This window comes from Streptomonospora nanhaiensis (assembly GCF_026642255.1).
Taxonomy (GTDB): Bacteria; Actinomycetota; Actinomycetes; order Streptosporangiales; family Streptosporangiaceae; genus Nocardiopsis; species Nocardiopsis tropica.
This window is the reverse complement of the sequence record NZ_CP113264.1, coordinates 5,938,509-5,995,531: the sequence shown is the minus strand read 5'-3', so window position 1 is coordinate 5,995,531 and position 57,023 is coordinate 5,938,509. Positions and strand designations below refer to the sequence as shown.

The window sequence follows — 57,023 nt, the reverse complement described above, 5'->3', positions numbered from 1 at the left end:
CGGCGTCGGCCAGGACCCGGGGCAGGCCGTCGGGGACGTCGACGGTGACGGCCTCGTGGGGCAGGCCGAGGAGGGTGATCGGGACGACCTCCTCCAGGCCCACCGCGCGGAGCTTGGGGCGCACGTTGTCGGTGTGCACGCGGCTCATGTCCAACAGGTTGTCGATCAGGCGGTTGAGCCGGTCGGTGGACTCCTCCGCGGTCTCCAGGAGGTCCTCCCGGTCCTCCGGGGTGAGCGTGATGTCGGTGGCGCGCAGGCTGGCCAGGCTCGCCTTGATCGACGTCAGCGGGGTGCGCAGGTCGTGTGACACCGCGGCCAGCAGGGCGGTGCGGATGCGGTTGCCGGCCGCCTGGCTCCTCGCCTCGGCCGCGTCCCACTCCAGCCTCTGGTGCTCCAGGGCGATGCCGATGTGCGCCGCGAACGCGCGCAGCACGCCCCGGTCGGCGGCGGGCAGCACCCGGCCGCGCAGGGCCAGCGCCAGGTTGTCGGAGACCGACACCAGCACGTCCGACTCGTCGGGGGAGTCGCAGGCCGGGGCTCCGACGCTGTGGGCGGGCCGCCACCGGCCGTCGTCCAACCGCTCCAGGAGCGTCGCCGACCGCTGCCCGAACGTCTCCCTGATGCGCCGGAGCAGCGCCTGGAGGGGTTCCTTGCCCGACAGGATGCTCCCCGCCAGGAGGGTCACCGCGTCGGCCTCGGCGCGGGCCCGCGCGGCCTGCGCCGAGCGCCGGGCCGCCATCTCCACCACGATCGCGACCAGCGTTCCCACCAGCGTGAACGCGGTCAGCGCCACCACGTTGTCCAGCGACACCGACGGTCGCCCGTGCAGCGGTGACACCAGGACGGTGAGCAGGATCGCGCTCCACAGCGCCGACACCAGCGCGGGGCGCAGCCCGCCCACGGCCGCGGTGGCGACGGTGATCAGCAGGAGGAGCATGGTGTCCGAGGCCGGGCCCACGTCCGAGAACAGCGGCAGGGCCAGGAACAGCGAGACGAGGGTGGGCGCCAGCAGCGCCAGGGTCCACCCGGCCGCACGGCGGTGCTCGCCCAGCCCCCGGCCCGGGGGCGGCAGGGGCCACCGGCCGCTGCCCACCCTCTCGTGGGTGACGATGTGCACGTCGATGTCGCCGGAGTCGCGGGCCACGATCGCGCCGACCCCGGGACCGAACACGTACTGCCAGGTCCGGCGGCGCGACGAGCCCAGCACGATCTGGGTGGCGTGCACGCCCCGGGCGAACTCCAGCAGGCCTGTCGGGACGTCGTTGCCGACCACCTGGTGGTAGGTCCCGCCCAGCTCGGCGAGGAGGCGCCGCTGCCGCAGGAGGTCCTCCGGCGGCGTCTGCGAGATCCCCTGCGGCGGCACGACGTGCACGGCCAGGAGGTGGCTCGGCTGGGGGTGCCCGCCCCGCGACCGGGCGGCGACGCGGGCGGCCCGGCGGATCAGCGTCTCGCCCTCGGGGCCGCCGGTGAGCGCCACGACGACCCGTTCGCGGGCCTCCCAGGTGCGCTGGATCTCGTGCTCGCCCCGGTAGCGGGACAGGCCCTCCTCCACGCGGTCGGCGGTCCACAGCAGCGCCAGCTCGCGCAGCGCCGCCAGGTTGCCCTCCCTGTAGTAGTCGGCCAGGGCGGCGTCGACCCGCTCGGCGGGGTGGATGTCGCCGTGCGCCATGCGGCGGCGCAGCTCCTGCGGGGTGATGTCGACGAGTTCGACCTCGGCCGCGCGGCGCACCACGTGGTCGGGGACCGTCTGCTGGGGGCGTACCCCGGTGATCTGGTGGACGACGTCGTTGAGCGACTCCAGGTGGTGGATGCCCACGGTCGACAGGACGTCGATCCCCGCCTCCAGCAGCTCCTCCACGTCCTGCCAGCGGGTCGGGTTGGGCGCCCCCGGCGGGTTGGACCGGGCGAGGTCGTCGACCAGGGCCGTGCCGGGCGCCCGGAAGATCACCGCCGCGGTGTCCACCGAGCCGGACGGGTGCGGCGGCACGCACTCCAACCCCTCCAGGAGGGCGGACGTGCGCTCCCTCCGGTGCGTGTGGACGGCGGCGACCACCACGTCGGTGCCGTGCGAGGCCCGTCGGCGGGCCTCGACCAGCACGTTGTGCGTGGTGCCGACCCCGGGGGCCGAACCCAGGTAGATGCGGAGCTTTCCTCGTGCCACGGCATCCATTGTCGGGGCACGCGGGGGCGCCCGGGGCGGTTTCGCGCCGTGGGAAGGGTCGCGTCCGGTTCCGGTCCCGGGTCTGGCGCGGAAGCCGCGGTTGGCGATACTTGGTGTGGCGTCCCGGCGCGCGCACGGTGCGCACGCCGGCCCGGGCCGTTCCGTGCGACACGAGACCACCTGTGAGGAGGCGCGGCGACCACCCGCCCCGGGCCGGGTGCGCCCCCAGCCGCGAGACCGATGACCCATCCCCCCGACGACGCTTCGTTCCCCGGTCCCCCCGGAGGCCGGCCGTTCCCCGGCGGGCCCCACCGGGGGCGGCCGCCCCGCCCCCACCCCGGACGGCAGTCCCCGCCCGGGCCCCACGGACCGCCCGAAGCGCCCCACGGCGGGTCTCCGGGACAGCGGTACGTCCCGCCCGTCCGGCCGGGCCACGGCGCTCCCGGGGGAGTCCCGCCCGGACAGCCGCCCGTACCGGGCCGCCCCGGAGGCCCGGCACGGCGCGGACCGGCCGTGCTGGTCGGGGTGGCCGCCGCCTCCCTGGCGGTGGTCGCCTCCCTCGGAGTCGTGGTGTGGGAGGCGGCGGGCGGCCGCCCCTACGCCGACCTGCCCGGCTGCCGTCAGCTGCTGTCCGAGGACGTGGTCGCCGGCATCCCCGGGGCCGACAGCCCGCTGGCCGAGGGCGACTACTACTCGGCGGAGGAGGCGGGTTACGCGGAGGACGGCCAGATCGGCTACCTCGCCTGCTCCGTCAACGACTCCTACGTCTTCCTCCTCGACGTCTTCGTCTCCCTGTACGAGTTCGAGGACGGCGGTGAGACCCTCGCCGACCTGCGCGAGGACATGGCGGACGCCCGGGAGGACCTGGAGGGGGACAGGGCGCCAGAGGGCATGCAGGGGGAGGTCCTCGACTGGCGGTCCGTGCGGGCCGGGGACGGCGGCTTCGCGGTCCTGTACCGCGACGGGGAGTACTCCGACGCGGTCGTCGCGACGGCCTCCTTCACCAGCGTGAACGTGGCGGTCATGATCAGCCTGCCGGTGGAGGACGGCGGTATCGGGGAGGGCGAGGCCCTGGACCTCCTCGAGGACATGGCGGGGCAGGTCGAGCGCAGCCTCTCCCGCGAGGCGGAGAGGGCGTGAGGACGGGCCCGTCCGGGCCCGCGGCGCCGCCGGAGCCGACCCGGCCGCGCCGCGGGCGGTCCGCTAGTCCGCGTCGGGGATGAGCTTGCCCGGGTTGAGCACGCCCTCGGGGTCCAGCGCGGCCTTGACCGCGCGCAGCACGTCGCCGCCCAGGGGACCGATCTCCGCCGCCATCCACGGCCGGTGGTCCGACCCGACCGCGTGGTGGTGGGTGATCGTCCCGCCGTTGGCGACGATCGCGTCCGACGCGGCGCGCTTGGCCCGGCCCCAGCGCGCCACCGGGTCCGGCCCGGCCGCCGTCGCCACCGTGAAGTACAGGGACGCGCCGGTCGGGTAGGTGTGCGACACGTGGCACATCACCACGGCGCCGCCCTCGTCGCCCTCCAGCGCCCCCGTGAGCGCCTCGGACACGGCCGTGTACAGCGGCAGCAGGCCGGTCCACGACGCGGCGGTCTCCAGCGTCTCGGCGAGGATCCCCGCCGACAGCAGGGTGTCGCGCAGGTAGGGCGAGGAGAACCGGTTCTCGCGCCAGTGCGCCACCGGCTCCGGGCCGAGCGGGGTGCCGCCGGCCTCCGCCATGGCCTCCCGCACCGCGGCGGCGCGGGCCTCCACCTCCGCGGGGGCCCCCTCGAAGCCCAGCACGGCCTGGCACCCGGGGACGGCTTCGCGCCCGCCCATCGCCGCGCCCACGAACGTCTCCGACTCGTCGAGCACGCGCGCCATGGTCGGCCGGGCGTCCGACTGCGCCAGGACGCGCAGGGCGTCCGCGCCCGAGGCGAAGTCGGGGAACGACCACGCCTCGTCCAGCACGCGCTCGGGCGCCCTCCGCACGCGCACGCCCACCTCGGTGATGACGCCCAGCGTGCCCTCCGAGCCCAGCAGCAGGCGCTGCAGGTCCGGGCCGGCGGCCGACGCGGGCGGACCGCCCGCCTCCAGGGTGCCGCGCGGGGTCGCCACCCGCAGCGACACGACCATGTCCTCGAACCGGCCGTACCCGGAGGAGGCCTGTCCGCTGGAACGGGTGGCCGCGTAGCCGCCGATCGTCGCGTACTCGTGGCTCTGGGGGAGGTGCCCCAGGGTGAGCCCGTGCTCCGCCAGCATCGCCTCCGCGTGCGGACCGCGCACGCCCGCGCCCAGGACGGCCGTCGACGACAGGGGGTCCACGGACACCAGGCGGTCCAGGCGGCGCAGGTCCAGGGAGACCACGGCGTGGAAGCCCCCGCGCAGCGGGGTGACGCCGCCGACCACGCTGGTGCCCCCGCCGAAGGGCACGACGGCGACCCGCTCCTCCGAGCACACCGCGAGGAGCCGCTCCACCTCGCCGTGGTCGGCCGGGTAGAGGACGGCGTCCGGAGCCGGGTCCGCCCGGCCCGCGCGGCGCAGCAGCAGGTCGGGCGTGCTCTTGCCGCCGCAGTGGCGCAGGCGGACGGGGTCCTCCGTGCTCACGTGCCCGGGGCCGACCACCCCGGCGAACAGCTCGCGCAGCCGGGGGCCGAGCCTGCTGGGCGGCAGTTCCACCAGCTCCTCCGGGACCGGGGGCATGTCCTGGAGGCGGGCCCGGAGCACCTGCGCGACGAGGTCGCGCAGACCGGGGTCCAGCTCCGGCGCCCTGGCGGGGTCGCCCCAGGCGAACCAGCTCATGTCGGGTGCGGTGTCCGTGCCCGGGGCGGGGCCTGTGCCCGGGCCGGGGCCGTTCCCGTCGCCGGGCGGTGTCTTCTCGTGAGCCATGCCCTACAGTTTTACATATGGCGTCAAAACGTAACGTAGAGGATCGGATCCTGGACGCGGCCCGCGCCTGCGTCGAGGCCTTCGGGGTGCGCCGCACCACGCTGACCGACGTCGCGCGCCGCGCCGGGGTCAGCAGGCCCACCGTGTACCGCCGCTGGCCCGACGCGACCGCGCTCGTCGCGGACCTGCTCACCCGCGAGCTGCGGCAGATCCTCGCCGAGGCCGGCGCGGCCTCCGCCGACGACCCGGAGGGGGAGGGCGTGCGCCCGCGCCTGGTCCGCCACGCCGCCAGGGTCGCCCGCGCGATGCTGGCCCACCCGCTGTTCACCCGGATCGTGGACACCGAGCCCGAACTCCTGGCGACCTACACCTTCCACCGGCTGGGGACCAGCCACCGGGCCGCCCTCGACCTGGTGGAGCCCGTCGTCGCCGAGGGGCAGCGCGACGGCTCCGTGCGCGCGGGCGACCCCGAGGCCCTGGCCCGCCTCGTCCTGGTGACCGTGCAGGGCACGGTCACCTCGCGCCGCCTGTTCGCCGACGTCCTCGACGAGGACCGGCTCGTCGGGGAACTCGCCGTCCTCCTCGACGGCTACCTCGCACCCTGAAGCGCCGCGGCCCCGACGGGCCGGGCGGGGCCGCGCGCCGGCCCATCCGCCGCACCGTCCCCCGGAAAGGACCGCTCACATGAGCACTGCCAGTCCCGCGTCCCCCTCGCTGAACGCCGCCCGGAGAGCCGCCGACCTGGCCGGGCTGGAGGCCCGGCCCGAGGTGGACGTCCTGGTCGTCGGGGGCGGCGTGACGGGGGCGGGAGCCGCGCTCGACGCCGCTTCGCGCGGACTCTCCACCGTGCTGGTCGAACGCCACGACCTGGCCTTCGGCACCAGCCGGTGGAGCTCCAAGCTCGTCCACGGGGGCCTGCGCTACCTGGCCCGGGGGCAGTTCGGCATCGCCTACGAGAGCGCCCGCGAACGCGACCTCCTCATGCGGGTGACCGCGCCCCACCTGGTCCGCCCCATGCCGATGGTCGTGCCCGTGTACAGGGGGAGCGGCCTGGCCAGGGCGCTGTCCGTGCGCGCGGGCATGGGCATGGGCGACCTCCTGCGCGTGATGGCGGGGACCCCGGGGAGCGTGCTGCCCCGCCCGCGGCTGCTCGACGCCCGCCAGACCCTGCGCCTGCTGCCCGGCGCCGCCAGGCGGGACCTGCTCGGCGGCATCCTGTCCTTCGACGGGCAGCTCGTGGACGACGCCCGGCTCGTCGTCGCTCTGGCGCGCACCGCCGCGCGCGAGGGGGCCAGGGTCATCACCCGCTGCTCGGCCGAGAGCGTGACCGCCGACGGCGCGGTGCTGAGGGACGCGGCCACCGGCAGGATCGTCCCCGTGCGCCCGCGCGCCGTCGTCAACGCCACCGGTGTGCACGCGGGGCTCCTGGACCCCCGCGTGCGGCTCCGGCCCAGCAGGGGCAGCCACCTCGTGCTCGACGGCGCGGCCCTGGGCCGCCCCCGGGCCGCGCTCACCGTGCCCGTCGGCGGGAGTGTCAGCCGCTTCGTCTTCGCCCTGCCCCAGACGGACGGGCGCGTGTTCGCCGGGCTCACAGACGAACCCGTGGACGGACCCGCGCCGCACGTCCCCGACGTGCCCGAGGGCGACGTGGACTTCCTGCTCGACCGGTTCAACGGGGCGCTGGAGAACCGGATCGGGCGCGATGACGTCATCGGCGCGTTCGCCGGACTGCGCCCTCTGCTGGAGGGCGTCGGCGACAGCGCCGACCTGTCGCGCGAGCACTCCGTCTCCGTCGCGCCCAACGGGACGGTCACCGTGGTCGGCGGGAAGCTCACCACCTACCGGGCGATGGCGGAGGAGGCCGTGGACGCCGCCGTGCGCGCCCGCCGGCTGCCCGCCGGACCGTGCCGGACGCGCTTCCTGGCCCTGGTGGGCGCCGCCTCCCGCGAGGAGCTGGACGCGGTGGAGGCCCCGCGCCGACTGGTCGAGCGGTACGGGACCGAGGCCGTCGACGTCCTGGACGGGGCCGGCGGCGACCCCGCCCTGCTGGAGCCGGTCGTGCGCGGTGTCACGGGCGCCGAGTTCCGGTTCGGCGTGCGCCACGAGGGGGCCATGGACGCGGACGACCTGCTGGACCGCCGGACCCGGATCGGGCTGGTCCCGGCGGAGCGGGCCGAGGCGCTGGCCGCGGCGGAGGACGCGGTCGACGCGGCGGTCTGAGGCGCGGAGGGGAGGCGGACCGGGGGAGGGGGCGGGGCAAGGGCGATCGGGACGGGCATCCGGGTTCTCGCCACACCCGCGTCCCCTGTCCCGCAGGGGCCTGATCGCGTAAGGTCGTAGCCGTTCCGCGCCGGACCTCCCCCGAACGGCCGCCGGACGCTCCCGCAGCCGCCCCCTCCCGCGGTCCGCCCGTCCACGAACCGCCCCGCCGAAGGAGTCACCCATGCCCACGCTCGTTTCCGTGCCCGCCCTGGCCAAGGAGGAGGACTCCTTCCTCGCGGGTGTCCCGGACGAGTACCGGCACTACTTCAACGGCCGGCCTCCGGTCCCCTTCGCCAAGCGCCACTGGGAGTTCGCCGGGGAGCCCGCCAGCATCCCCCTGGCCCGCGCCTTCCTGGACACCTGCGCGGCGACCAGGGACTCCGAGTTCCGGTACGTGTTCGCGCTGCTGGGGACCGAGCTGGCGACCAACGCCATCCGGCACAGCCGTTCGGGGGAGGACGGCCAGACGTTCGTGCTCAAGGTGACCCGGGGGCCCAACGGCCTGACCCTGGCCTGCCGCGACAACGGCAGGCCGACCAGCTCCCCCTCGGGGGAGGACGGCCCGCTCAGCGCCGGACCGCTGGCGGGCGACCGGCTCACCGCCGAGAACGGCCGCGGGCTGGCCCTGGTCGACAGCTTCGCCACCGCGTGGGGCGACAACGGGCACCCGAGCATCCGCAAGGTGTGGTTCCACCTGGCCTACGACCTCACCGGCAGTTCCTGGCCCGCGGCCTGACCACGGCCCGGGGGCGGGGACGCGCCGGGCCCCGCCCCCGGAACCCGTGTCCGGGCCCCGCCCGGGGGCCTTGCCAGGGCCGCCGCGGGCGTGCCAACATACCGACGAGTAGCGATGGTGGCGCAGATCACGGGACGGCGCGATCCCGGTCCGCCCGGGCCTCCCCGCCCGGAACACCCCAGGCGAGCTCACGTCGGCACCGACACCGAACGCGGTCCACGACGGCCGGCGCCCCGCGCCGGTCGGTGCCCCCCGACCGCCGAGCCGCCTCCCCCGCGCGGCCCGATCCCGAGGTGTCCCCATGGATTCCGCCATCGCCACGATCGCGCTCCCGGCCGCGCTCGCCGTCATCATGCTGGGCCTCGGACTGAGCCTGACCGTCGCAGACTTCGTCCGCCTCGCCGCACTGCCCGGCACGGTCGCGCTCGTCCTGGGCTGCCAGATCCTCCTCCTGCCCCTGTTCGCCCTCGGCCTGGTCCTGCTCTTCCAGCCGCCCCCGGCCCTGGCGGTCGGCATGATGCTGTTGGCGGCCTCCCCCGGAGGCACCACGGCCAGCCTGTACAGCTACCTGTTCCGCGGCAACGTCGCGCTCAACATCTCCCTCACGGCGCTCAACTCCGTCACGGCGATGGTGAGCCTCCCGCTGATCACCAACCTGTCGATCGCCCACTTCATGGGCGACGGGGACACGCTCGGGCTCCAGGCCGACAAGGTTCTCCAGGTCTTCGCGATCATCCTGGTCCCGGTCGCCGCGGGCATGCTCGTCCGGGCCCGCGCCGCGTCCTTCGCCCGGCGCATGGAGCGGCCGGTCAAGGCGGCGTCGGTCCTGGTGCTGTTCGGTGTCATCGCCGTCGCGGTCTTCCAGGAGCGCGCCGACCTCGTCGACTACCTCGTCGCCGTGGGCCCGATGGTGCTGCTGTTCAACGTCGCCGGCCTCGTCGTCGGCTACTGGGCGCCGCGCGCCATCGGGACGGGACGGCCCGAGGCGATCGCCTCGTGCATGGAGATCGGCCTGCACAACACCACGCTCTCCCTGGCCATCGCGCTCAGCCCCGCGCTGCTCGACAGCACGGAGATGGCGATCCCCTCGGCCGTGTACGGCGTGCTCATGTTCTTCACCGCCGCCGCCACCGGCATCCTGCTCAACCGGCGGGGCGTCCGCCAGGACGCACGGGCCGCCGGGGGCTGAGGCGCGGACCCGCCGGGCGCGCGGCCCTCACCTGCCGTCGAGGTAGGCGAGCACCGCGCGCACCCGGCGGTGCCCGCTGTCGGACGGCGACAGTCCCAGCTTCGCGAAGATGTTGCCGACGTGCTTGTGCACCGCGTTCTCGGTCACGACGATCCGCTCGGCGATCTCCCCGTTGCCCAGGCCCTCCGCCATCAGCCCCAGCACCTCGCTCTCGCGCCGGGTGAGGGTCTCCAGGGGATCCCGGGACCGCCGTGCCAGGAGCTGCTGGACCACGGCCGGATCCATCACCGTGCCCCCCTCCGCGACCCGGTGCAGGGCGTCCACGAACTCGCTCACCCGGCCCACCCGGTCCTTGAGCAGGTAGCCCACCCCGCCCCGGCCGTCGGCCAGCAGTTCACCGGCGTAGTCGCGCTCCACGTACTGCGACAGCACCAGCACCGGCAGCGCCTCGTGGCGCCGCCGGGCCGCGATCGCCGCGTGGATGCCCTCGTCCCGGAAGTTCGGCGGCAGCCGCACGTCGACGATCGCCAGGTCGGGCCCGTGCCGATCCACGGCGTCGGCGAAGGCCGGCGCGTCCACGGCGATTTCCACCACCTCGAACCCGCGCGTGGACAGCAGCAGTTCCAGGCCCGCGGACAGCAGCACGTTGTCCTCGGCTATCACGATCCGCACGGCAGCTCCACCTCGACCACGGTCGGCCCGCCCACCGGGCTCTCCACGCGCACGGTACCGTCCAGGGCGGCCACCCGGCGCCGGATGCCGGTCACCCCGGTGCCGCGGGACTCGTCCACCCCGCCCGCGCCGTCGTCGCGCACCGACACGCGCAGGACGCCGCCGACACGGTCCAGGCGCACGACGATCTCCTCGGCGGCGCCGTGCCGCACCGCGTTGGTGACCGCCTCGGTGACCACGAAGTACGCGGCGGTCTCCGCCGCCACCGGCAGCGTGCCCAGGTCGCCCACGTCCAGCCGGGTGGTGACCGTGGTGCGGGCGACCAGCGCGCTCAGCGCCCCGGCCAGCCCCCGGTCGGCGAGGATGGGCGGATAGATGCCGCGGATCACCTCGCGCAGCTCCGTCATCGCCTCTTCGGCGCCCTCGTGGGCGTTCTTCAGCAGTGCGGCGAGCCGCGGGTCCTCGGCGAGGGCCTCGCGGGCCACGCCCAGCTGCATCGCGATCGAGACGAGCCGCGCCTGGGTGCCGTCGTGCAGGTCGCGCTCGATCCTGCGCAGCTCCGCACCGTGGGCGTCCACCACCTCGGCGCGGGTCCGGCTCAGCTCGTCCACCCGGGCGGCCAGCAGCTCGGCCTCGGTGGGGGCGAGCAGCCGCAGGTTGAGGCGGGCGTGCGCCTTGGCCGCCGGGACCACGGCCCACCGGAGCAGGACGACCCCGAGCACCAGCTGCGCGGCCATGAGGAGCAGGGCCGAACCCCAGCCGTCGGCCGGGATCCCGAGGAACTGGAACTCCATGCCCTCCGGGAGCGCCCACCAGAACGGGAACTGCACCGAGGTGACGGGCAGGGAGACCGCGGCCACGCCCAGGAGGCCGGCGAGCATGCTCACCGCCGTGAACACGGGCATCCACAGCAGCACCCTGCGGGTGGACGGTTCGCGCCACAGCGCGCGGAAACCGGGGGTCCCGGAGCCCGGGAGCTCCGGCACCGGGACCCGGAGCAGGTCCGAGGCCCGCCCCTGGTGCCACGCGGCGAACCTCCCCACGACGCCCAGCCAGGGCGGCAGCAGCACGAACCCGAGGCCGCCGATCGGCACGGTGAGCACCACGGCCAGGGTCAGCGGCAGAGCCACCAGCACGGCCAGGCCGGAGGCGAAGGCCACCAGGAGGTAGCCGCCCGCCCGCAACGCCCGAGCCCAGACCTCGTTCATCCTCGTTACTCCCCGTTCACGTCGCAACCCCTCGGCAACGATCAGTCTGGGGCATTCCGGAGGTGCCCGGCACTACAGCCAGCCACCCTGTTCCCCCTCCACGCGTCGGCGGGCGGGCAGGACGCGGCCGGCGTCCGGACGGCCCGGCCCGGACAACCGATCGACAACACATGGGCATCTTCGGGGCGAAGACCGGGAAGGACTCCTGAACCGCCGCACACACGCAGGAAGGAGAGGCCGATGCCCTTCCCGAACCGCACGTCACTGCCCCGCCCCGTCCACGGGATCTATGTCCGCAACGTCCTCCAGAGCTGCGGCGGCCACTTCGCCGCGGCGTGGGCCGAGGCGGAGCCCCTGCCCGCCGGGCACCCCGACGGCTTCGAGTTCGTCAACGCGGTCCAGCCCGTCGGACCCCGGGGGGAGCGACTCCCCGAGGAGCTGGCTGCGGCCTTCGCCCAGGGCCTGCGGCTGGCATGGCACGCCGGGGACGGCGCCCGACCGGGTATCGTCGCCCTGGTGCGCCTGGTCGACGCCCGCTGGCACCGGGAGGACTCCACGCCCCGGGCCTTCCGGATGACCGGGGAGCTCGCGGCCCTGGAGATCTCCCGCTGCGTGTCCGAGGACCGGGATCCGCGTCCGGTGCTGCGCAGCAGCAGACAGCCCTACCTCCCCTGGGAGCGGAGCATGCTCGGTGTCCTCAGCGACTGACGTCCCCCCGGCCGGTCCGGCCGCCCCCCTCACCGCGCCCGACGCCCCCGTGCCCCCGGCCCCCCGGCGGCCCTGGCCCGCCCTCCGGGCGGAGGGAGGCCCCACCCCCCGGAGGTTCGCGGCCGACGCCGCGGCCTCGCTGGTCCACCTGGCCCTCGCCGGCGGACTGCCCGACCCCCGCGACCTGGGCGCCGACGACCCGCTCCCCTGGGCCCGCCTCGCCCTGTCCGCCCTGATCACGGCCGGGATCCTGCTGCGCTGGCGGCTGCCCGCGGCGTCCTTCTGCACGGTGCTCGCCGCCACGCTCGCCGCCCTGGCCGCCGGATGGACCGCGGAGCCGTTCACCGCGGCCGCGTGGACGCTGTACCCGCTGGCGCTGACCTCGCGGCACGGCTCCTTCCGGCCCCGGCACTGGGCCTACCTCCTGGGTGCGCTCCTCGTGCTGGTGGCCGCGGGAGTGGACCCGGTGCCGCTGGAGGAGCCCGTCCGGGCCCTCGTCGTCGGAGCGGTCCTCCTCGCGCTCTCGTGGTTGCTGGGACGCTCCGTCCGGGAGCTCCGCGAGCAGGAGGAGCGCGCGGTGGCGGCCGTCGAACGCGAGGCCCGCACCCGGGAGAGGCTGCGGGTGGCCAGGGAGGTGCACGACGTCGTCTCCCACACCCTGGGCGCCATCGGCATGCGCGCGGGGGTGGCCCGGTACGCGGGCGGGGACGCCGAGGAGCTGCGGTCGGCCCTGGCCGACATCGAGGAGGCCGGCCGGGAGGCGTCGAACGAACTCCGCCGGGTCCTGGGCGCACTGCGCGCCGACGCCGACGCACCGCTGGAGCCGCAACCGGGGCTGGACGGGCTGGCCGCCCTGGCGGACACGGCCCGCCGCACCGGGATCGACTGCCGGCTGGAGGTCTCGGGCGTGGAGGGGGTACCGCCCGCCGTGGCCGTCAGCGTGTACAGGATCGTCCGGGAAGCGGTCACGAACGTCATCAGGCACGCTCCCGGCGGCTCCTGCTCGGTGGTCGTCACCGGGGAAGGGGACGCCGTGGAGGCCGAGGTGACCGACACCGGCCCGGCCCGGGGACGCGTCGGCTCACCGGGAGGGGGCGTCGGCATGGTCGGCATGCGCGAGCGCGTGGCGGTCCACGGCGGAACTTTCACGGCCGGCCCGCTGCCCGGCGGCGGCTTCCGGGTCCGCGCCCGCGTCCCCTCCGGCCCCGGCGGCTGAGGGCGCGGCGGGGCCGGAGGAGGGGGCGGAGGGGCGGCGCCGTTCCGAGGCCGCCCGGCGTCCGGGACACTGGAGGCGGTGCTCCGGGCCGGACCCCGGTCGGGACGTCCCCGCCGCCCCGCCGCCCCGGAGAGCCCGCGGGGCGCGCACGGGCCCCGACCGCGTTCGCGACACGACGGCCGGAGGACTCATGGGGGAGACCGCACCCGTGCGGATCGTGGTGGCCGACGACCAGGACCTCCTGCGCGGCTCCTTGCGCATGCTCATGGACGGAGACCCCCGGCTCACCGTGGTCGGCGAGGCCCGTACCGGGCGGGAGGCGGTGGACCTGGCGGCCCGCCTCCGGCCCGACCTCGTCCTCATGGACGTCCGCATGCCCGAGATGGACGGACTGGCCGCCACCCGGGAGATCTGCGCGGCCGCCCCGCACACCAGGGTGGTCGTGCTGACCATGTTCGACCTGGACGACTACGTGTACGGCGCCCTGCGGGCCGGGGCCAGCGGATTCCTGCTCAAGAACACCGCCCCCGAGGAACTGCTCCGCGCCGTCCACGTGGTCGCCGACGGGCAGTCCCTGCTCGCCCCCGAGGTCACGGGCCGCCTGATCGCCCACGTCGTGCGCGAGAGGGCCGGAACGGCGCCCGCCGCCTGGGCGCGGACGCCGCTCGCCCCGCGCGAGAGGGAGGTCGTCACCCTCATCGCGCGCGGGCTGTCCAACGCCGAGATCGCCGACCGCCTCACCCTCAGCCGCGCCACCGTCAAGACGTACGTGAGCCGCCTGCTCGCCAAGCTCGGCGCCCGCGACCGCGCCCAGCTGGTGGTGTTCGCCTACGAGAGCGGGCTCGTCAGGGCCGCCGGCGCGGGGGGCGACGTCCTCCCGGGGTGACGTCGGGACTGTCCTCCCAGGGCGGACGCGCCCGGGACCCTTCCGGCCCGACGATGGGTCCCATGATCGAGATACGCGGACTCACTAGGCGCTTCGGCGCCCGGACGGCGGTGGACGGGCTCACCTTCACCGCCCGTCCCGGCCAGGTCACGGGCTTCCTCGGACCCAACGGAGCCGGAAAGAGCACCACCCTGCGGGTGCTGCTCGGACTCGACCGCGCCGACGGGGGGACAGCCCTGATCGACGGGAGGCCCTACACGGAGCTGCGCCGGCCCGCCACCGCCGTCGGCGCCCAGCTCGACGGGGGAGGAGCGCACCCCGCGCGGACGGCCCGGGCCCACCTCGGGTGGATCGCCAGGGCGAACGGCCTGCCCGCCTCCCGGGTGGGGGAGGTGCTGGAGGGCGTCGGCCTGGGCGGGGCCGCCCGGGCCCGGGTGCGCACCTTCTCACTGGGGATGGGACGGCGGCTCGACCTGGCCGCCGCCCTCCTCGGCGACCCGGGGGTGCTGGTCATGGACGAGCCCGTCAACGGCCTCGACCCGGAGGGCATCCGCTGGGTGCGGTCGTTCACGCGGGCCCTGGCCGACGAGGGGCGCACCGTCCTCCTGTCCAGCCACTTCATGGGCGAGATCGCGAGGATCGCCGACCACCTGGTGGTGATCGACGGCGGGCGCCTGGTCGCCGAGGGCCGCCCCGACGAGGTGGCCGCGGGCCACGCCTCCCTGGAGGACGCCTTCTTCGCCCTCACCGGGCGCCCCGGCGGCGCGGACACGGGGTTCGGGCGGTGGCCCGGCGGCAGCGGCGCCGCCCGGGGCGGGGGAGAACGATGATCGACACCGTGCGCGCCGAGGCGTTCAAGCTCCGCACGCTCACCTCGGTCCTGTTCACCTGCCTGGCGACGGCCGCGCTGACGGTCGGGCTGGCGTGGCTGTCGGGATGGTCGGTGGGGAGGGCCCTCACGGACAACCCCGGTCTCCTCGTCGGGGAGGTCGTGCCGGAGCAGTCCGGCTTCGACGCGATCTCCTACGGGCAGGCGGGCATGGTGGTCCTGGGCGTGCTCGCGGTCGGCACCGAGTACACGGGAGGGCAGATCCGCGCCTCCCTGCTGGCCGTGCCGCACCGCCCCCGGCTCCTGCTGGCCAAGGCCGCCGCGGTCGCGGCGGCGGCACTGGCGGTCGCCCTGGCCACCGTGCCCGCGGCCTTCGCGGCCACCCAGGTCGGACTGGGGGAGCACGGGTACCCGCTGACCGGCATGCTCGACCGCCCCGTCCTGGGAGCGCTGGCGGGCGCGGTCGCGTACTGGGTGCTCCTCGCCCTGCTGGCGGCCGGGATCACCGTCGTCCTCCGCAACACTGTGGTGCCGCTGGTCCTCCTGATCAGTCTGGTGCTGGCCCTGTCCTTCTACCTCTCGATGCTGACCGGCCTGGCGGACCTCCTGCCCGACCGGGCGGGGGCGCAGATGTTCCTGAGGGGCGGCCCCAACAGGACGGACCTGTCCGCGATCGGGGGCGGCGCCGTGATGGCGGCCTGGGTGGCGGGTGTGTGGGCGGTCGCCGTGCCGCTCTTCGCGCGCAGGGCCGCCTGACGGGACGCGGCGCCGGAGCGGGGGCCGTCCCCGGTCCGCGGAGCGGTGCTCCGGCGCAGCCCTTCCGGGGCCGCCCCGGCGGGCGGCGGCGCGGTCCCCGCGGACGCCGCCCGCGCCGAACCGCACCCCGGGGAAGGCGGGTCCGGCCCGGGGCAGGGGGCGGACGCCGCGGGACGCGGTGCTCAGTCCTGCTCCCCGCCCTCCTCGTCGTCGTCCCGGGTGAGGGAGTCCACGGCGACCGCGACGCTGATCACGAGGGCGGCGTCGCCGCCGATGTCGCTCCGGTGGGTGTTGACGTCCACCGCGTAGGTGTCCCTGACGCGGAACCACTTGCGGGACACGTGCGCGACGGTGCCGTGCTCGTCGGCGATGACGTACTCCTTGCCGAGGAAGTCGCCGGTGACCTCCCAGTCCGGCGCGCCCTCCATGTCCACCACGAGCTTGTCGCGCAGGGGGTTGACCAGGCGTTTGCGCACGGTGGCGACGGTGTCGCCGTCGCGCTCGACGCGCATCTGGTCACGGACCTTGAACAGCTTCTTGCGGATGACGGTGAGGACGTTGCCGTCGGTGTCCTTGAGCTCGAAGGTCGTGCGGATCCGCAGGGCCTTGCCGTCGACGAGGAAGACCTTGCGGTCGTCCTCGTCGGTCACCCAGTAGTCGTCACCGATGTCGAAAACGCGTTCGCGTACCAGGAATTTCATGCCTCGAAGCTAGGGCACGGGGATTCCGCGCACCACCCCGGGCCACGGCCTGTGGACGGCCCGGGGTCCGCGGCGCCGGAGGGGAGCGCGGGGGTCGTGTGCGGCGCGCACGCCCGCCGGCCTGCGGCTCCGGGGCTCCGGGGCTCCGGGACGGGGCAGGCGCATCCGGTTCCCTGTCATCCCAGCGCGGCGCGGTCGCGGACGACGGCGGCCCGGTACGCGGCCACCTCCCGTTCCACGTCCGCGTCGTCCCACCCCAGCGGCGGCGCCACCAGCGCCGCCGCCCTGGGCGCCAGGGCCGCGCCTCCGTCGGGCGCTTCGAGCGCCACCCGGGTGCGCCGGGCGAGCACGTCCTCCAGGGTCCGGGCCCCCTCGTGGGTCACCGCGTACCGGAGTTCCGCCGCCAGGTAGCCCGCCACGGTCGCCCCCAGGGCCGGGTCGCGCCGCACGGTCTCCAGCACCCGCGGCGTCTCGTCGCCGTACCGCAGGAGCATGCGCCGTACGTGGTGCTCCGCGACCCCGTGCCCGGAGGCCGGTGGGGCGGGCCGCCCGGCGGCGCCCTGCCGGTCGCGGGCGCCGACCAGCGGGATCCGCGCGGTCGGGGTCGGCGGCAGCCTCCGGCCCAGCACCCGGCCGACCGCGTCCACCGCGTCCCGTGCCATCAGGCGGTAGGTGGTGTACTTGCCGCCCACGACCGTCACCACGCCGTGGCCGCTCAGCACCGCGTGGTCGCGCGAGAGCGCCGACGTGGCCGAGGTGTCCCTGGAAGCGAGCAACGGCCGCAGCCCGGCGTGGGCGCCCAGCACGTCCGCCCTGGTCAGCGGGCGGGCGAGGTAGCGGTTGACGTTGCGCAGCAGGTAGTCCACGTCCTCGGCGCCCACCCCCGGGGCGGCCCGGTCGCCCTCGTACGCGGTGTCGGTGGTGCCCAGCAGCCACCGCCCGTACCACCGCCGCAGGATGATCACCGAGTCCTCCGCCCGCGCGATGAGCCCCGTCCGTGAGTCGAAGGCCCCGCCCTCCACCAGCAGGTGCACGCCCTTGGCCGGGCGCACGGCGAAGGCCGGCTCGCCCGCCATGGCCTGGACGTCCGCGGCCCACACTCCGGCGGCGTTGACCACCGAGCCCGCCGACACCTCCAGTTCGCCCCCCTCGGCCGTGCGGACGGCCACCGCGCGCACCCGGCCCCCCTCCACGCGCATCCCCGTGACCCGGGCGTGGCTGAGGACGAGCGCGCCGTGGCCGGCGGCGGTCCTCGCCACGGCCAGGGTGTGCCGGGCGTCGTCCATGCGCCCGTCGTGGTACCGGATGCCGCCGGTGACCACGGAGGCGTCCAGCCCCGGGGCGAGCGCGAGCGTGCCGCGCCGGGACAGGTGCCGGTGCGCGGGGACCCCGGCCCCCCGCCGCCGAGCCAGCGCCATGGCGTCGTAGGCGAGCACCCCCGCACCGAAGTACGGGCGCTCCCACCAGCGGGTGGTCGGGAGCAGGAAGGGCTCGGCGGCCACCAGGTGGGGGGCGGTCACGCCGATCATCAGGTCCCGTTCGCGCAGGGCCTCCGCGACCAGGGAGAAGTTGAGCTGTTCGAGGTAGCGCAGCCCGCCGTGCGCCGTCTTGCCCGAGCGCGACGACGTCCCGCCCGCCAGGTCCCCGGCCTCGACCAGCAGGACCGACAGGCCCCTGGCCGCGGCGTCGAGCGCGCACCCCGACCCGGTGATGCCGCCGCCGACCACGACCACGTCGAAGTGCCCGCTCCCGGCCCGCGACAGCACCCGGTCACGGTCGGCGGGGGAGAGCCGGTGCGGTTCAGAGTCCACGGGTGACCTCCGCGTCGTCACCGGCGGGAGAGGGCCGCGGGACCCGCCCGGGGGCGGGACCCGCCGCGAGGGGCCGCCACAGCGGGCGGGCCGCCTCCAGGTGTGCGAGGTAGCGCCCGTAGCCGTCGTCGTAGTGGGCGCGCAGGGCCGGATCCGGTTCCACGGTCGCGGACGGGGCGGTCCACCCGGCCCGGTCCACCGAGTCGCCCACCGCCGAGAGGACGGCGCCGCGGGCGCCGACCTCGGTGGCGCGCGCCGTCTCCAGCGGTATCCCGAGCACGTCGGCGAAGACCTGGAGCCACGGAAGGGACCGGGAACCCCCGCCGCAGACCAGCAGGCGGTCCGGAGACCCCGCCGTGTCGAAGCAGTGCCGGGCCGCGTAGGCCAGCCCCTCGCACACCGCGCGCACGAGGTCGCCCCGCGAGGTCGTCAGCCTGACCCCCGTGAACTGGCCCGCCGCCCGCGGGTCGACGAACGGTGCGCGCTCGCCCGACGTGGCCAGGTACGGCAGCACCTCCACCCCTCCCGCGCCCGGGGCGCTCTCGGCCAGGGAGCGGCCGACGCCCTCCACGTCCATCCCGAGCACGGACAGCAGCCAGTCCACGGACGCCGTGCCCACCATCGCCGGCATCGCCCGCAGCCACCGTCCCCGCTCGCCCGTGGAGACGTGGAACCCCGCCGGGGTCCCCGCGGTCTCCAGGCGGTCGACGAGCACCATGCACCCGAGGGTGGTGCCGACGATCATCAGGGCGTCGCCCGGGTCGCGCACGCCCGCCCCCACCGCGCAGGCGGGGAAGTCGAACGGGCCCGAGCTGACCGGGGTCCCCTCCGGCAGCCCCAGCAGGCGCGCGCCGTCGGCGTGCAGCCCGGCGCGGGGCGCGGCCGAGACGGGCGCCAGGAGGCCGCGCCGGCCGGAGAGCCCCGTCAGCTCCAGCACGGTGTCGCTGTACCCCTTCCCGGAGCCGTCGCCGAACGGCATCGAACTGTCGCTCGCGTCGGTGACCCGCCTGCCGGTCAGCCGGGCGAACACCGCGTCCTTGCAGTACCCGGCCGTCGCCGCCCGGTCCAGGGACCCGGGTTCGTGCTCGTCGAGCCAGGCCAGCAGGGGCGCTGCGGTGCCGGGGAACATGGTCGTGCCGTTCTCGCGGTAGACCCGCTCGGTCACCCCCGTGCTGTTCCACCGCCGGAGGATCTCCGAGGCGCGCCCGTCCAGCCACGACATGGCGGGGCGCACCTGCCTGTGGTCGGCGTCGGTGAGCCAGCACCCGTCGCCCTGCCCGGTCACCGCCACCAGGTCCGGCGGGGCGCCCACCTCGGCGGCCACGGCGCGGACCACCTCCGCCACCCCCGCCAGGACGTGCTCCAGGTCCTGTTCGACCGCGCCCCCCGGCCCGTGGGCCACCGCGAGGCCGCGTCCGCGCACGGCCAGCGCCGCGCCCGTCTCGTCGAACACGACGGCCTTGACCACGGACGTGCCCGCGTCCACCCCGAGGAGGGTCCGCCCGCCGCTCACGGAGCGGCCTCCCCCGGGGAGGCCGGCGCCCCGGGGGCGGGCGGGGGGACGGCTGTGTCCGGGGGCCGCGCGTCCGGCGGGGGCCCCGCCGCCGCGCAACCCCCGCCGTCCACCTGTTCGGGGAGCCGTCGGCGGACCCGGGCCGGGCAGGCGGGCGCACCCTCGCGCAAAGCGGTGGCTTCGTCGAGCGGTCGGGACATGGGACGGGTCTCCTCACGCCGTCGGGGACTGCGGGAAGTGCCGGTGCTCCGGTGGTTGCGGGAAACTGCGGGGCGGCCGCCGAGGGGCCCGTGTCCGGTGGGCCCCGGCGGCGTCAGGGCGCGGCATCCAGGGCCGACCGCAGGTAGGCGCGGGCGTCGTCGTGGTCGGCCGCGACGTGCTCGGCGAGGGCGAGCGCGTCCTCGCCGGGCGGGTAGTCGCGGTTGGGAAGGGCGACGACGCGCATGTGCGCCGCGTCGGCCGCGCGGATGCCGTTGGCCGAGTCCTCCACGGCCAGCGGCACGGCGGTGGACGGGGGGACGCCGAGCCGGCGCAGGGCCTCGGTGTAGACGTCGGGCGAGGGCTTTCCGCGCGCGACCTCCTCGCTGGAGACCGTGGCGGCGAACAGGCCCGCCAGCCCCTCGCGCTCCAGGACGGTGTCGATGACGGGTCGGGCCGCGGAGGAGGCCAGGCCGATCACGGTCGCCGCGGCGGTGTCGGTGAGGAGGTCGCGGGCGCCGGGGAGGAGGGGGCCGCGGCCGGCCAGGAGGGCGTCGCGCATGTGCGCGACGCAGGACTCGTACACGTGCTCCGGGTCGACCCGGGCGCCGGTGCGGCTCCGGATCCGCCCGGCCACGTCCCGCGACCACTCGGGGCTGCTCATGCCCTGCACCCGGAGGGTGTCGTCGCGGGACCAGGGTGCGCCGTGGCGCCGGCAGTACACCTCCCAGGACTCCTCCCACAGGTGCTCGGTCCACACGACGACCCCGTCGAGGTCGAAGACGACCACGGGGCGGCCCACCGGGGTCCCGTGCCCGTCCGGGGAGGGGGACCCGGTCCGGCCGGAGGGGCCCCGCCGGGCGGGTTCAGCCGTCATCGCCCGCCACCTCCACCGGCACGTCGTGTTCGCGGAGTCGGGCGAGGTGTTCGCGGGGGGTCGCGGAGTCGACGATCACGGACGTGAACCCTTCCAGCGGCAGGAGGCGGTGGAGCGCGCTACGGGTGAGCTTGGAGTGGTCGATGAGCAGGTGGCACCTCTCGGCGGCGGTGACCATCTCGCGTTTGACCGCCACGATCCTGTCCTCCTGGTGGAAGGCGTGGCCCGCCGTCACCGCGGAGGTGCTGACGAAGGCGACGTCGAAGCGCATCGAGCGGATGGCCTCCACGCAGGTCGTTCCGAGGAACGAGTCGTGCTGCACGTCGTAGGTGCCGCCGAGCGCGACGACCTGCACGTCCCGCAGCCGGGACAGCTCCGTGAGGGCGTGCAGGTAGTTGGTGGCCACGGTGAGCGGGGCCAGTTCCGCCAGGTGGGGGATGAGGTGCGCGGCGGTGGTGGAGTCGTCGACGAGCACCGACATGCCGGGCTCGACCAGCCCGGCCGCCCGCGCCGCGATGGCGCGCTTGGCGTCGGCGTTGACCCGTCTCCGGTACTCGACGTTGGACTCGAAGGTGCCGCTGGGCTGGGCGGTGGCCACCCCCCGCGCCTTGCGGAGCACCCCCTGGCGCTGGAGCTCGTCCAGGTCGCGGTGGATGGTCATGACCGAGACCCCGAAGCGTTCGGCCAGCTCCTGGGCGGACACCGACCCGCTGTCCAGGACGAGGCCTGTGATCAGGGAACGCCGGTCCCCCGGCCCCGGGGGCCGTTCGTCCTCGACCCGGTCGTGCTCGCTCGGGTCCGCCTTGGCCGCCACGGTGCGTGTCCCCCGTCGTTCGTCGTCTCTGTTGCCGAACATCTCAACCGGGCGGCCCGCGTGTGTCAACCCTCGGTGTGAAGATCACTCGTCGCGACGCGGCGGGTGTGGAGGGCCACGCCCTGCTGAACTGGGGAACCACCGGAAACCGGCGAGGCCGTCCGTGAACATCACCGGAAAAGGTGTGACGAACACACCTTGACATGAGAAGAGACCGGTTCTACGTTGGCCGTCACCACGTCCGAAGGTGAAGCAGGTCACATCCCTGTGCGCCTCCGAGCAGAGGATCCGCGGTGCGCGCTGCCGGTTCACCACGCGAAGCTCCCCCCGACCCCGCCGACCGGCGCGACGCCCTCTGGCTCGGCGTCGACCTGGGGACCCAGGGCGTCCGCGCCGTCCTCGTCGACGACCACGGCGCCGTCGTCGGCTCCGGAGAGGCCGCCCTGCTCCGCGACCACCGCGACGGGCCCCGCCACGAACAGGACCCCGAGGAGTGGTGGAGCGCCACCTGCCGGGCCACCGGCGCCGCCCTCGCCGCGCGGGACCCCGGGGACGGGCGCCCGGTCGGCGCCGTCAGCGTCGACGGCACCTCCGGCACCCTCCTGCTCCAGACCGCCGACGCGCTGCCCGTCGGACCGGCCCAGATGTACGACGACGCCAGGGCGGCCTCCCGGACCGCGGCGATCCACGCCCTGGGCGCCGACCACGTCCAGCCCACCTGGGCCCTTCCCCGCCTGGTCGGACTCGCCCGCGAGGGCCGCCTCGCCCCGGGACTGCTCGTCGCCCACCAGGGCGACCACGTCTCCGGGCGCCTCGCCGGAGCGGCCGTGCCCACCGACACCAGCCAGGCCCTCAAGACCGGCTACGACCCGCGGAGCCTGAGCTGGCCGCACACCCTCGTGGACCGCCTCGGGATCGATCCGGCGGTCCTGCCCCCCGTGGTCGCCCCCGGCGCCACGGTCGGCCACGTCACCGCGGCGGCCTCTCGCGCCTCCGGCATCCCCGAGGGCACCCCCGTCCGGGCCGGCATGACCGACGGCTGCGCGGCCCAGGTCGCCACCGCCGCCCTCGCCCCGGGGCTCTGGTGCTCGTCCCTCGGCACCACGCTCGTCCTCAAGGGCGCCAGCCCCCACCCGCTCCGCGACCCCTCCGGTGTGGTCTACAACCACCGCAACCCGGACGGCGGCTGGCTGCCCGGGGGCGCGTCCAGCACCGGTACCGGACGGCTCGACACCGACCTCGGCGGCCACGACCTCGACCTGCTCACCGCGCAGGCGCTCCGCCTCGGCGTCCCCGGCGGAGCCACGTACCCGCTCGCGGGCACCGGCGAACGGTTCCCCTTCGCGGCCCCCGGCGCGCGGGGGTTCGACATCGGCCCCGGGAGCGGCCCGGCGGACCCCGCCGCGCGCCTCAACCGGATCGCCCACGGGCTGGCCTACGTCGAACGCCTCTCCCTGGACGCCCTCGCCGCGCTCGGCGCCGACACCGCGGGACCGGTCACCGCCGTCGGCGGCGCGGTCCGCAACCACTGGCTCACCGCCCTGCGGGCCGACGTCCTCGGCCGCACCGTGCTGGTCCCCGCGCACACCGGGTCGGCGTTCGGCTCCGCCGTGATCGCCCGCGCCCCGGCGGGCCGCCTGGCCGAGACCGCGCGCGCCATGGTCCGCGTCGCCCACCGCTACGAACCCGATCCGTCCCGCGCGGACGAACTCGCACACGGGTACCGGCGCCTCGTCGAGGCCCTCCGCGACCGCGGGTGGCTCGGCGGCCCCCGGACCCCGGAGGGGGCCACGGCATGATCCCCGCGCACACCGAGCTGTCCCTGGTCCGCCACGGCCGCACCGTCTGGCACGCCGAGAACCGGTACGCGGGCAGTTCCGACATCCCCCTCGACCGCACCGGCCGCGACCAGGCCCGCGCCCTCGCCCTCTGGGTCGGCGACCACCCCCACGACGCGGTCGCCTGCTCCCCGCTCGGCCGCGCCAGGGCCACGGCCCTCCCCGCCGCCGCGGCGCTCGGAGTGGAGCCCGTCGTCCTGCGGGACCTCTCCGAGGCCGGCTTCGGGCTGGCGGAGGGACTGACCCTCGCCGAGACCGACGCGCGCCACCCCGGCGCGGCGCACGCCTTCCGCGCCGACCCCGCGGCCCACCCGCTCCCCGGGGCGGAGGACCCCGCCGCGGTCGCGGACCGCGTGCGCGCGGCCCTGCGGAGCCTCGCCGACGAGTACCCCGGGCGGCGCGTCCTCGTCGTCGCCCACAACACGGCGCTGCGCCTGGCCCTGTGCTCCTGGCTCGGCATCCCCCTGGCCCACTACCGGCGCGTGCTCCCCCGGCTGGACAACGGCGCCGTCACCCGGCTGCGCGTCCCCGCCGACCCCGCCGAACCGCCCGCCCTGCTGGCGCTCAACCTCCCGACGCGCCGGGAAACCCGCACGGACCCGCGGACACACGCCTCCCCGGTGAGCCCCCGGCGCCCCTCCGACCCGGCGCGTCCGCGGACCTCCGCGCCCCCGGCGAGCCCCGGTCCGGACACGCGACGGGACCCCGGCCCCTCCGACTGACCCCCGGCGCGGCCGACCGGCGGCCCCGCCGGACGGCGCCACCCCCCACCACCGACTGGAGAGCACCATGAACCCCAGAAGGAACCGCCGCCCCCCGCGTACCCCCGGATCCCCCCTCGTCCCCGGCCCGCCCGGAGCGCCGGACCTGTCCCGGCGCCGTGCCATGGGCCTCCTGGGCGCGGGCGGCGCGGCCGCGGCGGGAGCGGTCCTGCTGCCCGGGTGCGGACTGGGCACCGGCAGCATCGCCGGCGGCGAGAACGGGGCCGGCGAGGTCACCGGGGCGTTCGACTGGCGCAAGGCCGAGGGCGCCGAGATCTCCGTGCTCCAGACCCCGCACCCCTACCAGGTGGCCTTCCAGCCCCTCCTCGCGCAGTTCACGGAGCTGACCGGCATCACCGTCAACGCCGACCTCGTCGCGGAGGCCGACTACTACACGCGCCTCAACACCGAGCTGGCCAGCGGCGCGGGCAACTACGACGCGTTCATGACCGGCGCCTACTTCATCTGGACCTACGGCCCGCCCGGCTGGATGGAGGACCTGCGCCCCTGGATCGACAACGAGTCCGCCACGAGCGACGAGTACGACTTCGACGACATCTACGAGGGCCTGCGCACCTCCACCTCCTGGGACTTCACCACCGGGAGCCCGCTGGGCACAGGAGGGCAGTGGGCCGTCCCGTGGGGCTTCGAGACCAACGTGATCTGCTACAACAAGGCCGAGTTCGACCGGCGCGGCATCCGGCCGGCGGAGACCTTCGACGAACTCCGCGAACTGGCCGTCGACCTCACGGACCGCTCGGAGAACACCTACGGCCTCGCCTTCCGGGGATCGCGCTCCTGGGCGACCATCCACCCCGGGTTCATGACCCAGTTCACGAGGGAGGGCTGCGTCGACTACACGCTGGAGGGCGACCGGCTCGTGGCCGCCATGAACTCGGAGGCCGCCGTCGGCTTCACCCGGAAGTGGGTCGACCTCGCGCGCGACGCCGGCCCCACCTCCTGGACCACCTACGACTACCCCGACTGCACCGCCGACCTCGGGTCGGGCACGGCCATGATGGTCTACGACGCGGACTCGGCCACCTACCCCCAGAACATCGCGGGCAACAGCGCCGAGGCGGGCAACCTCGCCTGGCACCCGGGACCGGCCGGACCCGACGGCAACTACGACACCAACCTGTGGACGTGGTCGCTGGCCATGAGCTCCGCGTCCCGCAACAAGCTCGCCGCCTGGCTGTTCATCCAGTGGGCCACGGGCAGGGACGCCCAGAGCCAGGCCGTCCAGACCGGCGAGCTGGGGTTCGCCGACCCCACCCGCGAGTCCGTGTTCGAGGACGCGTTCAAGGCGGGCCTCGGCGAGTTCTCCGGCTACCAGGAGACCTTCGAGAGGGTCATCGACTCCACGAGGATCCACTTCACACCGCAGACGCAGTTCTTCGAGAACACCGAGAACTGGGCGGTGGCGCTCCAGGACATCTACGCGGGCGACGACGCCGGGGAACGGCTCGACGCGCTGGCGCGGGCGAGCACCGACGCGCTCGACACCGAGTGAGGGGGACGAGCACGTGAGCACGACCACCGCACCCCCGGAGGCGGAGGGGGACGGGCCCGGGGGCGGCGCCCCCGTCCGCCGGGTGCCCGCCTGGCGGCGCGGGCTCCGGCCCTACCTGCTGTCCGTCCCCGCCGTCCTCGTCATCGCGGGCATCCTGTACCCGTTCGCCCTGGGCGCCTACTACGCCTTCCTCGACTACGCGGCCGTCGTCCCCGAGCCCGTGTTCGTCGGCCTCCGGAACATCACCGGGACCCTCGGCGACCCGGTGTTCTGGTCCAGCGTGCGCGTGACCGCCACCTACGCCCTCGCCGCCACGGCCGTCGAGACGGTCCTGGGCGTCGGCATCGCGCTGCTGCTCTTCCGCGCCGGCCTCGTGGGCAGGCTCCTGGAACGCCTGCTGATCCTGCCGCTGATGATCGCCCCGGTGATCGCCGGCGTCATCTGGGGGCTGATGTTCAACCCCCAGTTCGGCGTGCTCAACCACATGCTCGGACTCGGCTCCACCTTCGACTGGCTGAGCGAGGACCGTGCCCTGTGGTCGGTGATGCTGGTCGACGTCTGGATCTTCACCCCCTTCGTCGCGGTCCTCGTCCTGGCGGGGCTCCGCTCGCTGCCCCGGGAGCCCTTCGAGGCGTCCGACGTGGACGGCGCGGGCTGGTTCTACATGTTCCGGCGCCTCATGCTGCCGATGATGTGGCCCTACATCCTCGTCGCCGTGATCTTCCGGTTCATGGACTCGCTGAAGGTCTTCGACCACGTGTACGTGCTCACCGCCGGAGGGCCGGGAGGGGCCACCCGCACCCTCCAGATCGGCGCCTTCCAGAACTCGATCACCAACCTGAACTTCTCCCTCGGCAGCACCTACATGCTGCTGCTGTGGGTGATCGTGTTCATCACCGCCCGCTACCTGGTCGCCGTCCTGGGCCGGGCCCAGCGCCGCGCGGCCGGATCGGAGGACTGAACCGTGACCGCCACCCGCCGACCGGGACGGCGCCGGTTCTCCCCGGCCTCCGCCGGGGCCGACCTCCTGCTGGTCCTGTGGTTCGCCTTCTCGCTGTTCCCGATCCTGTGGATGGTCCTGCTGTCCCTCAAGTCCAGGGCGGACCAGACCTCCACCTACTTCGTGTTCACCCCGACCCCGGACAACTTCGCCACCGTCCTGAGCGAGGAGGGGGTCCGCCTCACCGGCGTCGACTTCACCGGGGCGCTGCTCACCAGCCTGGTCACCTCGCTGGGCGCGGTCCTGCTGTCCCTCGCCATCGGCGTCCCGGCGGCCTACGCGGCCGGACGCTGGGCCTACCGGGGGTCCGGGGACATCATGTTCACCATCCTGTCGTTCCGGTTCGCGCCGGAGCTGATGGTGATCGTGCCGCTGTTCGTCATCTACAACCAGCTCGGGCTGTTCGACTCCGACGCCGGCACGATCTGGGTGCTCCAGCTGGTCACCCTGCCGCTGATCGTGTGGATCCTGCGGTCCTACTTCCAGGACATGCCGGAGGAGCTCGAACAGGCGGCCCTCCTGGACGGCTACACCCGCACCCGCGCCTTCCTCATGGTGGCGCTCCCGCTGGTGCGGCCCGGCATCGCGGCGTCGGCGCTGCTGGCGTTCGTCTTCGCGTGGAACAACTACGTGTTCCCGCTGATCCTCACCGGCGGCCAGAACCCCACGGTGACCGTGGCCGTGACCCGGTTCCTCGGCGGCGGCGGGCAGGCGTTCTACAACCTCACAGCCGCGGCCGCGCTCATCGCGGCCCTGCCACCGCTCCTGGTGGCCCTGTCCATCCAGCGCTATCTCGTGCGCGGCCTGTCGTTCGGGGCGGTGAAGTCGTGAGTTCCCTGGAACTGCGCGGGCTCGGCGCCCGCTACGGAAGGAAGACCGCCCTCCACGGCCTGGACGCGGAGATCGCCGACGGCGAGTTCTTCGTCGTCCTCGGCCCCTCGGGGGCGGGCAAGACCACCACCCTCAAGTGCGTCGCCGGCCTCGTGGAGGGGGCCACCGGCGCCGTCCTCATCGGCGGTCGCGACATGACCGGGGTGGAGCCCTACGAGCGCAACGTGGCGATGGCCTTCGAGAGCTACGCCCTCTACCCCCAGAAGACCGTGGCGGAGAACCTCGCCTCGCCCCTGCGCTCCGGGCGCCTGGGGACCTGGACGCCCGAGCAGCGCGGCGCACGCATCGGCGAGGTCACCCGGACCCTGGGCATCGACCACCTGCTCGGCCGCTATCCGCGCGAGCTGTCCAACGGCCAGCGCCAGCGCACGGCCCTGGGCCGCGTGCTGGTCAGGCCGGCCGACGTCTACCTGCTGGACGAACCCCTCTCCCACCTGGACGCCAAACTGCGCGCCGCCATGCGGGCGGAGCTCAAGCAGCTCAGCGGGATGGCGCGCACCACGACCGTCTACGTCACCCACGACTACCAGGAGGCCCTCGCCCTGGGCGACCGCATCGGGGTGCTGCGCGAGGGGCGGCTCGTCCAGGTCGGCACCCCGGCCCAGGTGTGGGAGACCCCGGCGGACGCCTTCGTCGCCCGCTCCCTGGGACAGCCCGAGACGAACCTGCTGGAGGCCCGCGTGCACCGAGGACTGGCCACCACCCACGGAGGGGGAGCCACCGTCGCCCTCCCGGAGGAGGCGCACGGCGCCGACGGCGTCCTGCTCGGGCTGCGCCCCCGGGACCTGCGGATCGCAGGACCGTCCGCGCCTCCGGACGGCGCGGGGCGGGAGCTCACCATGCGCGGCCGGGTCGTCCTGGTCGAACGCCTCGGCCGCTCCCGCGAGCTGAGCGTGGACGTGGCCGGCCGGACCGTCATCACGGTCACCGACGACCCGCGCGTCCGGGAGGGGGACGACGTCACCCTCGCGGTCGCGTGGGGACGCGTCCACGTCTTCGCGGGGCCGGCGGGGGACGGGTCCCCGCACCCGCCCCGGGTGGGCAGTGCGCTGCCGGTCGGGGGGACGCGATGACGGCCGCGCCGGACACCGCGCCCCGGGCCGCCCGGAGCCTCACCCTGCGCAACCTGCACAAGACCTACACCGCGCGCGGGCGCGAGCCGTTCGCGGCCGTGCGCGGCATCGACCTCGCCGTCGAACCGGGGGAGATGGTCGCCCTCCTCGGCCCCTCCGGCTGCGGCAAGACCACCACCCTGCGCATGATCGCCGGCCTGGAGACCGTGACCTCCGGGGAGGTCCTCATCGGCGACCGCGCGGTCACCGACCTGCCCCCGGGCAGGCGCGACGTCGGCGTCGGCTTCGAGGGCTACGCCCTCTACCCGCCCCTGTCGGTGAGGGAGAACCTGGCGTACGGGCTGCGCGCGCGGAGGGCCCGCGACGTCGGGCCGCGCGTGGCCGCGATCGCCGAGCGCCTGGAGATCACCGACCTGCTGGACCTGCGCCCCGCCGGCCTCTCCAGCGGCCAGAAGCAGCGCGTGGCCCTGGCGCGGGCCCTGGTCCGCAACCCGCCGGTCCTGCTGCTGGACGAGCCCCTGTCCCACCTGGACGCCGGGCAGCGCCAGCGGGTGCGGCGCGAACTGAAGGTGCTCCAGCGCGAGTTCGGCTACACGACCATCGTGGTCACCCACGACCAGCTGGAGGCGCTCAGCCTCGCGGACCGGATGGCGGTCATGGACGGCGGTGTGATCCGGCAGTTCGGCACCCCCGACGAGGTCTTCGACGACCCCGCCGACCGGTTCGTCGCCGACTTCGTGGGCGAACCCTCGATCAACCTGGTCGGGGGCACGGTCGCGGACGGCGGCGGGGCCGTCCGCATCGGCGGGGCCGGGACCCTGCCCACGGCCTCCCGCGCCCGTGCGGGCACCCGGGTCCAGGTGGGGCTGCGCCCGCAGGACTGCGAGCTCGTCGGGCGGGGGTCGGCGCGGCCCGCGCTGAGCGCGACCGTCGGCGTGTTCGAGTACCTCATGGAGTTCGGACTGGCCACGGTCGACCTCGCCGGGCAGGACCCGCCGGAGGCGGGAGGAGGGGGCCCGGGCCGGTTCGTCGTCCAGACGCCCGGCGGGGCCTCCCTCGACCCGGGCGCCCCCGTCCTGATCGGGGCACGGCCCGAACACGTCCACCTCTTCGACCCCGGAACGGGGGAGCGACTGCGATGACCGACACCCTTCGCCTGGTCTGCGCCGGGGACAGGTTCATCTCCGCCGACCTGCTCGCCGGGGCGCTGGAGGCCGAACTGGCGGGCGGCGCCCGGCGGCACGCCCTCCCCGCCACGATCGACCGCGTCGACTCCGACTGGCCCACCGCGCCCTTCGCCGACGTGGACGGGGTCAGGGAGGCCTCCGGGGACCCCGCCGCGCTGGCCGCCCTGACCCGGGGCGCGCACGCCCTGGTCACCCACCTGGCGCCGGTCACACGCGAGGTGGTCGAGGCGGGGCGCGGCACCCTGCGGGTCATCGGCGTGACCCGGGGCGGCCCCGTCAACGTGGACGTCGCGGCGGCGGCCGAGGCGTCGGTGCCCGTGGTCCACCTGCCCGGGCGCAACCTGGGCGCGGTCGCCGAGTACTGCGTCGGAACGATGATCTGCGCCATGCGGGGCCTGCCCGACGCCGCGGCCGGGCTGGCGCGCGGCCGGTGGGACGCGGAGGGGTTCCGGTACGAGCGCACCGGCACGGAGCTGCGGGCGGCCACGGTGGGACTGGTCGGGCTGGGGGCGGTGGGGGCGCGGGTGGCCGAACTGCTGGGAGCCTTCGGCGCGACGGTGCTCGCCCACGACCCCTACGCCGACCCCGCGACGGCGCGCCGCGCGGGCGCCCGCCTGGTGGGGCTGGACGAGCTGCTGGCCGGGTCGGACGTGGTGAGCCTGCACGCCCGCCTGACGGAGGAGACCCGCCACATCGTGGACGCGGCGGCGCTCGCGGCGATGCGGCCGGGATCACTGCTGGTCAACACCGCGCGCGGTGAACTGGTGGACGCGGCCGCGCTGGACCGGGCCCTGGAGTCGGGGCACCTGCGCGGAGCGGTGCTGGACGTGTTCGACCCCGAGCCCCCGGCGGCGGGAGACCCGCTGCTGCGGCGCCCGGGGGTCTTCGCCACCCCGCACCTGGCGGGCGCGTCCACCCAGGTCGCGGAGGAGTCCGCGGTCCGGATCGCGCGCGAGGTCGCGGCGGTGCTCACGGGGGGAGGGGCCGGCCGGGACACGTGAGCGCGCGGACAACGGTCGTCCACAGGCCGCGTCCGGCTCTGGCGCCCCAGCGCCCGCCCCGGTTGACTGGAAGACGGGGGGTCCCCAGGGGCCCGCCCGCTCCGGCCTGCCCTCGCACGGCCGGCCCGGTCGCGCGCCCCGGGCCCCGCCCGCGCTCCACACCCTGCGGCCCCACCCCAGCTCCCGGCCGCCACCCCCGCCTGTCCGGGGTGACGTTCCCCGCGTCGGCAGTGCGCGGCGGCGAGTTCTCCCGGCGGCCCCTCCCGGCGCGGGAGGCCGTCCCGGGTCTGCGACCACGGGCGGGCCCTCCCCGGGAGGCGCCGCCCGCCCGGGAGGGCCGGCCGCGGCGGCCCCGGGACCCCCGCGTCCCCGGTGTGGGACGCCAGGTGCGGGAAGGTAGGAACCAGCCGACCCGAAGGACGTCATGACCTGGCACATGCAACCGATGGCCGCCCTGGACTTCGAGTCCACCGGACTGGACCTGGCCGCCGACCGGATCGTCACCGCCGCCCTGTGGCGGATCGACCCCGGCGCCCGCACCAAGGACGCCACCACCTGGCTGGCCGACCCGGGCATCGAGATCCCCGAGGAGGCCGCGGCCATCCACGGGATCACCACCGGGCACGCCCGCGAGCACGGCCGCCCGGCCGCGGAGGTGGTGGCCGAGATCAGCGCCTCCCTGGAGCGGGCCGTCGTGGAGGGGCTGCCCGTGGTGATCTACAACGCCCCCTACGACCTCGGCCTGCTCTCCGCCGAACTGGAACGGCACGGCTCGGGGGTGAGCTTCTTCGGGCAGCTGCGCGTCGTGGACCCCCTGGTGCTGGACAAGCAGATGGACCCCTACCGCAGGGGCGGGCGCAAGCTGGTGGACGTGTGCGCGCACCACGGCGTGCCGCTGGACGAGCAGCAGGCCCACGGGGCCTCCGCCGACGCGCTCGCCGCGGCCCGCCTGGCCTGGAAGCTCGCCGCCGCCCACCCCGAGCTGGCCGAGATGGGCGTGGACGACCTGCACGCCGCCCAGATCGGCTGGAAGGCCGACCAGGCGGCGTCCTTCCAGGCCTACCTGCGGAGGGGGCGGGACCCCGAGGCGGTCGTCGACGGCTCGTGGCCGATCGCCAAGGCCTGAACCCGGACAGCGCGCCCACCGCGGGGGCTGTGCCCGCGCGGGCGGTCGGCCCGCCCCTCCCGGCCGGAGCCCCGGCCCGGTACGCCGGCGGCGGTCGGCGTACCGGCCGACCGCCGCCGGCGTCCGGGGCGTGTTCCGCGGACGCTCCGGGAGGGCCCGTCGGGCGCGGGCCCGGAACGGTCCGCGGAGCGCGGACTAGCCCCGGGGCGGGACGAAGTCCCAGCCGGTCCGCGCCAGGGACAGCGCCCGCGCCTCCACCACGGCCATGCGCGCCGCACGCTCCCCGCGGTCGGTGTGCGCCGCCGCGGCGGTCACCTGGCCCGGCCACTTCCGGTACAGCAGGCCGTGCTCCGCCGTGAACCACCCGCGGCTCACGGCGTCCAGCGCCAGCAGCAGCCCGGTGTCCTCCGACGCCGGGAGCGCCATCCACCCGCCCAGGGCCAGGAGCAGGTCGCGGCGCACACAGAGCGTCGCCGGGTGCACCGGCGCCAGGAAGTCGTGCGCCCGCCAGCTCGACAGGACCGACCCGCGCTCGACGGGCCCCTCGGCGGGATCCCCCGGAAAACCCTCGGTGGAGCCGTCGGGCAGCAGGTCCAGGACCGCCGACGCCGCCCACGCGGCCCCCGAGCCGCCCGTCAGCGCGGCGAGGTCCCGGGCCAGGGCCCCGGGCGTCAGCTGGTCGTCGGCGTCCAGCACCTTGACGAACTCGCCCTCCGCCCGGGACAGCGCCAGCGTGCGGGCCATGCCCGCCCGGCCGGGCCGCCCCTGCCCGAAGCTCACCCGGGGGTCGCCGGGCAGGAGGGGACGGACCTCGTCGGTCTCACCGTCCTCCTGGACGACCCACTGCCAGTCCCACCCCCCGGGCAGCCGCTGCTCCGCGAGGGAGCGGTAGGCCTCGGGCAGGAACCGGGCGCCCGGCGCGTGGACCGCCGTGACGACGGAGACGATCCCGGGCACGGCTACCACCGCTCCAGCCGCGTCGTGAAGACCGCCTCGGCGCGGTCGCCCGGGAGGACGACCTCGGACCAGTCCACGACCCTGCCCCGCGTGTCGGTGGAGGCCTTCCTGAGCACCATCACGGCGACGCCCTCACCCAGCCCGAGCTCCTCCGCCTCGTCGGGGGTGGGCGGCCTCGCCGTCACCCTCTCCTCCACGCGGTCCACCTCGACGCCGACGGTGCGCAGCTGGCTCTGCGTGCCTCCCGGCCACGGTTCCGCGGACTCGTCGAGCAGCGCGGGCTCGGACTCCAGCAGGTCGATCGGGATGTAGGACGAGGTGAGGCCGAACGGCGCGTCCTCGTCGCGGTGGCGGGTCCGGTAGACGCGCTCCAGCAGCGCGGTCCCCTCCGGCACCCCCAGCGCCTCCGCCAGGCCGGCATCGGCCACCACCCGCGTGTAGCGGGCACTGAACACCAGGTCGTCCACCACGGATCCCGTGTCGTTCTCGGTCGCGCCGGTGGAGCGCCGCTCCCGGAGGTCCGTACGCGCCCGGTCCTTCTCCCACTGGTGGCGCTCGTCGTTCCGCAGCACCCCGCGCCGCGGTGCGAGCACCACGGGACCCCGGCCGGGACGGTCCCCGACCAGGCCCTCGGCGCGGAGGATCACCAGTGCCCCGCGCACGGCCGCCGGGTCCGCGCCGTGGCGTTCGGCCAGCTCGGCCCCGGAGGGCAGCGGTTCCCCGGGGGCGGGGTCCCCGGCCCGGATCCGCCGCCGGAGCTCGCCCGCGAGCCGCTCGTTCGCCCTGTGCCCGACCATGTGTCGCTCACCGCTCCCACCGGCCCCGTGAGGACCGTCACCAGGATTCGGGGACCCCGTCCCCCTGCCAGGCGGGTCCGTTCCCCTCGGAATCCGTCGCCTCCGTGCGCGGCCTTGGCCCTGCAGAGGGCGGCGCACCGGGTCGGACGACCTCCCGGAAAAGAAAAAGACCAGCTGGGAACAGTGTTCCCGCTGGTCGTCTCCACTACGGCGCTGACGCGCCCGCGTGCCCCCTGCAGGATTCGAACCTGCGCACCCGGCTCCGGAGGCCGATGCTCTATCCCCTGAGCTAAGGGGGCTGGCTTGCGTGAACAACTGTAGCAGGGGACCGGGGCCCTTCGTCCACCGCTTCGGGACGCACCGGGGAGGGGCGCGCCGATCGGCGGATTCCGGTGGTGCCGTGTCGCCGCGCGGGGGTAGTGTCACGCCCGTGAACGCCCTACCCACACGGGTTCTCGTCGTCGAGGACGACGACGTGATCCGGGAACTGATCCGCCTCAACCTCGAACTGGAGGGGTTCGAGGTGTTCACCGCCGTGGACGGACGCGACTGCCTCGACCGGGCCGCCCACATCGCCCCCCACGTCATCACGATGGACGTGATGATGCCCCGTATGGACGGCTGGACCGCCGCCGAGCGGCTGCGCGCCGACGCGCGCACCCGGCACTGCCCCATCATCCTGGTCACGGCCCGCACCCAGGCCGACGACCAGCGGCGCGGCGAGCGGATCGGCGTCGACGCCTACGTCACCAAGCCGTTCGACCCCGACGCGCTGATCGACGTCATCCGCGGCCTCGTCGACGGGGCCGGGGGCCCCGAATGAACCCCGGGCGCCTGGAGGCCGTGCTCCGCGAGGCCGCCGCCCGCGCGTTCGACCTCCCGCCGGACGAGGTGCCGTTCGTGTGGCCGCGCCACGACCAGGCGGACGGGGGCGCCGACGCCGCCACCGCGCTGGCGCCGCGCCTGGTCGGGAAGGTCGCCGCGCGGCTCCCCCCGGGCGGGGGGCGCGGGCGGCGCCACCACGTGCTGGTCTCCGGCCTTGTGGCCGCGCAGCTGGAGAGCATGCGCGAAGAGGGCCTGGCCGACTTCGCCCGGGTCCTCGGCGACGGGCGCGGCTTCCTCAACATCACGTTCACCGACGGCCAGAGGGACGCCCTGGTCGCCGAGGCCGCCGACGGCCCCCGCTTCCTCACCGGCCGCGACTGGGACGGCGAGGGGGAGTGGCCGCGGACCGCACTGCACGAGGCGGGGCCGGTGGCCCAGGCCCGCAGGCTCGCCCGGGCCGACGCACGGGGGCGCATCGCCCTGGCCACCGGGCCGCGCACCCCGCCGCCGGGCCCCGGTACCGCCGAGGTGTCCTGGCGCGACCCCTACCTGGACGGCGACCGCAGCGAACTCCTCACCCCCGCGGCGCGCGTCCTCGGCGCCGTCGGGGAGGACAGCGCGCGCGTCGCCTTCTGCCGGTCGGTCCCCGAACGTCCCCGCGACACCGAGACCACCGGCCGCGACCTGCCCGTCCTGCCCTCCGCCGAGTACCCGGGGGCCTGGGTCCGCCTCACCGACGCCAACCCCGCCTTCCGGCTGCGCCACGCCCACGCCCACGCCGTCACACGCGGGCGCTGGACGGCGGAGGGGGCGCCGCCCCCCGCCGCGTGCCCCGAGCACGCGGCGGCCGTGCGCGGACTCCTCTTCGACGGGCCCGGCGTGCTGGACACGGCCGCGCGCCGAGAGGAACCCCATATCCTGGTGAGATACCTGGAAGCGCTGGCCAGTGCCTACGATGAGTGGCGGGCGTGTCCCCACGCGGCCGCCGGACCGGCGGAGCGGGGCGCCCAGGACCCGGACACGGGCACGGCACTGCCCGCCGCCGTCGCCGGGGTCCTCCGCACCGGGCTCTTCCTGCTCGGGGTGTCAGCGCCCACAAGGCTGTAGACGCCCCGTCGTCCCTCCCGGGGCCACCCGTCCCCATCGTTCCGATCGGGTCGGTGGACAATGGGCCCGGGCCCCGCCGCCGGGGGCCCGCCGACCCGCACAGACGTACAGTTCCAGCCGAAAGCCCATCATGAGCCGCTACGCCCACCCCGCCGGATCCCGCCACGCGGAGGTCCTGCCGGAGGACAACCCGCCCCTGCCGCCGGAGAACCTCAACGACCTCGACCCCCGGGTCTGGCCGGCGACCGCCCGCCGCTCCGGCGGGGAGGTCGTGGTCGGCGGCGTCGGCGTCCGCGAACTCGCCGCCACGTACGGCACGCCCCTCTTCGTCATGGACGAGGAGGACTTCCGCGGCCGTGCGCGCGACTACCGCACGGCGTTCTCCGACGCCGACGTCTACTACGCGGGCAAGGCGCTGCTCACCAAGGCCGTCGCCCGCTGGGTCGTCGAGGAGGGCCTCAAGCTGGACGTGTGCTCGGGCGGCGAGCTCGCCGTCGCCCTGGCCGCGGGCGTCCCCGCCGAGCGCATCGGCATGCACGGCAACAACAAGTCCGTCCACGAGCTGCGCCGCGCCGCCGAGGCCGGCGTGGGACGGATCATCGTCGACTCCTTCGACGAGATCGAGCGGCTGGAGTCCGTCGCCGCCGGTCTCGGCGTCCGCCCGAAGGTGCTCATCCGCGTGACCACGGGCGTCGAGGCGCACACCCACGAGTTCGTGGCCACCGCGCACGACGACCAGAAGTTCGGCTTCGCGCTGAGCACCGGGGCCGCGGGCGAGGCCGTCCGCCGTGTCCTCGACGCGTCCCACATCGAGCTCGTGGGCCTGCACTCCCACATCGGCTCGCAGATCTTCGACACCTCCGGGTTCGAGGTGGCCGCCCGCCGCGTCGCGCGCTTCCTCACCGGCGTCCACGAGGACCTGGGCGTCACCCTCGCCGAGCTCGACCTGGGCGGCGGTCTGGGCATCGCCTACACCTCCGGCGACGACCCCCTCGACCCGTCGGCCATTGCCGCGGGCCTGACCGCCATCGTGCGCAGGGAGTGCGAGGACGCGGGCCTGCCGATGCCGCGCATCGCCGTCGAGCCGGGGCGCGCACTGGCGGGCCCGGCCGGGATCACCGTCTACGAGGTCGGTACCGTCAAGGACGTCGAGGGGATCCGCACCTACGTGAGCGTCGACGGGGGGATGAGCGACAACATCCGCACCGCCCTGTACGGCTCGGAGTACACCAGCCAGCTGGTGTCCCGGGAGAGCGACGCGGCTCCCATGCTGTCCCGCCTGGTCGGCAAGCACTGCGAGAGCGGCGACATCATCGTGCACGACCTCTACCTCCCGGCGGACCTGCGGCCGGGGGACCTGGTGGCGGTGGCCGCGACGGGCGCCTACTGCTACTCCATGGCGAGCAACTACAACCATCTGCCCAGGCCGGCCATGGTGGCGGTCAGGGACGGGAGCGCACGCGTCATCGTGCGCAGGGAGAGCGAGGAGGACCTGCTCCGCCTCGACGTCGGCTGAACAGTCCACTCCGGGGCGGCGCCGCCGCCCGAGGCAGGGACACGAGAGAAGTGGGAGTCACGCCCAAATGGCGATGAAGGTGGCGCTGCTCGGATGCGGCGTTGTGGGTTCGGAAGTCGTCCGCCTGGTCAACGAGCAGTCCGAGGAGCTGGCCGCGCGGGTGGGCACGCCGATCGAGATCGGCGGGATCGCGGTGCGTCGTATCGACCGCGACCGCGGGGTCGACCCGGCGCTGCTGACCACCGACGCCACGGCCCTGGTGACGCGTCCCGACATCGACCTCGTGGTCGAGGTGATCGGCGGGATCGAACCGGCCCGCTCCCTGATCCTCGCCGCGGTCAAGTCGGGCAAGTCCGTGGTGACGGCCAACAAGGCACTGCTCGCCGAGGACGGCCAGACCCTGCACAGGGCCGCCCGCGAGGCCGGGGTCGACCTGTACTACGAGGCGTCCGTGGCGGGGGCGATCCCGCTGCTGCGCCCGCTGCGGGACTCGCTCGCCGGCGACCGGGTCCACCGCGTGCTGGGCATCGTCAACGGCACCACCAACTACATCCTCGACCGGATGGACTCCCTCGGCGCGGGCTTCACGGAGTCCCTGGAGGAGGCCCAGTCCCTCGGGTACGCGGAGGCCGACCCCACCGCCGACGTGGAGGGCTTCGACGCCGCGGCCAAGGCCGCGATCCTGGCGCGGCTGGCCTTCCACACCCAGCAGGTGACCGCCGCCGACGTGCACCGCGAGGGCATCACGGGCGTCTCCGCCGGCGACATCGCCAGCGCGAGGGCGATGGGCTGCGTGGTCAAGCTCCTGGCGATCTGCCAGCGCTCGGAGGACGGGGAGTCGGTGGGCGTGCGCGTCCACCCGGTGATGCTGCCGGTCGAGCACCCGCTGGCCAGCGTCAAGGAGGCCTACAACGCGGTCTTCGTCGAGGCCGAGTCGGCGGGCCGCCTCATGTTCTACGGGGCGGGCGCGGGCGGCACCCCCACCGCGAGCGCGGTCCTGGGCGACCTGGTCGCGGTGGCGCGCAACCGGCTCGCGCGCACCTCGGTGGCCGAGGGCGCGCACGACACGGGGCTGCCGGTGCACGACATGGGCCACACCATCACCAGCTACCACGTGGCGCTGGACGTGGCCGACCGTCCCGGTGTGCTGTCCAAGGTCGCGGAGATCTTCGCCGACCACGGGGTGTCCATCAAGAACGTCCGGCAGGAGGGGACGGGGGACGACGCGCAGCTCGTGCTCGTCAGCCACCCCGCCCCCGACGCCGCGCTCAGCTCCACCGTCGAGGTGCTGCGCGGGCACGAGATGGTCCGCGAGGTGGCCAGCGTGATGCGCGTGGAGACCTTCTCGGACTGACCCCCGGCCCGGGGCCGCGACCGTGCGGCCCCGGGCGCGGGACCAGGCCGCGCGGAGCGTCCGCGCGGCCTCCGTGCCGCGCCCGCAGATTTCACATGATGAGACGCCAACGACCGCGATTCGAGATAGTATGTGGGGGGTCGTAGACTCGTAGCTGGTCGGGGCCCCGGGGCTCGACAGCGTCCCCGTGGCGACCCCACCGCATCCACCGCGCGTCAAGCGAAGCCGCATCCACCCGAAAGGGACTCAGTCGTGAGCATGGCACGGGCGTGGCGAGGCATCGTCGAGGAGTACCGCGACCGCCTCCCCGTCAACGAGAACACCCCCGTCGTCACCCTCCAGGAGGGCGGCACGCCCCTGCTGCCGGCCACGCGCGTCTCCGAGCTCACGGGCTGCGAGGTCTTCCTCAAGGTCGAGGGGCTCAACCCCACGGGCTCCTTCAAGGACCGCGGCATGACGATGGCCATCTCCAAGGCGGCCGAGGACGGCGCCAAGGCCGTCATCTGCGCCTCCACCGGCAACACGAGCGCGAGTGCCGCGGCCTACGCCATCCGCGCGGGCATGACCTGCGCCGTGCTGGTGCCCCAGGGCAAGATCGCCATGGGCAAGCTCGCCCAGGCGCTCGTCCACGGGGCGCGCCTGCTCCAGGTCGACGGCAACTTCGACGACTGCCTCGAGCTGGCCCGCAAGCTCAGCGTCGACTACCCCGTCGCCCTCGTGAACTCGGTCAACCCGTACCGGCTCCAGGGCCAGAAGACCGCCGCGTTCGAGATCGTGGACGCCCTCGGCGACGCCCCCGACGTCCACTGCATCCCGGTGGGCAACGCGGGCAACATCAGCGCCTACTGGATGGGCTACACGGAGTACGCCCGCGACGGGATCTCGTCGCGCAGCCCGCGCATGCTCGGGTTCCAGGCCAGCGGCTCCGCGCCCATCGTCAACGGCGCCCCCGTCACCAGCCCGAGCACCATCGCCACGGCGATCCGCATCGGCAACCCGGCCTCCTGGAAGCTCGCCGAGCAGGCGCGCGACGAGTCCGGCGGCCTGATCGACAAGGTCACCGACCGCCAGATCATGGCCGCCTACAAGCTCCTCGCCGCGGAGGAGGGCGTGTTCGTCGAGCTGGCCTCCGCCGCCAGTGTCGCCGGGCTCCTGCAGGCCGTCGAGGCCGGTCGGGTCGAGCGCGGCAGCCGCGTGGTCTGCACCGTCACCGGCAACGGCCTCAAGGACCCCGACTGGGCGCTGGCCGGAGCCTCCTCCGCCACCACCGTCCCCGTCGACGCACTCGCCGCGGCCCAGGCGCTCGACCTCGCCTGAGGCCGACCGCCGTCCACGGCCCCGAGCGCGGCGGGCCGGAACCCACCGCGCGTCCTGTCAGGAGAAAGACCGCAGTGACCCCACCACGCCCCACCGCGGTGTCCGTCCGCGCGCCCGCCACGAGCGCCAACCTCGGCCCGGGCTTCGACGCCCTCGGCCTGGCCGTGCGCCTGTACAACGAGTTCGAGGCGGCCCTCAGGGACGACGGGGAGCTCCGCGTCCGCGTCAGCGGGGAGGGAGCCGGGGAGGTTCCGCTCGACGGGCGGCACCTCGTCGTCCGCGCCATGCGCGAGACCTACGAACGCGCCGGGGAGAAGCTGCCCGGGCTCGACCTGACGTGCGTCAACAACGTGCCGCACGCCCGGGGGCTCGGCTCCTCCTCGTCGGCGATCGTCGGCGGCGTCGCCGCCGCGAGCGCCCTGCTGGGACGGACAGGCCCCGACGGCGGGCCGGACCGGGACGCGATCTACCAGATCGCCGCCGACATCGAGGGCCACCCCGACAACGTGGCACCCTGCGTCTACGGCGGGTACACGGTCGCCTACCGTGACGGCGGCCGGTGGGGCGCGGTGCGCCTCTCCCCCGACGAGCGGATCCTCCCGGTGCTGTGCGTCCCGGGCGAGCGGCTGTCCACCGAGCGGGCGCGGGGCCTCCTGCCGGAGACGGTGCCGCACGCCGACGCCGCCTTCAACGCCGGGCGCTCCGCGCTGATGACGGCGGCCGTTTGTGGCCACCCCGAAACCCTGTACGCGGCGACCGAGGATCGGCTACACGAGGCCTACCGGGCCCCGGCGATGCCGCGCACCCTCGCCCTCATCCGTGACCTGCGCCGACACGAGGGACTGCCCGCGGTGGTCTCCGGCGCGGGTCCCACGGTGCTGGTGCTGTGCTCGGTCGGTGCGGGTGCTGCCGGGCCTGATTCGCCGGAAATCATCCGACAGGTTGATTCGATCCGTCGGAGGGCGGGTAATGATTGGGACATACGCCCCCTACACGTTGAGCCGGAGGGGTGCGGTCCCCATCTCCCCATCCGTAGCACCTGTGTCGAGGAATAGCCGTGGCCTCTGGTGATGTTAGGCTAGGTGAAGCACCGGATGCCCCGTTGCGGGGCGAGTGCTCATCCGCCACAGCGGCTTCCGCATCCCATACTCCGATGGTTCGATCTCACGACCACTCGGAAGCGGCGGCCAACGTGTCGAGTCAGCGGTTCTCCCGCGACTGTGCCAACGTCATCGAAGTCCACTCCTCCTCGGATGAGTGTGTCACCACGGTTGACGGGCATCACCACCGAGCCATCCGCCCCGACGTCTGGCTGTACCCAGAGCCCGCCGCGATTGGGTAGGGGACCGTCTTCACACCGGTTTCCGACATCCACGTGGGGCAAGCCCTACCCGGCCCCTGCCGGTTCGCACCACCGGGCCGGCCGATCAAGCAATCCGCTGACGGCCGAAGCCCGCTCCTTGGGAAGGACCCTTAGTGAGCGACACCACCGAACTCCACACGGACGCGGCGGTCGACAGCAAAGCCTCCACCGGCGCCTCCGCAGCGGAGGCTGGCGATGGCGCGCCCACAGGTGCGTCGTCCAGGTCCCGCACGGCGTCGCGCGGTACCGGGCTCGCGGCTCTGAAGCTCCCCGAGCTCCAGAAGCTCGCCTCCAGCCTGGGCATCACCGGTACGGGGCGCATGCGCAAGAGCGACGTCATCGCCGCGATCGAGACCAAGCAGGGCGGCCCCGTGGGCGGCCCGACGAAGGTCAAAACCGCAAAGAAAGCCGACACGGCTCCCAAGGCCGGTAAGGTCGAGGCAACCGACGGCTCGATCGAGGCCCAGGCCCCCGACACGGCGAGCACGGACGAAGCCCCGCGTCAGCGCGCGGCCGACCGGCCGTCGGACCAGGCCGTGACCGACCCCCAGGGTGGACGGGGCGACAAGTCGTCCCGCAACCGGCGTTCGTCCCGCAGGCGCGGCGACGAGACCGGCGACCAGGCCAGGTCGGTGGACGGCGCCGACTCCTCTACCTCCGCGAGCAGCGTGACCAAGACATCCAGTACCCCCCAGAAGAACGGCCCCGACTCCGCCGAGGACCGTGACAACAGGTCCGGGCAGGGTCGCGAGCGCCAGCGCAACCGCCGCAACCGCAACCGCGGTGGCGACGACCAGAACGCCAACGGCAGTGCCCCGCAGCAGGGCGGAGGCGGTCAGAACCAGGGTCAGAGCCAGAGCCAGGGGCGTGACCGGGACCGCGACAGGGACCGCGACCGCGACCGTGGCCCCGGAGGCGACGACGACGACTTCGGCGGACGCCGCCGGGGACGCCGCCGGGACCGCCGGGACCGCCGCGGACGAGGCACGGGCCAGGAGCCGGAGCCGGTGATCGGCGAGGACGACGTCCTGCTGCCCGTCGCGGGCATCCTGGACATCCTGGACAACTACGCCTTCGTCCGCACCACCGGCTACCTGCCCGGCCAGAGCGACGTGTACGTCTCCCTGGCCCAGGTGCGCAAGCACGGCCTGCGCAAGGGCGACCACATCATCGGCGCCGTCCGCCAGCCCAAGGACGGGGAGCGCAGGGAGAAGTTCAACGCCCTGGTGCGCCTGGACTCGGTCAACGGCATGTCGCCGGACCAGGCCCGGGGCCGCCAGGAGTTCTCCAAGCTCGTCCCGCTGTACCCCCAGGAGCGCCTGCGCCTGGAGACCGAGCCGCACATCCTCACCACGCGGATCATCGACCTCGTGGCGCCCATCGGCAAGGGCCAGCGCGGGCTCATCGTCTCCCCGCCCAAGGCGGGCAAGACGATGGTGGTTCAGGCGATCGCCAACGCGATCACCGAGAACAACCCCGAGTGCTACCTGATGGTGATCCTGGTCGACGAGCGGCCCGAGGAAGTCACCGACATGCAGCGCACGGTCAAGGGCGAGGTCATCCACTCGACCTTCGACCGCCCCGCGGAGGACCACACGGTCGTCGCAGACCTGGCCATCGAGCGTGCCAAGCGGCTCGTCGAGATGGGCATGGACGTCGTCGTCCTGCTGGACTCCATCACCCGCCTGGGCCGCGCCTACAACCTGGCCGCCCCGGCGAGCGGGCGCATCATGTCCGGTGGTGTGGACTCCACCGCCCTCTACCCGCCCAAGCGCTTCTTCGGCGCGGCCCGCAACATCGAGGGCGGCGGCTCGCTGACCATCCTGGCGACCGCGCTGGTCGAGACCGGATCGCGCGCCGACGAGGTGATCTTCGAGGAGTTCAAGGGCACCGGCAACATGGAGCTCAAGCTCAACCGGAGCCTCGCGGACAAGCGGATCTTCCCGGCCGTGGACGTCGACGCCTCCAGCACCCGCAAGGAGGAGATCCTGATGTCCTCGGAGGAGCTGGGCGTCGTCTGGAAGCTCCGCCGGGTGCTGCACGCGCTCGACACCACCCAGGCGATCGAGCTGCTCCTGGACAAGATGAGGGAGTCCAAGAGCAACGCGGAGTTCCTGCTCCAGATCCAGAAGACCACCGTGGGCCCGGAGCGCTGACCCCGGCCCGCCCGTGACGCCGACGGCCCCCTCCCGCCAGGGAGGGGGCCGTCGTGTGTGCCGGGGGTGCTCCGGGGAGGGCGGGGACGGAGGGACCCACGTGTTCCGCATGGCGGGATCCCGAGGCCGAGGAACGAAAAAGATCACTGGTGTGTCTCGGATCACAGAGGGGGGATGGTCCGACCGCCGACACCGGCCTATCGTCGCGGGGTCGAGTGCACCACCCCCGTTCCAGGGAGCAGTCCGCATGGACAACCTCGCCCTGCTCAGCCTTCTGGCGCTCACCCCCATCCTGCTGGTCGGAGTCCTCCTCGTCGGCTTCCGCGTCCCCGCCATGTACGCGATGCCCGCCGGGTACGCCGTCGTCGTGGCCGTCGCCGTCCTCGCCTGGGAGACCGACTGGCGGTCGATCGCCGCGTCCACGATCCAGGGGCTCATCCTCGCCGCCGGACTCCTGTACATCGTCTTCGGCGCGCTCCTCCTGCTCAGCACCCTCACCAAGAGCGGCGCCATCGCCACCATCCGCTCCACGTTCACCGACATCACCCCCGACCGCCGGGTCCAGGCGATCATCATCGGCTGGCTGTTCGGCAGCTTCATCGAGGGGGCCTCCGGGTTCGGCACACCCGCCGCCGTCGTGGCGCCCCTCCTGCTGGCCCTGGGCTTCCCCGCCATGGCCGCCGTCATGGTCGGCCTGGTCATCCAGAGCACGCCCGTCAGCTTCGGCGCCGTCGGCACCCCCATCCTGGTGGGCGTCGCCGGGGGCCTGGAGGGGTCGCCCGAGGTCGCCGAGCGGGCCTCCGCGCTCGGCCTGGCAGTGCCGGAGTTCATCGGCCACATCGGGTTCCAGACCGTCCTCCTGCACGCCGTCGCGGGCACCCTCGTGCCCCTGATCATCTGCTGCATGCTCTGCGGCTTCTACGGCGGCGGGCGGCGCTTCTCCGACGGCCTCGGGGTGTGGAGGTTCGCGCTCTTCTCCGCCTTCGCCATGACCGTCCCCTCCGTCCTGTACAACCACTTCCTCGGTGTGGAGTTCACGAGCCTCCTCGGCGGGCTGACCGGCCTGGTCGTCGTCGTGCTCGCGGCGCGCAAGGGCTTCCTCATGCCGGAGCGGGCCTGGGACTTCCCGCCGCGCGAGGACTGGCTGGCCCGCTGGAGCGGCAGCATCGCCCCGGGCGAGGGCGACACCGTCCTCGCCGACGACCGGCGCATCGGCCTCCTGCGCGCCTGGACCCCCTACCTCCTCGTCGCCACGCTGCTGGTGGCCACCCGCACCGTCGAACCCCTCAAGGCGTGGCTGTCCGGCATCACCGTCGGCGCGACCGACATCCTCGGCACCCCCGTCGCCCAGGCGGTCGAGCCCCTCTACTCGCCCGGGGCGACCTTCGTCCTCGTCTGCCTGGTGACCTGCGTCCTGCACCGCATGAGCGCGCGCCAGGTGGCCGACTCCTGGAAGGCGGCCGGATCGCAGCTGGCCGGCGCCGCCGTCGCGCTGCTCTTCGCCGTCCCCCTCGTCCGCGTGTTCATCAACACCGGCGCCGAGTTCGGCGAAACCGCGATGGAGAGCATGCCCCTGACCCTGGCCGCCGGCGCAGCCGAGCTGGGCGGCGCCACGTGGCCGCTCTACGCGCCGTGGATCGGCGCCCTGGGCGCGTTCGTGGCGGGCTCCAACACCGTCTCGAACCTGATGTTCTCCCTGTTCCAGTTCTCGACGGGGGAGCGCATCGGTATCCCGCCGGAGACCGTCGTCGCCACGCAGGCCGTCGGAGGGGCCGCGGGCAACATGATCACCGTCCACAACGTGGTCGCCGCCTCCGCGGTGGTCGGCCTGGTCGGCAGGGAGGGCGACCTCATCCGGCAGACGATCCTGCCGATGGCCTACTACGTGCTCCTGGCCGGGTCGGTCAGCTACGTGTTCGTCTACGGGTTCGGCGTCAACGCCGGAACCGCCGTGCTCGCCCTCCTCCTCGCGACCCTGGCCGCGCTGGTGCTCCTGATGCGCCGGGCGGACTCCGCGGGGGCGCCCCGGGCCCCGCGGGACGCCGCCCCCGGGCCAGGGGGGAGGGGGACGGAATAGACACTGGTCCCGGCATCGTTATCGGTCTGGCAAACTGGTACCGGGGTGACGGCCCGCCTTCTTCCGGCAGGGCCCGCCGCCCCTGACTACCTGGATCGCCGCGACACCGGTTCGCGCATGACCCACCACGCCGACCACCCGCCGGGTGGTGCGGCTTGGCATGCGTCCGGCGGTCGCGCCCCTGATGAGGAGAACACCATGAAGGCCGACATCCACCCCGAGTACGTCACCACCGAGGTGACCTGCACCTGTGGCGCCCACTTCGTCACCCGCAGCACCGTGGGCGGGGGCAAGATCCGTGCCGAGGTGTGCTCCGAGTGCCACCCGTTCTACACCGGCAAGCAGAAGATCCTCGACACCGGCGGCCGCGTCGCCCGCTTCGAGAAGCGCTTCGGCAAGCGCAAGTAGCGCCGCCCCTGTCCCGTGGCGCCGCCGACGCGGCGCCACGGGACCAGGTTGGCCCCCGAGGGGGAGACGGACACACAAGACGGGGACGTGGCAGAAGTGAAGCTGGATGACCTGCTGGGGGAGTACTACGAGCTGGAACAGCAGCTCGCCGACCCCGAGGTGCACGCCGACCAGACCAGGGCGCGCACGCTGGGCAAACGCTACTCACAGCTCACCCCGATCATCGAGGCCTACCGCGCGCTCAAGGAGGTCGAGAACGACATCGACGCCGCGCGCGAGCTCGCCGCCGAGGACTCCTCCTTCGCCGAGGAGGCCGACCGCCTGACCGAGGAGGCCGAGCGGCTCACCGAGCGGCTGCGCGTCCTCCTCGTCCCGCGCGACCCCTCCGACGACAAGAACCTCATCATGGAGGTCAAGGCCGGAGAGGGCGGCGAGGAGTCGGCCCTGTTCGCCGGCGACCTGGTCCGCATGTACCTGCGCTACGCCGAACGCCAGGGCTGGAAGACCGAGGTCATCGACGCCACCCACTCCGACCTGGGCGGCTACAAGGACATCACGATCGCCTTCAAGAACAAGGGCACCCCCGAGCCGGGGGCCGGCGTCTGGCCGATGCTCAAGTTCGAGGGCGGCGTGCACCGCGTCCAGCGCGTCCCGGTCACCGAGTCCCAGGGCCGCATCCACACCTCCGCCGCCGGTGTGCTGGTCGTCCCCGAGGCCGAGGAGGTGGAGGTCGAGATCCACGCCAAGGACCTGCGGATCGACGTCTACCGCTCCTCCGGGCCCGGCGGCCAGAGCGTCAACACCACCGACTCCGCGGTCCGCATCACCCACCTGCCGACCGGCATCGTCGCCTCCTGCCAGAACGAGAAGAGCCAGCTCCAGAACAAGGAGCAGGCCATGCGCATCCTGCGGGCCCGCATCTACGCCGAGGCCCAGGCCAGCGCGGACGCCGAGGCCTCCGCCGAGCGCAAGAGCCAGGTCCGCACCGTGGACCGCTCCGAGCGCGTGCGCACCTACAATTTCCCCGAGAACCGCATCTCCGACCACCGTGTCGGCTTCAAGGCCTACAACCTCGACCAGGTCCTCGACGGGGAGCTGGACGGGGTCGTCAAGGCCCTCGTGGACGCGGACACCAAGGAGAGGCTCGAAGCCGCCCAGTCATCATGAACCTGCTACTCGACGAGGTCGCCCGCGCCACGCTCCGGCTGGCCGAAGCGGGCGTCGCCTCACCCCGCACCGACGCCGAGGAACTCGCGGCGTTCGTGCACGGTGTGCGTCGAGGTGAGCTGCACATGGTGGCCGACGCCGACTTCGACGCCCGCTACTGGGAGTGCGTGTCCCGCAGGGAGGCGCGCGAACCCCTCCAGCACATCACCGGCCACGCCTACTTCCGCTACCTGGACCTCCAGGTCGGCCCCGGCGTGTTCGTGCCCCGGCCCGAGACCGAGATCATGGTCGACTGGGCGATCGAGACGCTGCGGGCCATGGACGTCGCCGACCCCCTGGTCGTCGACCTCGGCACGGGGTCGGGCGCCATCGCGATCTCCATCGCCCAGGAGGTACCCCGCTCGCGGGTGCACACCGTGGAGATCGACCCCGTCGCCCTGGGGTGGGCCCGCCGCAACATCGACTCCAGCGGGCACGCCGACCGCGTCACCTCCCACCACGGCGACATGCGCACGGCGCTGCCCGAGCTGAACGGCCGCGTCGACCTCCTCATCAGCAACCCCCCCTACGTCCCCACGCGCGGCTCCGGCGCCATCCCGCCCGAGGTGCGCGACTACGACCCCGCCCCGGCCCTGTGGTCCGGCGAGGACGGCCTCGACATGATCCGCGAGCTGGAGGCGGTCGGCCGCAGGCTGCTCCGCCCCGGCGGGGCGATGGCCGTCGAGCACCACGACGGACAGGGCATCGACATCCCCTGGCTGTTCCCCGAGGACAACGGCTGGCGCGACGTCCTCAACCGCAAGGACATGGCCCGCCGCGACCGCTTCGTGGTCATGCGACGTGCCGACGGGGACGGCTGACGAGGCCGTGCCCCACCCCCGTACTCCCGTCGGACCGCTCAACCCGGTCGACCCCGTTCGAGAATGAGGTGAACGCAGGTGAGCCGCATCTACGACTGCGCGGACGAGACCGCCCGCAAGGACGGCATCGCCGACGCCGCGTCCGCGGTACGCCGAGGTGAACTGGTGGTGCTGCCCACGGACACCGTGTACGGCATCGGCACCGACGCCTTCAGCCCCGCCGCGGTGGCGAACCTGCTCGCCACCAAGGGGCGCGGCCGCGACATGCCGCCGCCGGTCCTGGTCGGTTCGATGCGCGCGGCCACCGCCCTCATCGAGGACCTCGGCAACCACGGCCGCGACCTCATGGAGGAGTTCTGGCCCGGCCCGCTGACCCTCGTGTGCACCGCCACCCCCAGCCTGTCCTGGGACCTCGGCGACACCAAGGGCACGGTGGCCGTCCGGATGCCGATGGACCCCGTCGCCCTCGAACTCCTCAAGGAGGTCGGGCCCATGGCGGTGAGCAGCGCCAACAAGTCGGGCCTGCCCGCCGCCACGCGGATGGAGGAGGCGCTGGAGCAGCTCGGTGACGAGGACGTCGCCGTGTACCTGGACGGCGGGGAGGCCGACTCCCCTGTCGCCTCGACCATCGTCGACCTGACCTACGCCGTGCCGCGGGTGCTGCGGTCCGGCGCCATCTCCATCGAGCAGCTGCGCGCGGTGTGCGGCACCGTCATCGGAGAGCTGCGCCAGGGCCGCATGAAGCCGGTCAGGGAGGACGAGGTCGCCAAGGCCGGCGAGGCCGCCAAGGCGAGCCGCAGGGCCGCGTCCCGGTCCGAGGCGCCCGCCGCCGCGGGGACCGGGGGGGCGGACCCGGCACAGGCCTCCGGGGACGGGGCCTCCGAGGGCACGGCCTCCGGGAGCGGAGCCGCGGCGGCCGGGGCGGACACGGAAGCCGCCCCCGGCGGCGACCGGACCACCGGCGGCGGCACCGCCGCGGGGCAGGACGGCAGGACCCCCGAGACGGGGCAGCTCCCCGACGGCGACCGTTCCGAGAACTAGAGGGGCCAGGCCGTGCGAGAGTACGCGCTCACCTTCGTCATCGCCGCGGCGGTGACGTACCTGCTCGTGCCCCTGGTGCGCAAGTTCGCCATCAGGATCGGCGCCACCCCGCCGGTGCGCGACCGCGACGTGCACACCGAGCCCATCCCGCGCCTGGGCGGGCTCGCCATCTACGGGGGGTTCGCGGCGGCCCTGCTGATCTCCGCGCAGCTCCCGCACCTGCAGAACGTCTTCGTCGCCGACACCTGGCTGGGGCTCCTCCTCGCGGGCGGCCTCATCACGGTCATCGGGATCATCGACGACCGCTGGGGCATGGACGCGCTCAGCAAGCTGGCCGGCCAGGTCGTGGCCGCCGGCATCCTCGTCGCCAACGGCGTGCAGCTGCTGTGGCTGCCGCTGCCCGGCACCCAGCTGTCCCTGGGGCCGTGGCTGGGCGCGATGGTGTCGATCCTGCTCATCGTGGTGACCATCAACGCGGTCAACTTCGCCGACGGTCTGGACGGACTGGCGGCGGGCATCGTCGGCATCTCCTCCCTGGCGTTCTTCGCGTACTACTACGTGGTCGCCGTCGAGCAGGGCTTCGTCCGCCAGTCGTATCCGGCGATGATCGCGATCATCCTCGCGGGCACGTGCGCGGGCTTCCTCTTCCACAACTTCCACCCGGCCAGGGTGTTCATGGGCGACACCGGCTCGATGCTGCTGGGACTGCTGCTCACCTCGATCACCATCACGGTGACCGGCCAGTTCGACGCCAACACCGCACGTGAGGAGTTCAACTCCGGCGGGCTCGTGGTGTTCCTGCCGATCGCCCTGCCGCTCCTGGTGATCGCGCTGCCGCTGGCCGACCTGGTGCTCGCCGTGCTGCGGAGGACCCTCGCGGGCAAGTCCCCCTTCGCCCCGGACCGCGGCCACCTCCACCACCGCCTGCTGGACATGGGACACAGCCACATGCGGGCCGTTCTCCTCATGTACCTGTGGGCGGGGATCGTGGCGTTCGCCGCGGTCTCCCTGTCGGTGTTCGACTCCCCGGTGATCGTCCTGACGGTCACCGCGCTGGTCGCCACGTGTGCTGTCGGCCTCATCGCCCTGCCCCGCCTGCGGCGCCGGGGCCTCCTGCCGTGGGACCGCAAGGACCGCGTTAAGACGGGGGCAGGTCACGATTCGCCATCTGATGCCTGAAAGGGCGTCGGCATTCGGGACCAAGGTCTCGGAAGGCGGTGGCGGTGACCTGCGAAGGCGGAGGCCGGACCGGTGTGGTGAAGGTGACACAGGCCCCGGAGGACGCCCGGAACGGGCGTTTTGCGGGGCGTTAAGGTCGCGTTAAGGAACCCCCGGATTCAGCACCGAGAACCTTGTGATAGCTTTCACGAGCAGGTACCCACTGAACCCCTACGGAGCTTTGTGATGCAGGAACACGACGCCCGGATCCTCCGTGGCGCCGCGCTTCCCAGCGCTGCGTGCGGGCTCCTGGCCATTGCGGTCTCCGCGCTCCTCGCCGGCGTCCCGGGAGCTCTCAGCTCCCTGTTCGCCGTGGTGATCGTGCTCGGCTGCTTCGGGCTGGGGCAGTGGGCCGTCCTCATGATCACGCGCCGCAACAAGGACCTCTTCCTGGCGGCGAACATGCTCGGCTTCGTCGTCAAGATGGCGGTGCTGGGCGTCATCCTCGTCACCCTCGGCCGCAGTCCCCTCGTCGAGGACCTCAGCAGTGCAGCCTTCGTCTACAGCGCCCTGGCGGTCGTGCTCGCCTGGCTGGGCGGCCAGACGTGGGCGATCTCGAAGGCCAAGATCCTTCACGTGACCCCGAACGAGGGTTCGGAGAACGCGTGATGGGGTGCCCCGTTGCAGCCCGTCGGGAAGGGCGTATTACCCTGAACCTCGGCAGGCGGACGGCCCCGTTCCCGCCAAGGCCCACATGCTATATTCCGGAGCGAGATGAGCAGCGAACCAGCCAGAAAATCGGAGAAGCGCACGCCCCCGGCACCGCGCGAGTCCGACGGCTGGGCACTCTTCTCCACTCTGCTCTCGGGCGTGCTCGTCTGGAGCGCGATCGGCTGGGCCGCGGACAAGCTCCTGGGGTTCCAGGCGCTCTTCCTGCCCATCGGGGCGGTTCTGGGCATGGTCGGCGCGATCTACGTGATCGTCGTCAAGACCCGCCAGGTCTGAACCCTCCCGCCAGTCCGGCGTCGACGATCGTGCGACGACGCTCTGTAACAACCATCAACGAGGCTTTCTTGCGTCACGACGAAAGGATTCGCCGTGAGTGCTGACGTGCGCATTCTCGCGGCCGAACCGAATTGCCACCTGTTCGGTGACAACGGTTGCGGGTTCACGCCGCCCACTATCGGGATGTTCTTCCCGGAACCGTGGTTCGCCAACATCCCCGGCAGCGCGGGCATCGACCTGTACCTGGTCCTGCTTCTCGTCGCCGTCGGTGCTGTCCTGCTTCTGTGGTCGTGGTTCAGCAAGAAGCTGAGCCTCGTCCCTGGTCGCAGGCAGAGCGTCGGCGAGATGCTGGTCCTGTTCATCCGGGACCAGATCACCCGCCCGACGATGGGTGCCAAGGGCGACCGGTTCATCCCGTTCATGACCGGTGTCTTCACGCTCATCCTGGCCATGAACTTCACGGGGCTGATCCCGGGCATGCTCCCGGTCAACAGCAACCTGGCCTTCACCGCGATGTTCGCCGGGGTCATCTACGTGATGACCATCGTGATCGGCATCCGCAACCAGGGCGGCTGGGGCTACTTCCGGAACCAGATCTTCCCGCCCGGGATGCCCAAGGCGATCTACATCCTGGTCACCCCGATCGAGATCCTCTCGGTCTTCCTGATCCGCCCGGTCACGCACGCCCTGCGTCTGTTCGCGACCATGTTCGCGGGCAGCCTGCTGCTCGCCGTGTTCGCCTACGGCGGCTGGTACATGCTCAACCTGACGGCCGAGCCCCTGCTGGTCGGTGTCTCGCTCCTCTTCTCGGGCGCGGCGCTGTTCGGCTACCTCGCCTTCTTCGTCTTCGAGATCGTGATCATGCTCGTCCAGGCGTTCATCTTCACGCTGCTGGCGAGCCTGTACATCAACCAGTCGCTCGAAGCGGCCCACTAGACCCCCTTCCCCTCCTGCGCGGCCGACCGGCCGTGCCAGGGGCGAGAAGAACTGACCCGTCCACACCGGCGAACTGACCAATTGCGACGAGCAACGCCGGACGTCGAGTAAAGGGAAACATCAATGGACATCGCTGCGATCACCGGCAACATCAACACCATCGGCTACGGCATCAGCGTCATCGGCGCCGGTATTGGTGTCGGTATCGTGTTCGGTCTCGGCATGCAGGCCATCGCCCGCCAGCCCGAGGCCCGCGGCCCGCTGCAGACCAACATCTACCTCGGCTTCGCCCTCATCGAGGCCCTGGCGATCCTTGGCTTCGTCCTCGCCTTCGCCGCTCCCCAGGGCTAGTCGAACTTGCCAACCGTTTTCTGATGGCAACTGACGCGAAGGAGGGCTGACCATGTTGGTGGAGTTGGCAGCCGATTACAACATTCTGCGGATCGACTGGGTGAAGTTCACCTTCGGTGCGATCGCGCTCGCCGTGGTCTACTTCTTTGTGGCCCGCAAGGCGGTTCCCAAGGTGATGGCGGTCCTCGACGAGCGTCATGACGCCATCGAGGGCGGCATCGAGCGGGCCAAGCGCGCCGAGGCCGAGGCCGAGGAGATCCGCCAGCAGTACCGCGAGAAGCTCGAGGAGGCGCACCGCGAGTCCGCCCAGGAGCTCGAGAGGGCCAAGGAGCAGCGGGCGGCGATCATCGCCGAGGCGCGCGAGGAGGCCCAGGCCGAGGCGCGCCGCATCGTCGAGGCGGCCCACGCCCAGATCGAGGCCGACCGCCAGCAGGCCATGGTGCAGCTGCGCGGCGAGATCGGCGGCCTGTCCGCCGACCTGGCCGGTCGCATCGTGGGTGAGACCCTCAGCGACAGCGCCGTCCAGAACCGCGTCATCGACCGGTTCCTGGACGAGCTGGAGCAGAGCCAGAGCACGCAGCAAGCAGAGGTGCGCTGATGCGTGGTATCAGCCGCACGTCGCTGGTCGAGGTGACCCGGCGCCTGGACGAGAACGTCCTGGCGTCGGTCGGCACCGCGCAGAGTGGTGTCTCCCTGGGCAGCGAGCTCTTCGAGGTCGTCGCCCTTCTCGGGAGCCAGCACTCGCTCCGCCGGTGGCTCGCCGACCAGGCGAACCCGGCAGAGCGCAAGACCGAGCTGATCGGCGAGCTGCTGGAGACCAAGGTCTCCCCGTCCACGGTCATCGTGGCCGGCGACGTGGTCTCGGCGAAGTGGTCCGGTCCGCGCGACCTCGTGGACGCGATGGAGCGGATGGCGGTCTACGCGACCGTCGCCGCGCTCCAGAACGCCTCGGCGCTCGACGAGCTGGAGGACGAGCTGTTCCGCTTCCAGCGGATCGTCGCCGCCCAGCCCGAGCTGCGCGACGCCCTCACCCGTGAGGGGGTCGCCCCCGAGCAGCGCCTCTCCCTCCTGGAGAGCCTGCTCTCGGGCAAGGTGAACGCCGCGACGCTGACGCTGGTCGGCGAGGCGGTGACCCGACCCCGGCGACGTACGCTGGAGCAGGCGCTGGACCACTTCGGGGGACTCGTCTCGGAGCGCGCCAAGCGCTACGTGGCCGTCGTCCGCAGCGCCGTCGCCCTGAGCGAGAGCCAGCAGTCCCGGCTCGGGGCCGCGCTCTCGCGCGCCTACGGCCGCGACATCCACCTCAACACCGAGGTCGCCCCCGAGATCGTGGGGGGCCTGTCCATCCAGGTGGGTGACGAGGTCATCGACGGGACCATCGCCGGGCGTATCGCCGAGGTCCAGCGCCGCCTGGCCGGCTGACAGTACGCAAGGCAAGCACGCACGGCGCCAGCCCGGCGCCATTTGAGAGCAAGGACAACGTAGAGATGGCGGAGCTGACGATCCGGCCGGACGAGATCCGGGACGCGCTACAGCGCTTCGTCCAGTCGTACGAGCCTGAAGCCACCCGCGCGGAAGAGGTCGGTACCGTCACCTACTCCGGTGACGGCATCGCCCGCGTCGGTGGCCTTCCCTCGGCGATGGCGAACGAGCTGCTGAAGTTCGAGGACGGCACCCTCGGTCTGGCCCAGAACCTTGAGGTCGGCGAGATCGGTGTCGTCGTGCTGGGCGACTTCACCAGCATCGAGGAGGGGCAGAAGGTGCGTCGCACCGGCCAGCTCCTCTCGGTGCCGGTGGGTGACAACTTCCTCGGCCGCGTGGTGGACCCCCTGGGCGCCCCCATCGACGGCAAGGGCGAGATCGAGTCGACCGAGCGGCGTGAGCTGGAGCTCCAGGCCGCCTCGGTGATGGAGCGCAAGCCGGTCCACGAGCCGCTCCAGACCGGTATCAAGGCGATCGACTCGATGACCCCGATCGGCCGCGGCCAGCGCCAGCTGGTCATCGGCGACCGTCAGACCGGCAAGACCGCGGTCTGCATCGACGCGATCATCAACCAGAAGGCCAACTGGGAGTCGGGCGACCCCGACAAGCAGGTGCACTGCATCTACGTCGCGATCGGTCAGAAGGGCTCGACCATCGCGGGTGTGCGCGGCGCCCTCGAAGAGGCCGGCGCGATGGAGTACACCACGATCGTCGCCTCCCCGGCGTCGGACGCGGCCGGCTTCAAGTACCTGGCCCCCTACACCGGTTCGGCCCTGGGCCAGCACTGGATGTACGAGGGCAAGCACGTCCTCATCGTCTTCGACGACCTCACCAAGCAGGCCGAGGCCTACCGTGCGGTGTCGCTGCTGCTGCGCCGCCCGCCGGGCCGTGAGGCCTACCCCGGTGACGTCTTCTACCTGCACTCCCGTCTCCTGGAGCGCTGCGCGAAGCTCTCCGACGAGATGGGCCGCGGATCGATGACGGCGCTGCCGATCATCGAGACCAAGGCGGGCGACGTCTCGGCGTACATCCCCACCAACGTCATCTCCATCACCGACGGCCAGGTCTTCCTGGAGTCCGACCTGTTCAACCAGGGACAGCGTCCGGCCATCAACGTCGGCGTGTCGGTCTCCCGTGTCGGTGGCGCGGCGCAGACCAAGGCGATGAAGAAGGTCTCCGGTACCCTCCGCCTGGGCCTGGCCCAGTACCGCGAGCTCGAGGCCTTCTCCGCCTTCGGCTCGGACCTGGACTCCGTCTCCAAGCAGCAGCTGGAGCGCGGCGCCCGTCTGATGGAGCTCCTCAAGCAGGGCCAGTACTCGCCCTACTCCATGGAGCAGCAGGTCGTGTCGATCTGGGCCGGTACCACCGGCCGCGTCGACGACGTCCCGGTCGAGGACGTCCGCCGCTTCGAGGACGACTTCCTGGAGCACCTCGGCCGCGAGCACGCCGGCATCCTGGAGACGATCCGGGACACCGGCAAGTTCGAGTCCGAGACCGAGAAGTCGCTCGACCTGGCCCTGGAGAAGTTCAAGCAGGGCTTCCAGACCTCCGCGGGCTCCCTCCTGGGCACCGAGGCCGAGGCCGAGGCGCTCTCCGAGGAGAAGGTCGGCCAGGAGACCATCAAGGTCGCCAAGGGCGGGAAGTAACCCATGGGTGCACAGCTTCGCGTCTATCGCCGGAGGATCCGCTCGACGAAGTCGATGGCGAAGATCACCCGCGCGATGGAGCTCATCGCCACGACGCGCATCACCAAGGCGCAGCGTGCGGCTGAGGCTGCTGGGCCCTACGCGCGGGAGATCACCCGGGCGGTCTCGGCCCTGGCCAGCCGGGTGTCGGACCACCCGCTGCTGACCGAGTCCGAGAACCCGACCCGCGCTGCCGTCCTGGTCATCACCAGTGACAAGGGCCTGGCCGGCGCCTTCTCCGCCAACGTGCTGAAGGAGGCGGAATCCCTCACCCAGCTCCTCCGGGAGCAGGGCAAGGAGGTTCTCACCTACATGGTGGGCCGCAAGGGCGTGGCCTTCTACAAGTTCCGCGATCGTCCGATCGAGGCGCAGTGGGAGGGCTTCACCGAGCGTCCGACCTACGCGCACGCCCAGGAGATCGGCTCCGCCCTCATTGAGAAGTTCCTGGCGGACACGTCCGACGGCGGCGTCGACGAGATCCACGTGGTCTCCACGGAGTTCGTCTCGATGCTGACCCAGCGGGCCGGCACCGTCCGCGCGCTGCCGCTGGAGGTCGAGGAGAGCGACGAGAGCGAACTCGAGGCCGCCCACGGAAGTGAGCCGCTGCCGCTGTACGAGTTCGAGCCGTCCGCGGAGGAGGCGCTGGACGCCCTGCTCCCGCAGTACGTGACCAACAGGATCTACTTCGCGCTCCTCGACGCCTCCGCCTCCCAGCAGGCGTCCCGCCGTGCGGCCATGAAGGCCGCCACGGACAACGCCGAGGACCTCGTCAAGAACCTGGGACGCCTGGCCAACCAGGCGCGCCAGGCCGAGATCACCAACGAACTCAGTGAGATTGTCGGCGGTGCCGACGCCCTCTCCGCTGCCAGCGCAGGAAGTGAGTAGCAAAAGTGACTGCGACAGTTGAAGAGACGGCTGGGGCTGGCACCGCCACCGGCCGTATCGCCCGGGTGACCGGGCCGGTCGTCGACGTGGAGTTCCCCGTCGGCTCCCTGCCCGCCATCTACAACGCCCTGCACACCGACGTGACCGTCGGCGGCAAGGCCAAGACCATCACCATGGAGGTCGCCCAGCACCTGGGTGACAACCTGGTGCGGACCATCTCCCTGGCCCCGCAGGACGGCCTCGTCCGCGGCGCCGAGGTGCGCGACACCGGCGCGCCCATCAGCGTGCCCGTCGGCGACCTCGTCAAGGGCCACGTGTTCAACACCCTGGGCGAGCCCCTGGACGTGTCGGCGGAGGAGCTCGGCGTCACCGAGCGCTGGCCGATCCACCGCAAGGCCCCGTCCTTCGACCAGCTCGAGTCCAAGACCGAGATGATGGTCACGGGCATCAAGGTGATCGACCTCCTCACCCCGTACGTGCGCGGTGGCAAGATCGGTCTGTTCGGTGGCGCCGGTGTCGGCAAGACCGTGCTGATCCAGGAGATGATCACCCGTATCGCCCGCAACTTCGGCGGTGTGTCCGTGTTCGCCGGCGTCGGCGAGCGCACCCGTGAGGGTACGGACCTGTTCCTGGAGATGGACGAGATGGAGGTCCTCCAGGACACCGCTCTCGTCTTCGGCCAGATGGACGAGCCCCCGGGCACCCGTCTGCGGGTCGCCCTGTCCGCTCTGACGATGGCGGAGTACTTCCGCGACGTCCAGAACCAGGACGTGCTCCTCTT

51 protein-coding genes, 1 tRNA gene and 1 pseudogene (2 of these 53 cut by a window edge) are annotated in these 57,023 nt (G+C 73.7%); 41 read left to right on the top strand and 12 right to left on the bottom strand.

Annotated elements, in window-relative coordinates:
- On the bottom strand, positions 1-2,170 hold the 5' portion of the coding sequence (locus OUQ99_RS25845; RefSeq protein WP_267946381.1) for an ATP-binding protein. 383 nt of this gene lie to the left of the window's left edge; only the first 2,170 of its 2,553 coding nucleotides appear in the window; it begins with the start codon at positions 2,168-2,170; its stop codon lies beyond the left edge, outside the window.
- 504 nt (positions 2,171-2,674) lie between these two features.
- Between OUQ99_RS25845 and OUQ99_RS25840 the strand changes: the two genes are divergently transcribed.
- Positions 2,675-3,301, top strand: coding sequence for a hypothetical protein (locus OUQ99_RS25840; protein ID WP_267946380.1), 627 nt, complete (start codon positions 2,675-2,677; stop codon positions 3,299-3,301).
- Between the two features lie 63 nt (positions 3,302-3,364).
- On the opposite strand, the gene OUQ99_RS25835 is transcribed toward OUQ99_RS25840, so the two are convergent.
- Positions 3,365-4,942 (bottom strand): FAD-binding oxidoreductase, encoded by a 1,578-nt coding sequence (locus OUQ99_RS25835; RefSeq protein WP_267950500.1) that lies wholly within the window; start codon positions 4,940-4,942, stop codon positions 3,365-3,367.
- A gap of 104 nt (positions 4,943-5,046) precedes the next feature.
- Between OUQ99_RS25835 and OUQ99_RS25830 the strand changes: the two genes are divergently transcribed.
- The 4 genes from OUQ99_RS25830 to OUQ99_RS25815 all read left to right on the top strand — a co-directional run bounded on the left by OUQ99_RS25830 (position 5,047) and on the right by OUQ99_RS25815 (position 9,216).
- Positions 5,047-5,634: a TetR/AcrR family transcriptional regulator gene (locus OUQ99_RS25830; RefSeq protein WP_267946379.1), complete on the top strand. Its 588-nt coding sequence runs from the start codon at positions 5,047-5,049 to the stop codon at positions 5,632-5,634.
- Positions 5,635-5,713: 79 nt separating this feature from the next.
- Positions 5,714-7,249, top strand: coding sequence for a glycerol-3-phosphate dehydrogenase/oxidase (locus tag OUQ99_RS25825; RefSeq protein ID WP_267946378.1), 1,536 nt, complete (start codon positions 5,714-5,716; stop codon positions 7,247-7,249).
- A gap of 223 nt (positions 7,250-7,472) precedes the next feature.
- Complete coding sequence (locus OUQ99_RS25820; protein WP_267946377.1) at positions 7,473-8,027, top strand: ATP-binding protein; 555 nt, start codon at positions 7,473-7,475, stop codon at positions 8,025-8,027.
- A 301-nt stretch (positions 8,028-8,328) separates the two neighbouring features.
- Positions 8,329-9,216 (top strand): bile acid:sodium symporter family protein, encoded by an 888-nt coding sequence (locus OUQ99_RS25815; protein ID WP_267946376.1) that lies wholly within the window; start codon positions 8,329-8,331, stop codon positions 9,214-9,216.
- A 27-nt stretch (positions 9,217-9,243) separates the two neighbouring features.
- Here the strand turns inward: OUQ99_RS25815 and OUQ99_RS25810 are convergent, their stop codons facing one another.
- Complete coding sequence (locus OUQ99_RS25810) at positions 9,244-9,888, bottom strand: LuxR C-terminal-related transcriptional regulator (RefSeq protein WP_267946375.1); 645 nt, start codon at positions 9,886-9,888, stop codon at positions 9,244-9,246.
- Complete coding sequence (locus tag OUQ99_RS25805; RefSeq protein WP_267946374.1) at positions 9,876-11,096, bottom strand: sensor histidine kinase; 1,221 nt, start codon at positions 11,094-11,096, stop codon at positions 9,876-9,878. Before OUQ99_RS25805 ends, OUQ99_RS25810 begins: the two co-directional genes overlap by 13 nt.
- 240 nt (positions 11,097-11,336) lie before the next feature.
- Here OUQ99_RS25805 and OUQ99_RS25800 point away from each other — a divergent pair, with 240 nt between their 5' ends.
- From OUQ99_RS25800 to OUQ99_RS25780, 5 genes are all read left to right on the top strand, one after another.
- On the top strand, positions 11,337-11,804 hold the full coding sequence (locus OUQ99_RS25800; protein WP_267946373.1) for a hypothetical protein: 468 nt from the start codon (positions 11,337-11,339) through the stop codon (positions 11,802-11,804).
- Positions 11,788-13,020 (top strand): sensor histidine kinase, encoded by a 1,233-nt coding sequence (locus OUQ99_RS25795; protein ID WP_267946372.1) that lies wholly within the window; start codon positions 11,788-11,790, stop codon positions 13,018-13,020. Before OUQ99_RS25800 ends, OUQ99_RS25795 begins: the two co-directional genes overlap by 17 nt.
- A 190-nt stretch (positions 13,021-13,210) precedes the next feature.
- Positions 13,211-13,906, top strand: a complete 696-nt coding sequence (locus tag OUQ99_RS25790) for a response regulator (RefSeq protein ID WP_267946371.1) — start codon at positions 13,211-13,213, stop codon at positions 13,904-13,906.
- 62 nt (positions 13,907-13,968) lie between these two features.
- The gene (locus tag OUQ99_RS25785; RefSeq protein WP_267946370.1) at positions 13,969-14,736 is read left to right on the top strand and encodes an ABC transporter ATP-binding protein; all 768 of its coding nucleotides are present in this window, start codon (positions 13,969-13,971) and stop codon (positions 14,734-14,736) included.
- Entirely contained in the window at positions 14,733-15,491 is a 759-nt protein-coding gene (locus OUQ99_RS25780; protein WP_267946369.1) for an ABC transporter permease, read from the top strand. Before OUQ99_RS25785 ends, OUQ99_RS25780 begins: the two co-directional genes overlap by 4 nt.
- A 182-nt stretch (positions 15,492-15,673) precedes the next feature.
- On the opposite strand, the gene OUQ99_RS25775 is transcribed toward OUQ99_RS25780, so the two are convergent.
- From OUQ99_RS25775 to OUQ99_RS25755, 5 genes are all read right to left on the bottom strand, one after another.
- On the bottom strand, positions 15,674-16,192 hold the full coding sequence (locus OUQ99_RS25775; protein WP_267946368.1) for an LURP-one-related/scramblase family protein: 519 nt from the start codon (positions 16,190-16,192) through the stop codon (positions 15,674-15,676).
- A gap of 176 nt (positions 16,193-16,368) precedes the next feature.
- Positions 16,369-18,003 carry a glycerol-3-phosphate dehydrogenase/oxidase gene (locus tag OUQ99_RS25770; protein WP_267946367.1) on the bottom strand — a complete coding sequence of 545 codons (1,635 nt, stop codon included), beginning with the start codon at positions 18,001-18,003 and terminating at the stop codon, positions 16,369-16,371.
- Positions 17,993-19,516: an FGGY-family carbohydrate kinase gene (locus tag OUQ99_RS25765; protein ID WP_267946366.1), complete on the bottom strand. Its 1,524-nt coding sequence runs from the start codon at positions 19,514-19,516 to the stop codon at positions 17,993-17,995. The genes OUQ99_RS25770 and OUQ99_RS25765 overlap by 11 nt, the downstream gene beginning before the upstream one ends.
- Positions 19,517-19,829: 313 nt before the next feature.
- Complete coding sequence (locus OUQ99_RS25760; RefSeq protein ID WP_267946365.1) at positions 19,830-20,591, bottom strand: HAD family hydrolase; 762 nt, start codon at positions 20,589-20,591, stop codon at positions 19,830-19,832.
- Complete coding sequence (locus OUQ99_RS25755) at positions 20,581-21,447, bottom strand: DeoR/GlpR family DNA-binding transcription regulator (protein WP_267946364.1); 867 nt, start codon at positions 21,445-21,447, stop codon at positions 20,581-20,583. The genes OUQ99_RS25760 and OUQ99_RS25755 overlap by 11 nt, the downstream gene beginning before the upstream one ends.
- Positions 21,448-21,698: 251 nt before the next feature.
- Here OUQ99_RS25755 and OUQ99_RS25750 point away from each other — a divergent pair, with 251 nt between their 5' ends.
- The 9 genes from OUQ99_RS25750 to OUQ99_RS25710 all read left to right on the top strand — a co-directional run bounded on the left by OUQ99_RS25750 (position 21,699) and on the right by OUQ99_RS25710 (position 31,795).
- Positions 21,699-23,204: an FGGY-family carbohydrate kinase gene (locus OUQ99_RS25750; protein WP_267946363.1), complete on the top strand. Its 1,506-nt coding sequence runs from the start codon at positions 21,699-21,701 to the stop codon at positions 23,202-23,204.
- Entirely contained in the window at positions 23,201-23,965 is a 765-nt protein-coding gene (locus OUQ99_RS25745) for a histidine phosphatase family protein (RefSeq protein ID WP_267946362.1), read from the top strand. Before OUQ99_RS25750 ends, OUQ99_RS25745 begins: the two co-directional genes overlap by 4 nt.
- A gap of 67 nt (positions 23,966-24,032) precedes the next feature.
- On the top strand, positions 24,033-25,517 hold the full coding sequence (locus OUQ99_RS25740) for an extracellular solute-binding protein (protein ID WP_267946361.1): 1,485 nt from the start codon (positions 24,033-24,035) through the stop codon (positions 25,515-25,517).
- A gap of 13 nt (positions 25,518-25,530) precedes the next feature.
- Positions 25,531-26,478, top strand: a complete 948-nt coding sequence (locus OUQ99_RS25735) for a carbohydrate ABC transporter permease (protein WP_267946360.1) — start codon at positions 25,531-25,533, stop codon at positions 26,476-26,478.
- A 3-nt stretch (positions 26,479-26,481) separates the two neighbouring features.
- Positions 26,482-27,348 (top strand): carbohydrate ABC transporter permease, encoded by an 867-nt coding sequence (locus OUQ99_RS25730; RefSeq protein WP_267946359.1) that lies wholly within the window; start codon positions 26,482-26,484, stop codon positions 27,346-27,348.
- Complete coding sequence (locus OUQ99_RS25725; RefSeq protein WP_267946358.1) at positions 27,345-28,481, top strand: ABC transporter ATP-binding protein; 1,137 nt, start codon at positions 27,345-27,347, stop codon at positions 28,479-28,481. The genes OUQ99_RS25730 and OUQ99_RS25725 overlap by 4 nt, the downstream gene beginning before the upstream one ends.
- A complete protein-coding gene (locus OUQ99_RS25720) occupies positions 28,478-29,623 on the top strand; it encodes an ABC transporter ATP-binding protein (protein ID WP_267946357.1) in 1,146 nt (381 codons plus the stop codon). Before OUQ99_RS25725 ends, OUQ99_RS25720 begins: the two co-directional genes overlap by 4 nt.
- Positions 29,620-30,669, top strand: coding sequence for an NAD(P)-dependent oxidoreductase (locus tag OUQ99_RS25715; protein WP_267946356.1), 1,050 nt, complete (start codon positions 29,620-29,622; stop codon positions 30,667-30,669). Before OUQ99_RS25720 ends, OUQ99_RS25715 begins: the two co-directional genes overlap by 4 nt.
- A 424-nt stretch (positions 30,670-31,093) precedes the next feature.
- On the top strand, positions 31,094-31,795 hold the full coding sequence (locus OUQ99_RS25710) for an exonuclease domain-containing protein (protein ID WP_267946355.1): 702 nt from the start codon (positions 31,094-31,096) through the stop codon (positions 31,793-31,795).
- Between the two features lie 195 nt (positions 31,796-31,990).
- Here the strand turns inward: OUQ99_RS25710 and OUQ99_RS25705 are convergent, their stop codons facing one another.
- The 3 genes from OUQ99_RS25705 to OUQ99_RS25695 all read right to left on the bottom strand — a co-directional run bounded on the left by OUQ99_RS25705 (position 31,991) and on the right by OUQ99_RS25695 (position 33,848).
- Entirely contained in the window at positions 31,991-32,761 is a 771-nt protein-coding gene (locus OUQ99_RS25705) for a glycosyltransferase family 2 protein (RefSeq protein WP_267946354.1), read from the bottom strand.
- Positions 32,755-33,549, bottom strand: coding sequence for a GntR family transcriptional regulator (locus tag OUQ99_RS25700; protein WP_267946353.1), 795 nt, complete (start codon positions 33,547-33,549; stop codon positions 32,755-32,757). The genes OUQ99_RS25705 and OUQ99_RS25700 overlap by 7 nt, the downstream gene beginning before the upstream one ends.
- 227 nt (positions 33,550-33,776) lie before the next feature.
- Positions 33,777-33,848 (bottom strand) — tRNA-Arg (locus tag OUQ99_RS25695).
- A gap of 131 nt (positions 33,849-33,979) precedes the next feature.
- Here OUQ99_RS25695 and OUQ99_RS25690 point away from each other — a divergent pair.
- The 22 genes and pseudogenes from OUQ99_RS25690 to atpD form a co-directional block, all read left to right on the top strand.
- Entirely contained in the window at positions 33,980-34,372 is a 393-nt protein-coding gene (locus OUQ99_RS25690) for a response regulator (protein ID WP_267946352.1), read from the top strand.
- The gene (locus OUQ99_RS25685) at positions 34,369-35,481 is read left to right on the top strand and encodes a DALR anticodon-binding domain-containing protein (RefSeq protein WP_267946351.1); all 1,113 of its coding nucleotides are present in this window, start codon (positions 34,369-34,371) and stop codon (positions 35,479-35,481) included. The genes OUQ99_RS25690 and OUQ99_RS25685 overlap by 4 nt, the downstream gene beginning before the upstream one ends.
- Before the next feature lie 130 nt (positions 35,482-35,611).
- On the top strand, positions 35,612-36,997 hold the full coding sequence (gene lysA / locus OUQ99_RS25680) for a diaminopimelate decarboxylase (protein ID WP_267946350.1): 1,386 nt from the start codon (positions 35,612-35,614) through the stop codon (positions 36,995-36,997).
- Between the two features lie 67 nt (positions 36,998-37,064).
- Complete coding sequence (locus OUQ99_RS25675) at positions 37,065-38,351, top strand: homoserine dehydrogenase (RefSeq protein ID WP_267946349.1); 1,287 nt, start codon at positions 37,065-37,067, stop codon at positions 38,349-38,351.
- Positions 38,352-38,609: 258 nt separating this feature from the next.
- Positions 38,610-39,668 (top strand): threonine synthase, encoded by a 1,059-nt coding sequence (thrC, locus tag OUQ99_RS25670; RefSeq protein WP_267950499.1) that lies wholly within the window; start codon positions 38,610-38,612, stop codon positions 39,666-39,668.
- 98 nt (positions 39,669-39,766) lie between these two features.
- Positions 39,767-40,704 (top strand): annotated as a pseudogene (gene thrB / locus OUQ99_RS25665) (homoserine kinase).
- 440 nt (positions 40,705-41,144) lie between these two features.
- On the top strand, positions 41,145-43,187 hold the full coding sequence (gene rho, locus OUQ99_RS25660) for a transcription termination factor Rho (RefSeq protein WP_267946348.1): 2,043 nt from the start codon (positions 41,145-41,147) through the stop codon (positions 43,185-43,187).
- Positions 43,188-43,434: 247 nt separating this feature from the next.
- Positions 43,435-45,264 carry an L-lactate permease gene (locus tag OUQ99_RS25655; protein WP_267946347.1) on the top strand — a complete coding sequence of 610 codons (1,830 nt, stop codon included), beginning with the start codon at positions 43,435-43,437 and terminating at the stop codon, positions 45,262-45,264.
- 198 nt (positions 45,265-45,462) lie between these two features.
- Positions 45,463-45,672 carry a 50S ribosomal protein L31 gene (gene rpmE, locus OUQ99_RS25650; RefSeq protein ID WP_267946346.1) on the top strand — a complete coding sequence of 70 codons (210 nt, stop codon included), beginning with the start codon at positions 45,463-45,465 and terminating at the stop codon, positions 45,670-45,672.
- Between the two features lie 96 nt (positions 45,673-45,768).
- Positions 45,769-46,839, top strand: a complete 1,071-nt coding sequence (prfA, locus tag OUQ99_RS25645) for a peptide chain release factor 1 (RefSeq protein ID WP_267950498.1) — start codon at positions 45,769-45,771, stop codon at positions 46,837-46,839.
- Positions 46,836-47,699 (top strand): peptide chain release factor N(5)-glutamine methyltransferase, encoded by an 864-nt coding sequence (prmC, locus tag OUQ99_RS25640; RefSeq protein WP_267946345.1) that lies wholly within the window; start codon positions 46,836-46,838, stop codon positions 47,697-47,699. Before prfA ends, prmC begins: the two co-directional genes overlap by 4 nt.
- A 78-nt stretch (positions 47,700-47,777) precedes the next feature.
- Positions 47,778-48,740 carry an L-threonylcarbamoyladenylate synthase gene (locus OUQ99_RS25635; RefSeq protein WP_267946344.1) on the top strand — a complete coding sequence of 321 codons (963 nt, stop codon included), beginning with the start codon at positions 47,778-47,780 and terminating at the stop codon, positions 48,738-48,740.
- A gap of 12 nt (positions 48,741-48,752) precedes the next feature.
- The gene (locus OUQ99_RS25630) at positions 48,753-49,919 is read left to right on the top strand and encodes a glycosyltransferase family 4 protein (RefSeq protein WP_267946343.1); all 1,167 of its coding nucleotides are present in this window, start codon (positions 48,753-48,755) and stop codon (positions 49,917-49,919) included.
- 225 nt (positions 49,920-50,144) lie between these two features.
- Positions 50,145-50,567 carry a hypothetical protein gene (locus OUQ99_RS25625; RefSeq protein WP_267946342.1) on the top strand — a complete coding sequence of 141 codons (423 nt, stop codon included), beginning with the start codon at positions 50,145-50,147 and terminating at the stop codon, positions 50,565-50,567.
- Positions 50,568-50,672: 105 nt separating this feature from the next.
- The gene (locus OUQ99_RS25620; RefSeq protein ID WP_267946341.1) at positions 50,673-50,903 is read left to right on the top strand and encodes an AtpZ/AtpI family protein; all 231 of its coding nucleotides are present in this window, start codon (positions 50,673-50,675) and stop codon (positions 50,901-50,903) included.
- A gap of 105 nt (positions 50,904-51,008) precedes the next feature.
- Positions 51,009-51,839, top strand: a complete 831-nt coding sequence (atpB, locus tag OUQ99_RS25615) for a F0F1 ATP synthase subunit A (RefSeq protein WP_267950497.1) — start codon at positions 51,009-51,011, stop codon at positions 51,837-51,839.
- 123 nt (positions 51,840-51,962) lie between these two features.
- A complete protein-coding gene (atpE, locus tag OUQ99_RS25610) occupies positions 51,963-52,190 on the top strand; it encodes an ATP synthase F0 subunit C (protein ID WP_267946340.1) in 228 nt (75 codons plus the stop codon).
- 55 nt (positions 52,191-52,245) lie between these two features.
- Positions 52,246-52,788: a F0F1 ATP synthase subunit B gene (locus OUQ99_RS25605; protein WP_267950496.1), complete on the top strand. Its 543-nt coding sequence runs from the start codon at positions 52,246-52,248 to the stop codon at positions 52,786-52,788.
- Complete coding sequence (locus OUQ99_RS25600) at positions 52,788-53,612, top strand: F0F1 ATP synthase subunit delta (protein WP_267946339.1); 825 nt, start codon at positions 52,788-52,790, stop codon at positions 53,610-53,612. The genes OUQ99_RS25605 and OUQ99_RS25600 overlap by 1 nt, the downstream gene beginning before the upstream one ends.
- A 65-nt stretch (positions 53,613-53,677) precedes the next feature.
- Positions 53,678-55,318, top strand: a complete 1,641-nt coding sequence (gene atpA, locus OUQ99_RS25595; protein WP_267946338.1) for a F0F1 ATP synthase subunit alpha — start codon at positions 53,678-53,680, stop codon at positions 55,316-55,318.
- A gap of 3 nt (positions 55,319-55,321) precedes the next feature.
- The gene (locus OUQ99_RS25590; protein ID WP_267946337.1) at positions 55,322-56,242 is read left to right on the top strand and encodes a F0F1 ATP synthase subunit gamma; all 921 of its coding nucleotides are present in this window, start codon (positions 55,322-55,324) and stop codon (positions 56,240-56,242) included.
- A gap of 5 nt (positions 56,243-56,247) precedes the next feature.
- Positions 56,248-57,023: the 5' portion of a F0F1 ATP synthase subunit beta gene (gene atpD / locus OUQ99_RS25585; RefSeq protein ID WP_267946336.1), read on the top strand. 667 nt of this gene lie beyond the right edge of the window; the window shows 776 of its 1,443 coding nt (coding positions 1-776); it begins with the start codon at positions 56,248-56,250; its stop codon lies beyond the right edge, outside the window.

What these genes read in the sequence shown, in the direction of transcription:
- OUQ99_RS25830 (WP_267946379.1), top strand. Translation starts at nt 5,047, where the DNA reads ATGGCGTCAAAACGTAACGTAGAGGATCGGATCCTGGACGCGGCCCGC.
- lysA (WP_267946350.1), top strand. Translation starts at nt 35,612, where the DNA reads ATGAGCCGCTACGCCCACCCCGCCGGATCCCGCCACGCGGAGGTCCTG.
- atpE (WP_267946340.1), top strand. Translation starts at nt 51,963, where the DNA reads ATGGACATCGCTGCGATCACCGGCAACATCAACACCATCGGCTACGGC.
- OUQ99_RS25685 (WP_267946351.1), top strand. Translation starts at nt 34,369, where the DNA reads ATGAACCCCGGGCGCCTGGAGGCCGTGCTCCGCGAGGCCGCCGCCCGC.
- thrC (WP_267950499.1), top strand. Translation starts at nt 38,610, where the DNA reads ATGGCACGGGCGTGGCGAGGCATCGTCGAGGAGTACCGCGACCGCCTC.
- OUQ99_RS25745 (WP_267946362.1), top strand. Translation starts at nt 23,201, where the DNA reads ATGATCCCCGCGCACACCGAGCTGTCCCTGGTCCGCCACGGCCGCACC.
- atpA (WP_267946338.1), top strand. Translation starts at nt 53,678, where the DNA reads ATGGCGGAGCTGACGATCCGGCCGGACGAGATCCGGGACGCGCTACAG.
- OUQ99_RS25755 (WP_267946364.1), bottom strand. Translation starts at nt 21,447, where the DNA reads ATGTTCGGCAACAGAGACGACGAACGACGGGGGACACGCACCGTGGCG.
- OUQ99_RS25740 (WP_267946361.1), top strand. Translation starts at nt 24,033, where the DNA reads ATGAACCCCAGAAGGAACCGCCGCCCCCCGCGTACCCCCGGATCCCCC.
- OUQ99_RS25715 (WP_267946356.1), top strand. Translation starts at nt 29,620, where the DNA reads ATGACCGACACCCTTCGCCTGGTCTGCGCCGGGGACAGGTTCATCTCC.
- OUQ99_RS25625 (WP_267946342.1), top strand. Translation starts at nt 50,145, where the DNA reads ATGCAGGAACACGACGCCCGGATCCTCCGTGGCGCCGCGCTTCCCAGC.
- OUQ99_RS25710 (WP_267946355.1), top strand. Translation starts at nt 31,094, where the DNA reads ATGACCTGGCACATGCAACCGATGGCCGCCCTGGACTTCGAGTCCACC.
- OUQ99_RS25825 (WP_267946378.1), top strand. Translation starts at nt 5,714, where the DNA reads ATGAGCACTGCCAGTCCCGCGTCCCCCTCGCTGAACGCCGCCCGGAGA.
- prmC (WP_267946345.1), top strand. Translation starts at nt 46,836, where the DNA reads ATGAACCTGCTACTCGACGAGGTCGCCCGCGCCACGCTCCGGCTGGCC.
- OUQ99_RS25590 (WP_267946337.1), top strand. Translation starts at nt 55,322, where the DNA reads ATGGGTGCACAGCTTCGCGTCTATCGCCGGAGGATCCGCTCGACGAAG.
- OUQ99_RS25760 (WP_267946365.1), bottom strand. Translation starts at nt 20,591, where the DNA reads ATGACGGCTGAACCCGCCCGGCGGGGCCCCTCCGGCCGGACCGGGTCC.
- OUQ99_RS25800 (WP_267946373.1), top strand. Translation starts at nt 11,337, where the DNA reads ATGCCCTTCCCGAACCGCACGTCACTGCCCCGCCCCGTCCACGGGATC.
- OUQ99_RS25780 (WP_267946369.1), top strand. Translation starts at nt 14,733, where the DNA reads ATGATCGACACCGTGCGCGCCGAGGCGTTCAAGCTCCGCACGCTCACC.
- OUQ99_RS25790 (WP_267946371.1), top strand. Translation starts at nt 13,211, where the DNA reads ATGGGGGAGACCGCACCCGTGCGGATCGTGGTGGCCGACGACCAGGAC.
- OUQ99_RS25720 (WP_267946357.1), top strand. Translation starts at nt 28,478, where the DNA reads ATGACGGCCGCGCCGGACACCGCGCCCCGGGCCGCCCGGAGCCTCACC.
- OUQ99_RS25815 (WP_267946376.1), top strand. Translation starts at nt 8,329, where the DNA reads ATGGATTCCGCCATCGCCACGATCGCGCTCCCGGCCGCGCTCGCCGTC.
- rpmE (WP_267946346.1), top strand. Translation starts at nt 45,463, where the DNA reads ATGAAGGCCGACATCCACCCCGAGTACGTCACCACCGAGGTGACCTGC.
- OUQ99_RS25620 (WP_267946341.1), top strand. Translation starts at nt 50,673, where the DNA reads ATGAGCAGCGAACCAGCCAGAAAATCGGAGAAGCGCACGCCCCCGGCA.
- OUQ99_RS25775 (WP_267946368.1), bottom strand. Translation starts at nt 16,192, where the DNA reads ATGAAATTCCTGGTACGCGAACGCGTTTTCGACATCGGTGACGACTAC.
- OUQ99_RS25600 (WP_267946339.1), top strand. Translation starts at nt 52,788, where the DNA reads ATGCGTGGTATCAGCCGCACGTCGCTGGTCGAGGTGACCCGGCGCCTG.
- OUQ99_RS25655 (WP_267946347.1), top strand. Translation starts at nt 43,435, where the DNA reads ATGGACAACCTCGCCCTGCTCAGCCTTCTGGCGCTCACCCCCATCCTG.
- OUQ99_RS25820 (WP_267946377.1), top strand. Translation starts at nt 7,473, where the DNA reads ATGCCCACGCTCGTTTCCGTGCCCGCCCTGGCCAAGGAGGAGGACTCC.
- OUQ99_RS25785 (WP_267946370.1), top strand. Translation starts at nt 13,969, where the DNA reads ATGATCGAGATACGCGGACTCACTAGGCGCTTCGGCGCCCGGACGGCG.
- OUQ99_RS25835 (WP_267950500.1), bottom strand. Translation starts at nt 4,942, where the DNA reads ATGAGCTGGTTCGCCTGGGGCGACCCCGCCAGGGCGCCGGAGCTGGAC.
- OUQ99_RS25700 (WP_267946353.1), bottom strand. Translation starts at nt 33,549, where the DNA reads ATGGTCGGGCACAGGGCGAACGAGCGGCTCGCGGGCGAGCTCCGGCGG.
- OUQ99_RS25805 (WP_267946374.1), bottom strand. Translation starts at nt 11,096, where the DNA reads ATGAACGAGGTCTGGGCTCGGGCGTTGCGGGCGGGCGGCTACCTCCTG.
- OUQ99_RS25675 (WP_267946349.1), top strand. Translation starts at nt 37,065, where the DNA reads ATGGCGATGAAGGTGGCGCTGCTCGGATGCGGCGTTGTGGGTTCGGAA.